General features: G+C 65.5%; 50 protein-coding genes (1 of these 50 running past the window's edge). 13 read left to right on the top strand and 37 right to left on the bottom strand.

All coding sequences use genetic code 11. From position 1 onward, the window contains the following. The 7 genes in view from ACP5M5_RS01225 to ACP5M5_RS01195 are tightly spaced (at most 25 nt apart) and all read right to left on the bottom strand, a layout consistent with a single transcriptional unit that may run on beyond the window. Positions 1 to 400 carry the 5' portion of an ABC transporter ATP-binding protein gene (locus ACP5M5_RS01225; protein WP_427934999.1) on the bottom strand. Its footprint begins 317 nt before the window's first position, so 400 of the gene's 717 nt are visible here — the first part of the coding sequence; its start codon is at positions 398 to 400; its stop codon lies beyond the left edge, outside the window. After that, positions 390 to 1118 carry an ABC transporter ATP-binding protein gene (locus tag ACP5M5_RS01220; protein ID WP_427934998.1) on the bottom strand — a complete coding sequence of 243 codons (729 nt, stop codon included), beginning with the start codon at positions 1116 to 1118 and terminating at the stop codon, positions 390 to 392. The genes ACP5M5_RS01225 and ACP5M5_RS01220 overlap by 11 nt, the downstream gene beginning before the upstream one ends. Continuing rightward, positions 1111 to 2100, bottom strand: coding sequence for a branched-chain amino acid ABC transporter permease (locus ACP5M5_RS01215; protein WP_427934997.1), 990 nt, complete (start codon positions 2098 to 2100; stop codon positions 1111 to 1113). Before ACP5M5_RS01215 ends, ACP5M5_RS01220 begins: the two co-directional genes overlap by 8 nt. 11 nt (positions 2101 to 2111) lie before the next feature. Continuing rightward, on the bottom strand, positions 2112 to 2987 hold the full coding sequence (locus ACP5M5_RS01210; protein ID WP_427934996.1) for a branched-chain amino acid ABC transporter permease: 876 nt from the start codon (positions 2985 to 2987) through the stop codon (positions 2112 to 2114). A 25-nt stretch (positions 2988 to 3012) separates the two neighbouring features. Continuing rightward, positions 3013 to 4272 (bottom strand): ABC transporter substrate-binding protein, encoded by a 1260-nt coding sequence (locus ACP5M5_RS01205; RefSeq protein WP_427934995.1) that lies wholly within the window; start codon positions 4270 to 4272, stop codon positions 3013 to 3015. Between the two features lie 5 nt (positions 4273 to 4277). Beyond that, positions 4278 to 6014: a hydantoinase B/oxoprolinase family protein gene (locus ACP5M5_RS01200; protein ID WP_427934994.1), complete on the bottom strand. Its 1737-nt coding sequence runs from the start codon at positions 6012 to 6014 to the stop codon at positions 4278 to 4280. Further along, the gene (locus ACP5M5_RS01195; protein ID WP_427934993.1) at positions 6011 to 8086 is read right to left on the bottom strand and encodes a hydantoinase/oxoprolinase family protein; all 2076 of its coding nucleotides are present in this window, start codon (positions 8084 to 8086) and stop codon (positions 6011 to 6013) included. The genes ACP5M5_RS01200 and ACP5M5_RS01195 overlap by 4 nt, the downstream gene beginning before the upstream one ends. Positions 8087 to 8305: 219 nt before the next feature. Here ACP5M5_RS01195 and ACP5M5_RS01190 point away from each other — a divergent pair, with 219 nt between their 5' ends. Then, a complete protein-coding gene (locus ACP5M5_RS01190) occupies positions 8306 to 9772 on the top strand; it encodes a M81 family metallopeptidase (protein ID WP_427934992.1) in 1467 nt (488 codons plus the stop codon). Here the strand turns inward: ACP5M5_RS01190 and recJ are convergent, their stop codons facing one another. The 6 genes from recJ to ACP5M5_RS01160 are packed head-to-tail and all read right to left on the bottom strand — an operon-like array spanning position 9773 to position 16174. Further along, a complete protein-coding gene (recJ, locus tag ACP5M5_RS01185) occupies positions 9773 to 11524 on the bottom strand; it encodes a single-stranded-DNA-specific exonuclease RecJ (RefSeq protein ID WP_427934991.1) in 1752 nt (583 codons plus the stop codon). A 17-nt stretch (positions 11525 to 11541) separates the two neighbouring features. After that, on the bottom strand, positions 11542 to 12522 hold the full coding sequence (gene glpX, locus ACP5M5_RS01180; RefSeq protein WP_427934990.1) for a class II fructose-bisphosphatase: 981 nt from the start codon (positions 12520 to 12522) through the stop codon (positions 11542 to 11544). Beyond that, positions 12497 to 12697, bottom strand: a complete 201-nt coding sequence (locus ACP5M5_RS01175) for a hypothetical protein (protein ID WP_427934988.1) — start codon at positions 12695 to 12697, stop codon at positions 12497 to 12499. The genes glpX and ACP5M5_RS01175 overlap by 26 nt, the downstream gene beginning before the upstream one ends. Beyond that, complete coding sequence (locus ACP5M5_RS01170) at positions 12694 to 13986, bottom strand: homoserine dehydrogenase (protein WP_427934987.1); 1293 nt, start codon at positions 13984 to 13986, stop codon at positions 12694 to 12696. The genes ACP5M5_RS01175 and ACP5M5_RS01170 overlap by 4 nt, the downstream gene beginning before the upstream one ends. Next, positions 13983 to 15200: an LL-diaminopimelate aminotransferase gene (locus ACP5M5_RS01165; RefSeq protein ID WP_114911999.1), complete on the bottom strand. Its 1218-nt coding sequence runs from the start codon at positions 15198 to 15200 to the stop codon at positions 13983 to 13985. The genes ACP5M5_RS01170 and ACP5M5_RS01165 overlap by 4 nt, the downstream gene beginning before the upstream one ends. Before the next feature lie 32 nt (positions 15201 to 15232). Next, on the bottom strand, positions 15233 to 16174 hold the full coding sequence (locus tag ACP5M5_RS01160; protein WP_427934986.1) for a hypothetical protein: 942 nt from the start codon (positions 16172 to 16174) through the stop codon (positions 15233 to 15235). Positions 16175 to 16316: 142 nt separating this feature from the next. On the opposite strand from ACP5M5_RS01160, the gene ACP5M5_RS01155 reads away from it, so the two are divergent. Further along, the gene (locus ACP5M5_RS01155) at positions 16317 to 18116 is read left to right on the top strand and encodes a PHA/PHB synthase family protein (protein WP_427934984.1); all 1800 of its coding nucleotides are present in this window, start codon (positions 16317 to 16319) and stop codon (positions 18114 to 18116) included. A 48-nt stretch (positions 18117 to 18164) separates the two neighbouring features. Here the strand turns inward: ACP5M5_RS01155 and ACP5M5_RS01150 are convergent, their stop codons facing one another. The 4 genes from ACP5M5_RS01150 to mobA form a co-directional block, all read right to left on the bottom strand. Then, a complete protein-coding gene (locus ACP5M5_RS01150; RefSeq protein WP_427934983.1) occupies positions 18165 to 20654 on the bottom strand; it encodes a response regulator in 2490 nt (829 codons plus the stop codon). 129 nt (positions 20655 to 20783) lie between these two features. Then, entirely contained in the window at positions 20784 to 22931 is a 2148-nt protein-coding gene (locus ACP5M5_RS01145; protein ID WP_427934982.1) for a putative bifunctional diguanylate cyclase/phosphodiesterase, read from the bottom strand. Between the two features lie 262 nt (positions 22932 to 23193). Beyond that, complete coding sequence (locus ACP5M5_RS01140; RefSeq protein WP_427934981.1) at positions 23194 to 23673, bottom strand: acyl-CoA thioesterase; 480 nt, start codon at positions 23671 to 23673, stop codon at positions 23194 to 23196. 48 nt (positions 23674 to 23721) lie between these two features. After that, positions 23722 to 24417: a molybdenum cofactor guanylyltransferase MobA gene (mobA, locus tag ACP5M5_RS01135; protein ID WP_427934979.1), complete on the bottom strand. Its 696-nt coding sequence runs from the start codon at positions 24415 to 24417 to the stop codon at positions 23722 to 23724. Positions 24418 to 24449: 32 nt separating this feature from the next. On the opposite strand from mobA, the gene ACP5M5_RS01130 reads away from it, so the two are divergent. Together ACP5M5_RS01130 and ACP5M5_RS01125 are read left to right on the top strand one after the other, a co-directional pair. Next, a complete protein-coding gene (locus tag ACP5M5_RS01130) occupies positions 24450 to 25451 on the top strand; it encodes a TRAP transporter substrate-binding protein (protein ID WP_427934977.1) in 1002 nt (333 codons plus the stop codon). Continuing rightward, complete coding sequence (locus tag ACP5M5_RS01125) at positions 25448 to 26191, top strand: SDR family NAD(P)-dependent oxidoreductase (protein ID WP_427934976.1); 744 nt, start codon at positions 25448 to 25450, stop codon at positions 26189 to 26191. Before ACP5M5_RS01130 ends, ACP5M5_RS01125 begins: the two co-directional genes overlap by 4 nt. Positions 26192 to 26256: 65 nt before the next feature. On the opposite strand, the gene ACP5M5_RS01120 is transcribed toward ACP5M5_RS01125, so the two are convergent. Genes ACP5M5_RS01120 through ACP5M5_RS01105 form a run of 4 tightly spaced genes read right to left on the bottom strand, consistent with a single transcriptional unit; the run spans position 26257 to position 29123 of the window. Next, positions 26257 to 27309 carry a DUF2125 domain-containing protein gene (locus tag ACP5M5_RS01120; protein WP_427934975.1) on the bottom strand — a complete coding sequence of 351 codons (1053 nt, stop codon included), beginning with the start codon at positions 27307 to 27309 and terminating at the stop codon, positions 26257 to 26259. Continuing rightward, positions 27306 to 27899, bottom strand: coding sequence for a uracil-DNA glycosylase family protein (locus ACP5M5_RS01115; RefSeq protein WP_427934974.1), 594 nt, complete (start codon positions 27897 to 27899; stop codon positions 27306 to 27308). The genes ACP5M5_RS01120 and ACP5M5_RS01115 overlap by 4 nt, the downstream gene beginning before the upstream one ends. Continuing rightward, positions 27892 to 28428 (bottom strand): RNA 2',3'-cyclic phosphodiesterase, encoded by a 537-nt coding sequence (thpR, locus tag ACP5M5_RS01110; protein WP_205215976.1) that lies wholly within the window; start codon positions 28426 to 28428, stop codon positions 27892 to 27894. The genes ACP5M5_RS01115 and thpR overlap by 8 nt, the downstream gene beginning before the upstream one ends. Continuing rightward, complete coding sequence (locus tag ACP5M5_RS01105; protein WP_427934973.1) at positions 28425 to 29123, bottom strand: arylesterase; 699 nt, start codon at positions 29121 to 29123, stop codon at positions 28425 to 28427. The genes thpR and ACP5M5_RS01105 overlap by 4 nt, the downstream gene beginning before the upstream one ends. Between ACP5M5_RS01105 and ACP5M5_RS01100 the strand changes: the two genes are divergently transcribed. The 3 genes from ACP5M5_RS01100 to ACP5M5_RS01090 all read left to right on the top strand — a co-directional run bounded on the left by ACP5M5_RS01100 (position 29122) and on the right by ACP5M5_RS01090 (position 32590). Continuing rightward, a complete protein-coding gene (locus ACP5M5_RS01100) occupies positions 29122 to 29838 on the top strand; it encodes an ABC transporter ATP-binding protein (protein ID WP_427934972.1) in 717 nt (238 codons plus the stop codon). The two genes, ACP5M5_RS01105 and ACP5M5_RS01100, sit on opposite strands and share 2 nt — an antisense overlap. Positions 29839 to 29856: 18 nt before the next feature. Continuing rightward, positions 29857 to 32367, top strand: coding sequence for an ABC transporter permease (locus ACP5M5_RS01095; RefSeq protein WP_427934971.1), 2511 nt, complete (start codon positions 29857 to 29859; stop codon positions 32365 to 32367). Positions 32368 to 32455: 88 nt separating this feature from the next. Continuing rightward, complete coding sequence (locus tag ACP5M5_RS01090) at positions 32456 to 32590, top strand: hypothetical protein (RefSeq protein ID WP_427934970.1); 135 nt, start codon at positions 32456 to 32458, stop codon at positions 32588 to 32590. A 74-nt stretch (positions 32591 to 32664) separates the two neighbouring features. On the opposite strand, the gene ACP5M5_RS01085 is transcribed toward ACP5M5_RS01090, so the two are convergent. From ACP5M5_RS01085 to gatC, 15 genes are all read right to left on the bottom strand, one after another. Then, complete coding sequence (locus tag ACP5M5_RS01085) at positions 32665 to 33834, bottom strand: acetyl-CoA acetyltransferase (RefSeq protein WP_427934969.1); 1170 nt, start codon at positions 33832 to 33834, stop codon at positions 32665 to 32667. Between the two features lie 101 nt (positions 33835 to 33935). Continuing rightward, positions 33936 to 35477, bottom strand: coding sequence for a SpoVR family protein (locus ACP5M5_RS01080; protein WP_427934967.1), 1542 nt, complete (start codon positions 35475 to 35477; stop codon positions 33936 to 33938). Continuing rightward, the gene (locus ACP5M5_RS01075; RefSeq protein WP_427934966.1) at positions 35474 to 36766 is read right to left on the bottom strand and encodes a YeaH/YhbH family protein; all 1293 of its coding nucleotides are present in this window, start codon (positions 36764 to 36766) and stop codon (positions 35474 to 35476) included. The genes ACP5M5_RS01080 and ACP5M5_RS01075 overlap by 4 nt, the downstream gene beginning before the upstream one ends. A gap of 25 nt (positions 36767 to 36791) precedes the next feature. Beyond that, positions 36792 to 38738, bottom strand: a complete 1947-nt coding sequence (locus ACP5M5_RS01070; protein ID WP_427934965.1) for a PrkA family serine protein kinase — start codon at positions 38736 to 38738, stop codon at positions 36792 to 36794. Positions 38739 to 39306: 568 nt separating this feature from the next. After that, positions 39307 to 40089, bottom strand: coding sequence for an enoyl-CoA hydratase (locus ACP5M5_RS01065; RefSeq protein WP_427934964.1), 783 nt, complete (start codon positions 40087 to 40089; stop codon positions 39307 to 39309). 43 nt (positions 40090 to 40132) lie between these two features. Beyond that, complete coding sequence (locus ACP5M5_RS01060) at positions 40133 to 41449, bottom strand: protein-L-isoaspartate O-methyltransferase family protein (RefSeq protein WP_427934963.1); 1317 nt, start codon at positions 41447 to 41449, stop codon at positions 40133 to 40135. Positions 41450 to 41526: 77 nt separating this feature from the next. After that, on the bottom strand, positions 41527 to 42285 hold the full coding sequence (locus tag ACP5M5_RS01055) for a tyrosine-protein phosphatase (RefSeq protein ID WP_427934961.1): 759 nt from the start codon (positions 42283 to 42285) through the stop codon (positions 41527 to 41529). Further along, on the bottom strand, positions 42272 to 42868 hold the full coding sequence (locus ACP5M5_RS01050) for an NADPH-dependent FMN reductase (protein ID WP_427934959.1): 597 nt from the start codon (positions 42866 to 42868) through the stop codon (positions 42272 to 42274). Before ACP5M5_RS01050 ends, ACP5M5_RS01055 begins: the two co-directional genes overlap by 14 nt. Before the next feature lie 2 nt (positions 42869 to 42870). Further along, the gene (locus ACP5M5_RS01045; protein ID WP_427934958.1) at positions 42871 to 44124 is read right to left on the bottom strand and encodes a CaiB/BaiF CoA transferase family protein; all 1254 of its coding nucleotides are present in this window, start codon (positions 44122 to 44124) and stop codon (positions 42871 to 42873) included. Beyond that, positions 44121 to 45182 carry an acyl-CoA dehydrogenase family protein gene (locus tag ACP5M5_RS01040; RefSeq protein WP_427934957.1) on the bottom strand — a complete coding sequence of 354 codons (1062 nt, stop codon included), beginning with the start codon at positions 45180 to 45182 and terminating at the stop codon, positions 44121 to 44123. The genes ACP5M5_RS01045 and ACP5M5_RS01040 overlap by 4 nt, the downstream gene beginning before the upstream one ends. Before the next feature lie 11 nt (positions 45183 to 45193). Next, positions 45194 to 46342, bottom strand: coding sequence for an acyl-CoA dehydrogenase family protein (locus ACP5M5_RS01035; RefSeq protein WP_427934956.1), 1149 nt, complete (start codon positions 46340 to 46342; stop codon positions 45194 to 45196). A 108-nt stretch (positions 46343 to 46450) separates the two neighbouring features. Beyond that, positions 46451 to 48265, bottom strand: coding sequence for a TRAP transporter large permease subunit (locus ACP5M5_RS01030; RefSeq protein ID WP_274965390.1), 1815 nt, complete (start codon positions 48263 to 48265; stop codon positions 46451 to 46453). 10 nt (positions 48266 to 48275) lie between these two features. Continuing rightward, positions 48276 to 49727: an Asp-tRNA(Asn)/Glu-tRNA(Gln) amidotransferase subunit GatB gene (gatB, locus tag ACP5M5_RS01025; protein WP_427934954.1), complete on the bottom strand. Its 1452-nt coding sequence runs from the start codon at positions 49725 to 49727 to the stop codon at positions 48276 to 48278. Continuing rightward, positions 49724 to 51247, bottom strand: a complete 1524-nt coding sequence (gene gatA, locus ACP5M5_RS01020; RefSeq protein ID WP_427934953.1) for an Asp-tRNA(Asn)/Glu-tRNA(Gln) amidotransferase subunit GatA — start codon at positions 51245 to 51247, stop codon at positions 49724 to 49726. Before gatA ends, gatB begins: the two co-directional genes overlap by 4 nt. Then, complete coding sequence (gatC, locus tag ACP5M5_RS01015) at positions 51244 to 51531, bottom strand: Asp-tRNA(Asn)/Glu-tRNA(Gln) amidotransferase subunit GatC (protein WP_427934951.1); 288 nt, start codon at positions 51529 to 51531, stop codon at positions 51244 to 51246. The genes gatA and gatC overlap by 4 nt, the downstream gene beginning before the upstream one ends. A 132-nt stretch (positions 51532 to 51663) precedes the next feature. On the opposite strand from gatC, the gene ruvX reads away from it, so the two are divergent. Then, positions 51664 to 52146, top strand: a complete 483-nt coding sequence (gene ruvX, locus ACP5M5_RS01010) for a Holliday junction resolvase RuvX (protein ID WP_427935121.1) — start codon at positions 51664 to 51666, stop codon at positions 52144 to 52146. Here ruvX and ACP5M5_RS01005 read toward each other — a convergent pair. Beyond that, positions 52121 to 52294 (bottom strand): sulfurtransferase TusA family protein, encoded by a 174-nt coding sequence (locus ACP5M5_RS01005; protein WP_427935120.1) that lies wholly within the window; start codon positions 52292 to 52294, stop codon positions 52121 to 52123. The genes ruvX and ACP5M5_RS01005 overlap by 26 nt on opposite strands. 176 nt (positions 52295 to 52470) lie before the next feature. On the opposite strand from ACP5M5_RS01005, the gene ACP5M5_RS01000 reads away from it, so the two are divergent. The 5 genes from ACP5M5_RS01000 (at position 52471) to lnt (ending at position 57003) form a co-directional block, all read left to right on the top strand. Continuing rightward, positions 52471 to 52878: a MucR family transcriptional regulator gene (locus ACP5M5_RS01000; RefSeq protein ID WP_114912045.1), complete on the top strand. Its 408-nt coding sequence runs from the start codon at positions 52471 to 52473 to the stop codon at positions 52876 to 52878. 277 nt (positions 52879 to 53155) lie between these two features. Next, the gene (locus ACP5M5_RS00995; RefSeq protein ID WP_427934948.1) at positions 53156 to 53623 is read left to right on the top strand and encodes a Fur family transcriptional regulator; all 468 of its coding nucleotides are present in this window, start codon (positions 53156 to 53158) and stop codon (positions 53621 to 53623) included. Further along, the gene (locus ACP5M5_RS00990) at positions 53620 to 54450 is read left to right on the top strand and encodes a GNAT family N-acetyltransferase (RefSeq protein WP_427934947.1); all 831 of its coding nucleotides are present in this window, start codon (positions 53620 to 53622) and stop codon (positions 54448 to 54450) included. The genes ACP5M5_RS00995 and ACP5M5_RS00990 overlap by 4 nt, the downstream gene beginning before the upstream one ends. Before the next feature lie 16 nt (positions 54451 to 54466). Beyond that, on the top strand, positions 54467 to 55423 hold the full coding sequence (locus ACP5M5_RS00985; RefSeq protein WP_427934946.1) for a hydroxyacid dehydrogenase: 957 nt from the start codon (positions 54467 to 54469) through the stop codon (positions 55421 to 55423). After that, on the top strand, positions 55420 to 57003 hold the full coding sequence (gene lnt / locus ACP5M5_RS00980) for an apolipoprotein N-acyltransferase (RefSeq protein WP_427934945.1): 1584 nt from the start codon (positions 55420 to 55422) through the stop codon (positions 57001 to 57003). Before ACP5M5_RS00985 ends, lnt begins: the two co-directional genes overlap by 4 nt. Positions 57004 to 57347 lie beyond the last annotated feature (344 nt).

The following is a 57347-nucleotide window of genomic DNA, read 5'->3' as shown; positions in this document are numbered from 1 at the left end:
GACGAAGCCGCTCGCGCAGACGCGGGAAAAGCGCGAAGACGAGATCGAGCGGGCGAAAACGCTCCGGCCCGCGCCGCGCATAGGCGCCGAGGCGGAGATTGTCCTCGACCGCAAGGCGCGGAAAGAGCCGCCTCCCTTCGGGCACCAGCGCGACGCCAAGCCGGCTGATCCGATGCGGCGCCAAGCGTGCGATCGGCCGGCCATCGAACAGGATCTCCCCCGCGGTTGCGACCTGGCCGGCGATGGCGCGAAGCAGCGTGCTTTTCCCGGCGCCGTTGGCCCCGACCACGGCGACGATCTCGCCCGGCGCGATCGCGAGATCGACGCCATGCAGCGCGGCAAGGCCACGATAATGCGCGGACAAGTGGCGGGCTTCGAGTAAGAGCCGCTCATCCGCCATAGCGGTCTCCGAGATAGGCGCGGATCACCTCCGGATGGCGGACGATCTCGGCCGGCGCCCCTTCGAGCAATTTTCGCCCGAGATTGAGGACCACCGCGCGATCGATCAGCGGCAGCAACACCTCCATCACATGCTCGACCATGATGATGGTGATGCCTTGCGCGCGGATATCGCGCACCAGCCGCATGCCGGCCTGCGCCTCGGTCGGCGTGAGGCCGGTGAGCATTTCATCGAGCAGCAAAAGCCGTGGCCGGGTTGCCAGCGCGCGGGCGATCTCGAGGCGGCGCTTCTCCGGCGGCGAGAGGCTATGCGCGGGCACATCACGCCGCGCAGTAAGGCCACAAAATTCGATCACCTCCCCTGCCCTCGCCATCGCCGCAGCACTTCTGCGCGCACGCAGGAACGCGCCGACCATGACGTTTTCCAGAACGGTCATCGAATCGAAGCTGCGTACCACCTGAAACGTCCGCCCTATCCCAAGCCGAGCGCAGGCAACCGCGCCGATGCCGGCGATCTCCTGTCCCGCGAACCTGATTGCGCCACGATCGGGGGCGATCTCACCGGCGATGATGTTGAACAGGCTACTTTTGCCGGCGCCGTTCGGGCCGATGAGGCCGAGAATTTCGCCAGCCGCGACAGCGAAGCCGATATCGACATTGGCGGCGACGCTGCCAAAGGATTTGCTGATGCCACGGACTTCGAGGAGCGGCTCACCCATGCCCGGTTGCGCCCCGCGACGCGCGGATGTGGAAGAAACTAACCAGCCCCTCCGGGCGGGCGAGCGCCAACGCCATGATCAGCGCGCCATAGACCATGAGATCGATGCCGCCGGCGGCACTCCCGAGCCAGGCGACAGAAAGCTGCTGCACCGGGATCAGCACCGCAGCACCCAGAAGCGGCCCCCAGAGCGTGCCGATGCCGCCGACCACGGCGGGCAGCGCGATCAGCACCGAAAGCGAGAGATCGAGCGTGCTGTCAGGATCGATGAAGCCAATATATTGCGCATAGAGCGCGCCGCCGATGCCGGTCGCCGCCCCGCTAATCGCCGCCGCGGCAAGCTTGCTCGGATAGATGCTGACGCCGAGGCTGCGCGCCGCCGCGACATCATCCTTCACCGCGCGCCAGAAAAACCCCCAGCGCGAACCCTCGATCAGCCAGGCGACAAACCAGATCAGCGCGGCGTAGGCGAGCATGACATAATGAAATGGCAGGATCGCAGTGCGGAAGGCAAGGTTGGCCCAGCTTTCGCCGTGAAAGGGAATGGTGATCCCTTGCGCGGCATTGATGAAATCCCAATTCGCCGCGAGCAATGCCGCCATCATGCCGATGACCAGGGTCGCGATCGCGTAGTAATGGCCGCTCAAGCGAAAACACGGCAGGCCGACCAGAAAGGCGGCGAACCCGGCAAGGCCGCCTCCCGCGAACATGCCAAGGAGCGGCGAAATCCCGAGCCGGGTGAAAAGCAGCGTCGAGGTATAGGCGCCGATCCCGAAATAAAGCGCATGGCCGAGGGAAATTTGCCCGCAATAGCCGCCGAGGATGTTCCATGCCTGCGAAAGACCGGCATAAAGCAGGGTCAGCACGATCAGCCCGCGCAGATAAGCATTGCCAACACCAAACGGCAGCGCGGCCAGCACGACGAGGACAACGATGCCGAGCCAAAGCTCGCGCCGACGCCGCGCCACGAGCGTTCCCCTCACCGCGCCCGCCATCAGAGGCGCCCGAACAGGCCGCGTGGCCGGATCATCAGAACCGCGAGATAGATCACGAAAATCCCGATTTGCTTTAAGGCGGGATCGATGAAAAGCGCGGTGAGCGCTTCGGTGAGCCCGATGATCAGGCCGGCAACCAGGGCCCCGAACATCGAGCCGAAGCCGCCGAGTGCGACGGTAATATAGGCGATGAGCGCGAAATTGGTGCCGACATCAGGGGCGATATAATAGAAGTTCGCCAGCATGACACCGGCGATGCCGACGCTCGCCGTCCCAATCCCCCAGCCGATTCCAAACACCCGGTCGCGATCGATACCGATCAGCGCGACCGCTTCATGATCCTCACGCGTCGCCTCCAGCGCCCGGCCGAATTCGGTGCGCGACAGCAAAGCGAGGGCAAGAAAGACCAGGAGTGCTACGATCCCGCTCACCACCAGCGGCAGCGGCAGGATGATCCCGTTCAACGCAAATGTCCGGCCGCCGAGAAGAGTTTTATTGATGCTTTGAAAATCACTGCCGAACAGAAACTCCGCGGCACCGACGAGAAAGATCGAAAGCCCGAAGGTCACGAAAATCTGCACCATGCCGGCATTGACCCGGACCGCAAGAGTGCGCGCGATCAGGCCGCGATAAATCGCAACCCCGGCGATGAACAACAGCAAGGCGACCAATGGCAGTTGCAAAAGAGGGTCGAGGCCGGTCGCGCGATGGATGAGCAAGGTTGCATACATCGCGACCATGAGCAGGGCGCCATGGGCGAAATTGACCACGTCCATCAGGCCGAAGATCAGCGTGAGCCCGGCGGCAACGACGGCGTAGACCAGCCCCATCAGCAGGCCGCCAATCGCCACCTGAGCGATGAGGGCGGCACTCATGGCGCGGTAAGCCGGAGCACGCGCGTCACCGCGCGATATGCCAGATCGGCGGCGCGGTCGCGATCTCGAACGGAAACACCGCCCGCCACTCGCCTTTTTGTTGCTGCAAAATCACCGGATTGCTTTTGATGTTTTGCCCGGTTGCATCGAACTTGACTCCCGCCCACGGCATAATCGTTTGGTCGCCTGGGATGTCGGTCGCGCGCAGCGCCTCGCGCAACGCCATGTTATTGGTCGATTTCGCGCGGTTGAGCGCATCGGCGAGAACCTGCAGCGCGGTCAGTTCGCGCGCCGTCAGATCATTGAGATCCTTGTTCGCGCCGCTCGCTTTGAAAAGCGCGTTGACCGCCGGAATCGCCGGGCGTTGCGTCACGGCATCGATCGCGAACGCCGAACGGCTCATCACGCCCTCGGCCAGCGGGCCGACCGCGGCGATGAAGGCGGGATCAATGAAACCGGCATCCTGGGCCATGATCGCGCGCGGCGTGTAGCCGACATCATGCATCGCGCGGACGAGCAGGATCGCATCGCTGGTGTAAGACGACGGCATCAAAACATCGGCATCGGCGGCGCGCAGCCGCTCGGCTTCGACCGAGAGGGAGGGGATGTTGGCCTGATAGGAAATATTGGCGAGCACCTTGATCCCGGCGGCCTCGGCCATGCTCACCTGGAGCTTCGCGCTGTCGCTCCCGAACACCGAGTTTTCGTGAATGATCGCAACAGTTTTCGCCTTCTCGCCGGTCTTTTCGCCGAACGCCGCGAAACAGTCGAACATCGCCTTGGTGAAATCGATATCGGTCGGCGAGGGGCGAAAAAACCAGTCCAGCCCTTGCTTGTTAAGGCTTGGCGAAGAATTATCGGCGGAGATATAGGGAATTTGATAGCGGTTGCAGATCTGGCTGATGGTGACCGCGGTCGCACTGGTGTAGCTGCCGATCACCGCGACCACGTGGTCTTCGGTGATGAAGCGTTCGGCGGCGCTGCGGGCGATTTGCGGGTTGTTCTGGCTGTCGGCGAAAAGCAACTTGACCTTGGCGCCGCCGAGCCCGGCAAGTCCGCCGCCTTTCCCGAGCAGCATCGGAATATCGTGATCGCCGTTGATGATAGCGGCCATGGTTTCAAGGGCGTGCTTGGCGTCCTGGCCGATCGCCGCGGCATTGCCGCTCAGGGGAAAGACAGCGCCGATCGTGATCTCGTCCGCCGCCCGCACGGCGCGCGCAAATCCGGCGCCGAGCCCGATCGCCGCGGTTCCCGCGAATAAATGTCGTCGTGTGACGCCGGTCATCTCGATCACTCCTTCCGGTTGTTCCTGCGCAAATCACGGGTCGCGCTGTCATCGACACCACCCGCGGCGGTGAGGGCGACACGATAGACGGCGCGCGCCTCATCCTCGCTCACCACGCCGTCGCGGACATCGCGCGCCACCGCTTCGGGATCGCGTGCATCGGGCGGGCCCATGCCGCCGCCGCCGGGAAGTTTTAAAATCAACCTGTCGCCATCGGGAATAATCTGAAATCCCTTGGCGCGCAGCGGCACCCCGGATTTAAGCCCGACATAGCCGGCGGCGCCCTCATGCCCGCCGTCACGCCCGCGCGGCGGATGCTGAATGCGATCAAAAATCGCGTTGCAGGCGAATTCCATGTCGTCAAGGGCGGCGATTTCCATGATCTGGCCGAGCCCGCCGCGCGTCCGCCCGGCGCCGCCCGAGCCCGGCCGCAATTCCTTGCGCCAGATGACGATCGGGGCGACGTTCTCGGTCGCTTCCACCGGCATCGTCCGCACGCCAGAGGGGAATGCGGTGGCGTCGAGCCCGTCGCGCTGCCTGCGCGCGCCGGTGCCGCCGGAGTTGAAGGTGATGATTTCGAAATCCGGAGGCATACGGTTGCCCTCGCGCCGCGAGGACACCCCGGCGCCGCCGCGCAACGGCGGGTTCCAGAGGCAGGATGAGCCTTCCGCCGCAACCCGGTCAGGCACCGCCTGATGAAGGCACCCCATCATCAGATCGGGGAGGAGCTGGCCGATGACATGGCGGACCGAAACCGGCGCCGGATGTCGCGCATCAAGGATGCAGCCCTCGGGAATCTTCATGCGAAACGGCTGCAAACTCGCCCAGTTGTTCGGAACCTCCGGCGCCACCACCACCTTGATGCCAAACGACGCATAGGCGCGGCAATAGGCCGCCGGAACATTGATTCCGCGCGCCGCGGCCGGCGATGTACCGTCGAAATCGACGCGGATATCGTTCTCGCCAACCGTCATCGCGGCCCTCAACGTGATCGGCGCGTCATAGCCATCCGAATGGATGCTCGAGTGGTAAATCCCAGGTGGGATCTCGGCGATTGCCGCCTCGGTCGCGCGGAGACTGCTTGCGAAAATGAAGTCGGCGAGCCCGGCGAGGTTATCGATGCCGAATTCATCGAGCATTTCGCCAAGCCTCCGCGCCGCGGTGTCGTTACAGGCGGAGAGCGAATAGACATCGCCCTCGAGCTCGACCGGAAGCCGGCTGCCGGCGCGCAGGAATTCAAAAAACGTCTCGTTCGGCCGGCCTTCCTCAAAACAGCGGATGATCGGGATATAGAGCCCTTCCTCGAACACCGAGCGCCCATCGGGCCCCATGCCGAGGCCGCCGATATCGATCACGTGGGCGGTATTGGCGAGCAGGCCGATCATCGTCCCGCGGTGAAAAACCGGCGTCACCACCGTCAGATCATGCAAATGCCCGGTGCCGAGCCAGGGATCGTTGGTGATGTAGTGATCACCCTCGCGCATCGTGCGGGCGGGGAATTTTTTCAGGAAATGGCCAACGCTCTCGCTCATCGCGTTGACATGGCCGGGCGTTCCGGTCACCGCCTGTGCCAGCATGCGGCCCTCGAGATCGAAGACGCCAGCGGAAAGATCGCCGGCCTCGCGCACCGTGGTGCTGAAGGCGGTGCGAATCATCACCTGCGCCTGTTCTTCCACCACCGCGATCAGGCGGTTCCACATCACCTGGTGGCGGATTTTCGCAAGTTCCGGCGCAGCGTTCATCGGCTTTCATCCCCTTCTCTCTCGTGCGTCAGCATGAGCCAGCCTTGCGCGGTGACATCGCCGCGCCAGGAGGCGCCGAGCAATGTCGAGGTTTCGGCTTCGGCGATGATCGCGGGACCAAGGATGCGATCGCCGGGCGAGAGCGCGTCGCGCGCATAAACCGCCCAATCGGCTTCGATGCCGGTCGCGCCATCGCGCACTTTCCGCCGCTCGGCGCTCCGCACCGCGCGCATCATCGGTTGCGGCGGCGGCGGCGCGGGCTCGGGGAGAATCGTTTCCTGGACCAGGAAATAGCTCAGCACCTCGATCTCCGAGCCCGGCACGGGACGATTGTAAAACCGCGCATAGGCGGCCTCATAGTCGCGCTTGATCGCCGCGCGATCCTCGGGTTCGAGATCACGCACCGGGAGGGGGACGGAAATTTCATGCCCCTGGCCGACATAGCGCATGCTCGCCATCCGTGTCTCGCGGATCGCGGCCCCGAAGCTCGCTGGGGCCACCACCTCCCGCGCCTCATGCGCCATCTCCGCGAAAAGCGCGTTGACAGCGGCGATATCGAGGCTCGTGAGACGCTGATAGAGGCTGCGCACCGCCTCAAAACCGATCGCGGCGCGAAGAAACCCGATCGCGCTGCCAACCCCGGCGCCCGAGGGCACGAGCACCTGATCGATGCCGAGCTTCTCTGCGATCCGCGTCGCGTGCACCGGCCCGCCGCCGCCGAACGCGATCAGGGTGCGGCCTTCGAGCGCGGTCGCGGCTTCGATGGCGTGCACGCGGGCGGCGTTGGCCATCGCCTCGTCGACGATTTCGATGACACCGACGGCGGCCATCGCGCTCGAGAGGCCAAGCGGCGCGCCGACCGCCCGCATCAAAGCGGTTCGCGCGGCGTCCGCATCAAGCGGCAAGCGGCCTCCGGCAAAGAGAGCCGGATCATAGCGGCCGAGTTCGAGATTGGCGTCGGTCACCGTCGGCCGGGTGCCGCCGCGCCCATAGCAGGCGGGGCCGGGATCGGCGCCAGCGCTCTCAGGCCCGACGGCAAGGCGGCCGAGGCTGTCGATGCGCGCCTCGCTGCCGCCGCCGGCGCCGATCTCGACCATCTCGATCACCGGAATCCTGAGCGGCAGACCCGATCCCTTGCGAAACCGCCCGACCCGCGCGACCTCGAAGCCACGCGCTTCATGGGCGCGATGGTCATCGACAAGGCAGACCTTCGCCGTCGTGCCGCCCATGTCGAAGGAAAGCACGCGATCGAGCCCGGCCTCACGCGCGATGGCGGCGGCGAAAATGGCGCCGCCGGCCGGGCCGCTTTCAACGAGGCGGATCGGAAACCGGCAGGCGGTCTCGATCGTCGTCAAGCGGCCGCCGGACTGCATGAGATAAACCGGCGCGGTGAACCCGACTTCGCGCATCCCGGCCTCCAGCCGGCGGAGATAGCGAGCGATCGTGGGCTGGACATAGGCATTGGCGACGGTGGTCGAAAACCGCTCCCATTCGCGCATCTCGGGTGCGACCTCGGCCGCGAGCGAGAGCGGAATGCCGGGAAGCAATGAAGCGAGCAGCGAGGCCGCGCGCCGCTCATGCGCGGGGTTGACGAAACCATGCAGAAACCCGATCGCGATGCTCTCGATCTTTGCGCGCGTCAGCGTCGGCGCGAGCGCGCGCACGGCCTCCTCATCGAGCGGGCGCAACACCCGCCCGGCGCGATCGAGCCGTTCGGGCACGGTGAAGCGCAAATGGCGCGGCACCAAAGGCTCAGGCAGCTCGATATTGAGGTCGTATTGATCGTAACGGCTTTCGTTGCGCATCGCGAGAACATCGCGAAAGCCCTCAGTGGTGATGAAGGCGGTGCGCGCGCCCTTGCGCTCGATGATGGCGTTGGTTGCGAGCGTGGTACCATGCACGACGAGCGCGACCTCAGCCGGCGCGATATCTGCATCTGCTAAAATTCGCTGCATGCCATCGAGAACGCCGCGTTCGGGGGCTGCGGGCGTCGTCAGAAGTTTCGTGGTATAGCGGCGGCACCCGCTTTCCAGCACGACATCGGTGAAGGTGCCGCCGATATCGACGGCCAACCTAATCTGCCCACCTTTTTCCGCCGGAGCTGTCCGATCCCGCATACCAAGCCCTTTTTCCCCTGTCGTACCGCAGCATGAAGAGTTTCGCGGAACTGTCAAATCATCGTCTTCCAAATCATCGTCTTCGCCTCTCGCCATGCCGCGTTAAACATGACAATTTCGCTGCAGCGAAGAGCGGACGCTAGCCATTGCGTGATCGGTCCCGGAAGGAAATTCATGAAAACCCTGTTTACCGCCATGCTCGGCACCGAGACCAACAGTTTTTCGGCGCTGCCGACGGGGCTCCGGATGTTTGAAGAAACCTGCCTCTACCGCCGCGCGAATTATGGCGAGGCGGCACCGCTTTATGCCGTTCCCCTCGCCGCCTGGCGCGAGATGGCGGCGGCGCGGGGTTGGCGGGTGATCGAGAGTCTCTGCGCCTTCGCCCAGCCCGCTGGCCCCACGGTGCGCACGGTCTATGAGGCGTTTCGCGATGAGATCCTCGCCGATCTCGAAGCGGCAATGCCGGTGGATGCGGTGCTTTTGTCGTTGCATGGCGCGATGGTCGCGGAAGGCTATGACGATGCCGAGGGCGATCTGCTCGCGCGGGTGCGCGCGATCGTCGGGCCGGACGTTGCGATCGGCGCCGAACTCGATCTTCACGCCAATGTCAGCCGCGCGAAATGCGAGAACGCCACTGCGCTCGTTTTGTTCAAGGAATATCCGCATATCGATGTCGGCGAGCGGGCACGCGAACTTTTCGTAATTATCGCCGATGCTATAGAAGGAAAGACGCGCCCGGTGATCGGCTGGTTTGATTGCCGCATGGTCGGCGTTTTTCATACCACACGCCAGCCGATGCGCGGCTTCGTCGATCGTGCCGCAGCGCTCGAGGGGCACGACGGCGTGCTCTCGGTCTCGATCGTGCACGGCTTCCCGTGGGCCGACGTCGCCGATATGGGGAGCAAGATCATCGTCGTCACCGATGGTGATCGGGACAAGGCGGCGCGGCTCGCGGCCGAACTAGGGCGGGAATTCTTTGCACTCCGCGCCGCGATCAGCCCACCTTATGTGACTCTCGATGACGCCATGGAGCGTGCCGCGCATTATCGTGGGGCACGCCCATTGGTTCTAGCCGATGTCGCCGACAATGCTGGCGGCGGCGCGGCGAGCGATTCGACGTTTGTGCTGGAGGCGATGCTCGCGCGCGGGGTCGAGAACGCCGCGATCGCCATGATTTGGGATCCGATGGTGGTCAGGCTGGCGTTCGAGGTTGGGGTGGGCGCCTCTCTCGCCCTCCGGCTCGGCGGGAAACTCGGGCGGTTTTCGGGCCAGCCGCTCGATCTCGAGGCGCGCGTCATCGGCCTCGCGCGTGACGTCTCCATCCCGTTTGGGGGCGCGATGGCGCCGGCCGGCGATCTCGCGGCGTTCGCGGTCGGCGCCACCGCCGTCGTCTGCAGCACGATCCGCACCCAATGCTTCAGCCCGGTCTGCTTCACCGCCGCCGGCATCGACATCGGCGCGCGCCGCGTCCTGGTGGTCAAATCGATGCAGCATTTCCATGCCGCCTTCGCCCCGATCGCCGAGGACATTCTTTATGTCGCAGCGCCAGGCGCGGTTTCGCCCGCTATCACCACCCTTCCCTATCGCAAAGCGTCGCGCGATCAGTGGCCGTTCGTCGAAAATCCCGCAACGCTCGGGTAATTAGGCGGGGGCGGCGTCAAGGATGGTGAATTGCGCGCTTTCCTGGCCCTGCCAGCGATTGATGCGCAAATGCCCGGCGATGTGGAGCGCCGGCGGGCGGGTGAGCAGGGCGGCCGCGAGTGGTGAGTCGCCGGCCCGGAACAGGATCGCTTTCAGCCGTTCCCCGCCCATGCCCGCAAGCGTGCAGCGCAGCGTATTTCCCTCGCGCCCGATCCGTTCGGCATAGACGACGCGGGCGGCCGGGATAACCAACACTGGCTCTTGATTCATTGCCCCGAACGGCGCGAGGCGGGCGAGATCGGCGGCGAGTGTGAGATTGGCGCCGGCGACGCTGATCGCGCCCTCGATTACCAGATCGGCAGCGTCCGGCAGCGCCGCGGCGGCGCTCAAGCGCTCATTGAGAAAGGCCTGAAAATCCGCCCAGCGGCGCGCCTCCAGGGCAAAGCCAGCGGCCATCGCGTGGCCGCCGCCGGTATGCAAAATCCCCGCCCCCCGCGCCGCGATCACCGCAGCGCCGAGATCGAGCCCGGGCACCGAACGCCCCGAGCCCTTCACCATGCCATCCGCGATCGCCCCGACCAGGGCCGGACGGTTGAAACGCTCCTTTATTCTCCCCGCAACGATGCCGACCACGCCGGGATGCCAGCCCTCGCCGCTCACCGCGAGAACCGCGTGTCCGGCGGCGCGCTGCTCGGCGGCCAGCGCCAGCGCCCCTGCCAGCGCCGATTGTTCCACCACCTGGCGTTCGCGATTGACCTGATCGAGCAGCACCGCAACCCCTTGCGCTGCCCTCGCATCATCGCTCAGCAGGAGCTGAAGGCCGAGATCGGCGCGGCTGATCCGGCCGCCGGCATTGATGCGTGGGCCGAGCACGAAGCCGCAGGTAAAGGCGTTCGGCGCCTCATGGCTTTCCGCGACATCGAGGAGGGCCGCGAGCCCGATTCGCTCGCGCCGCGCCATGATCCGCAACCCCTGGGTCACGAAGGCGCGATTGAGGCCGGTCAGCGGCATCACGTCGCACACCGTCGCCAGGGCGACGAGATCAAGGGCACGCAGCAGGTCGGGCTCGGCGCGAGTGGCGAAATATCCCGCCGCGCGGAGGTGCCGCACCAGCGCGACGGCGCAGAGAAAGGCGATCCCGGTGGCGCAGAGCCCGGTGAGGCCAGAGGTGTCGTCGGGCCGGTTGGGGTTGACGGTCGCGAAAATGGGTGGCGGCGGCCCCTCGGCCTTGTGATGGTCGAGCACGATGATATCGGCCCGTCCGGCGATCTCGGCGAACACCGCTTCGGCGGCGGTGCCGCAATCGACGCAGAGGATGAGGCTTGCGCCCTGCGCGATCAGGCTGGCGAGCGCCGGCGCGTTTGGCCCGTAACCCTCGCGCAAGCGGTCAGGGATGTAGGTTAGCACCTTGCCGCCGAACTCGTGGAGCAAGCCCGCGATCAGCGCCGCGGCACAGGCGCCATCGACATCATAATCGCCGAACACGGCAACGGTCTCAGCGCCAATGACGGCGCGGGCGAGGCGTTCGCTGGCGGGCGCCATGTCGCACAGGATGAAGGGATCGGGAAGCTGGGCGCGGAGCGTCGGGTTCAGAAAATCGCCAGCCGCCTCGGGTGCGATGCCGCGCGCGGCGAGCAGGCGGGCGATGATTTCGGAGACGCCGAGACGCTGCGCGTCGGCAAAACCGCGCGCCCCCTCCCGCCAACGCCAGCGCCGGCCCGCGAGACTGGCGTCAACACCGGCAAAGTCCACGCCTTCCTCAAACCAAGTCAATTCCCCGCCCAGGTCTTGGTGGAGAAATTGTGATGCGCCTCGACATAGCGGACCGTGCCAGATTTGCTGCGCATCACCACCGAATGGGTCACCGCGTGTGCGCCGGAACGCCGCACCCCGCGCAGCATCGGCCCGCTGGTGACGCCGGTCGCGGCGAACAGGACGTCACCGCGCGCCATCTCAAGGGCGCTGAATTTGTGATTGGGATCGGTAACACCCATGGCGAGGGTGCGTGCCTTCTGCGCCTCTGTCTCGTAGAGCAGGCGCCCTTGCATCTGCCCACCGACGCAGCGCAGCGCCGCCGCCGCGATCACGCCCTCCGGCGCGCCGCCGGTACCCATATAAATATCGACCCCGCTTTCCGGCTGCGTGGTCGCGATCACACCGGCGACGTCGCCATCCCCGATCAGCGTGATGCGCGCCCCGGCCTCGCGGCAGCGGGCGATCAGCTCGGCGTGGCGATCGCGCTCCAAGATGCAGACGACGAGATCGGCGATCGCGCATTTCTTGGCGCGGGCGAGGTTGCGGAGATTTTCCGCGACCGGCGCATCGAGATCGACGATCCCTTCGGGCAGCCCGCCGCCGACCGCGATCTTTTCCATGTAAATGTCCGGGGCGTGGAGAAAATTCCCGGCCTCGGCCAACGCGACGACGGCGATCGCGTTGGCGGCGCCCTTGGCGACGATGTTGGTGCCTTCCAAGGGATCGACGGCGATATCCATCGCCGGCCCGCCAGCGCCGACTTTTTCGCCGATGAAGAGCATTGGTGCTTCGTCCATCTCGCCTTCGCCGATCACCACCGTGCCGCTGATCGGAACGGTATCGAAGGCCCGGCGCATGGCTTCGACGGCGGCGCCGTCGGCCTCGTTCTTCTTCCCCCGCCCCATCCAGGCCGAGCAGGCGATGGCCGCCGCCTCGGTGACACGAATCAGGTCGAGAGCGAGATTGCGATCAGTATGAAGGGCTTGGCGGGTCATGCTGGGTCCATTTTGCTCGCGTATATTTGGATGAGAATTCTTCTTTTTCTGAAGAAAAAGAAGCAAAAAGACTTTCTTCCTGGTTCCTCGGAGCGGGGCTGCCGCAGGCACGCCCCAACGGATAAAAATTTTTTTGTTCTTTTTTTTCAAAAAAGAACATCTTCACTTTGCTCAAGCCGGCTCGATGCGGATCAGCGCCGGCCGCTCCACCGCGACGTCGAGGGCGGCGATGCGGGTAATGGCCTGGCGCATCGCGGTTTCGCTGGTCTCGTGCGTGACCAACACCACCGGCACCGCTTCGCCCGGCGCGCGGCCGCGCTGGAGCATCGATTCGAGCGAGACGCCGAGATCGCGCAAGATTGCGGTGACATCGGCGATCACCCCCGGCCGATCGACGACCATCAGACGGAGATAATAGGCCCCCTGATGCGCCTCGATCCCAACCGAGGGCAATGCTGCGAGCGCGCCGTTGGCCGCGCCCCAAACCGGGGTCACCCGGCCGCGCGCGATGTCGATGAGATCGGCGACGACGGCGGAGGCGGTCGGGCCGGCGCCGGCGCCGCGACCCTCGAGCATCACCCGGCCGACGAAATCGCCCTCGGCGACGACGGCATTGAACACGCCATCGACGCGGGCGATCGGGGCGGCCGCCGGCACCATCGCCGGATGCACCCGCGCCTCGATCCCCGATGCCGTGCGGCGGGCGATGCCGAGCAGCTTGATGCGGTAGCCGAGTTCGCCGGCAAGCGCGATATCGAGCGCCGAAATTGCGCGGATGCCTTCGACATGGACCGCGGCGAAATCGACCGGGCGGCCGAAAGCGAGGGCGGTGAGGATGGCGAGCTTGTGGGCGGCGTCGATGCCGTCGATGTCGAAAGCGGGATCGGCTTCGGCATAACCGAGCTTCTGCGCCTCGGCGAGGACTTCGGCGAATTCGCGACCGCGCTCGCGCATCACCGTCAGGATGAAATTGCAGGTGCCGTTGAGGATGCCGCTGATGCGCGACAAACGATTGGCGGCGAGCCCTTCGCGCAGCACCTTGATCACCGGAATCCCGCCAGCCACCGCCGCTTCGAACGCGAGCGCAGCGCCGGACGCTTCGGCGCGGGCGGCCAGCGCCGCGCCGTGGACCGCGATCAGCGCCTTGTTCGCGGTCACCACCGGCTTGCCGGCGGCAAGCGCCCGCTCGACCAGGGCGCGCGCCGGCCCCTCGGCGCCGCCGATCACCTCGACGATGACATCGGCCTCGGGATCGTCGGCGAGCGCCTCGGGCTCGTCATACCAGCGCAGCCCCGCCAGCGTCAGGCCGCGATCGCGCCCGCGATCACGTGCGGAGACCGCGGTGACGGCGATCGGGCGCCCGGCGCGGCCGGCGATGAGATCGGCATTCTCGCGCAAGAGATGCAACACGCCGACACCGACGGTGCCGAGCCCGGCGAGGGCGACCGAAAGTGGCCGGCTCATGCGTCGGCAGCGCTGAGCGAGGGGACGGCCTCGTTCGAGCCGGCCTGGAGAAAGGCGCGGACATTGCGCACCGCTTGGCGGAGGCGATGCGTGTTCTCGACCAGCGCGATGCGGACATGGGTGTCACCATATTCGCCAAAGCCGATCCCGGGCGCGACCGCGACTTTGGCGCGGGCGAGCAAAAGCTTGCTGAAGCCGACCGAGCCAAGATGGGCATAGCGCGGCGGGATCGGCGCCCAGGCGAACATCGAGGCCTCGGGGCTCGGCACCTCCCAGCCGGCGGCGTTGAGGCCACGCACGATCACGTCGCGCCGTTCTTTATAGAGGCGACGAAGATCGGCGACGCAGTCCTGCGGCCCGTTCAGCGCCGCCGTCGCCGCGACCTGGATCGGGGTGAAAGCACCATAATCGAGATAGGATTTCATGCGTGCGAGCGCGCTGATCAGCCGCGCATTGCCGGCCGCGAACCCCATGCGCCAGCCCGGCATGGAATAGGTTTTCGAGAGGCTGGTGAACTCAACCGCGATGTCCTTCGCCCCCGGCACTTCGAGGATCGAGGGCGGAATCCGATCGCCGAAATAGATCTCTGCGTAAGCGAGATCGGACAGCACGAAGATCTCGTGGCGGCGGGCGAAGGCGACGATTTCGCGATAGAAATCGAGATCAGCGACCATCGCCGTCGGGTTGGAGGGATAGTTGACGATCAGCGCGGTTGGCTTCGGCACCGAGTGGCGGACGGCGCGGTCGAGCGCCCGCAGCATCTCCTCATCGGGGGTTGCCGGGACGGAGCGCACCGAGGCGCCGGCGATGATGAAGCCGAACTGGTGGATCGGGTACGAAGGGTTGGGGACAAGAATGGTGTCACCGGGGCTGGTGATCGCCGCGGCCAAGTTGGCGAGGCCCTCTTTTGAGCCCAGCGTCGCGATGATCTCGGTCTCGGGGTCGAGGCCGACGCCGAAGCGACGATAATAGTAGCCGGCGAGCGCGCGGCGGAGGCCGGGGATGCCCTTACTCGTCGAATAGCGATGGGTGCGCGGATCCTGCACCGCTTCGACGAGCTTGGCGACGATATGCGGCGGCGTCGGCCCATCCGGGTTGCCCATGCCGAGATCGATGATGTCCTCGCCTGCGGCGCGGGCGCGGGCCTTGGCCTGGTTGACCTCGGCGAACACATAAGGCGGCAGGCGGCGGATACGGTGGAATTCCTCGGGCATGGGAATGGGTCCGGTCAGGGTTGCGGGGAAGGCTACTCGACGAGGCGCGCGAGCGCGCCATGGCCATTGGCTTCGGCATCCATTGAAATCGCGTCCATCGGCACGCCAGCGGCGGTGAGGGTGGCGATCACCGCCCGCGCCCGGGCGAGCGCGAGCGTTACCGCTGCGGTCTGGGTCTGAGGCGTTGCATTGCTCGCGTCGCCATAGCCGACGACGACGATCGAGCGATTCCCGCGCCGCGCGGCCAGCGCTTTGATCGACTCGATTTCCGCCGGCGGGACAACCGCCGAGCCGATCGGAAAACCGATGGTTAGCGGCTTGGCCTCGGCGGCGGAAAGTGGCGGCTTGCCTGCCGGCGGGGCCGGCGGCTTGGTCGGCGGCGGGGCCGGCTTGGTCGGCGGAATAGCGGCGCCGGGCACTTGCGGCGGCGGTGGCGGGGTCTCGGGCATGCTTGGCGGCGGGGTGTCTGCCGCCGCGACTTGCGTTGCAGCAGCCGGCGTCGTGGCTGCGGACGTCGGTGGTGCGGCAAGCGGCGCCTGATTGACCGCGTTGCGCGGTGCTGGGGTCGGATGCACTGGGACATTGGGCGGCGGTGCGTTGGCGGCGGCGAGCGCGGCCGCGGCCGCCGGCGGCGCGGCGGCCGCGGTATTGGTGGCGCCCGGCGGCGGCGCGCTGCCGCCAAAGAGCGCGGGCGAGGCCTGCGGCGAGGACGGGTCCGGGATCGGCACCTGGGTCGCCTCGTATTGCGCATTGGCGCGGTCGGAGACAAGGCCGGCGATAATCGTTTGATGCGCCTTGGCGTCCGCCGGCGCCGGCTTGTCGGGAACCGTCGCGAGGTTGGGATAGGGGGCGTCCGCCTGGGGCGGCGGCGGGCGCTCGGTCGCGAGGTTGCGATCGGTGAGACTGTCCCACCAATTGGCCGGGTTGACCGCGGCTGGCAGCGAGGAGCAGCCGGCGAGGGCCACCATGGCCACGGCCGGACCAAACCGCGCCCCAAGTCGCTCTCGCCTATGTCTCTGTCGCCAAAGACGCCGTGTTCGCATTGCCGCCATTCCGGTGGTAAACTCGCTGCGCTCTCATAGCGCGCCACCCCCTGGCCGGAAAGGATGTCAAAGCATGGCCGATCAGGAAAACCACAACGACACCACGCCACACCTGCCAGACCCGGCGGCGCTGACCCGCAGCATGGCCGATATCGCCGAGCGGTCGCAGCGCATCGTCGCCGAGTGGCTGAAGCGTCAGAGCGAGGAAGCGCCACGGCCTGACCCACTCAACATCGCCAGCGCCTTTTTCGAGATGACGACACGCCTGATGACCAACCCGGCGCGGCTGATGAAGGCGCAGCTCGGCTTCTGGCAAGATTATATGACGCTCTGGCAGCACACCTCGCGTCGCCTGCTCGGCATGCCTTCCCCCCCGGTCATCGAGCCGCCGGCGAGCGATCGCCGTTTCAAATACCCAGCCTGGCAGGAAAACGAGATTTTTGATTTCATCAAACAAAGCTATTTGCTGTCGGCGCGCTATGTGCAGGACGTGGTGCGCCATGTCGATGGGCTAAAGCCCGAAACCGCCCGCAAGGTCGATTTCTACGCCCGCCAGTTCATCGACGCGATGAGCCCGAGCAATTTCCTGCTCACTAACCCCGAGGTCCTGCGCAAAACCGCCGAAACCGGCGGTGAAAATCTGCTTCGCGGGCTCAACAACATGCTCGCCGATCTCGAACGCGGCCGCGGCCAGTTGCATGTCAAGATGACCGACATGGAGGCGTTTCGCGTCGGCGAGAATATCGCCGTCTCGCCGGGCAAGGTGATCTATGAAAACCAACTCATGCAGCTCATTCAATACGCGCCGGCGACGACGCGCGTCTTGAAGCGGCCGCTCCTGATCATCCCGCCTTGGATCAACAAATTCTATATTCTCGATCTCCGTCCCTCGAACAGTTTCGTGCGCTGGGCGGTAAAGCAAGGGCACACGGTGTTCATGATCAGTTGGGTCAATCCCGATGAACGCCTCGCCGAAAAGCGCTTCGATGATTACATGTTGGAGGGTATTCTTGCCGCGCTCGATGCGATCAAGGCCGCAACCGGTGAGCGGCTGGTGAATGCCATTGGCTATTGTCTCGGCGGCACCCTGCTTGGTTGCACGCTCGCCTATATGGCGGCCAAAGGCGACGATCGCATCAAATCCGCGACGTTCTTCGTAACGATGCTCGATTTCCGCGAATCGGGGGAGATCAATGTTTTCATCGATGAGGAGCAGATCCAGGCGCTCGAGGAAAAAATGCACAAGCGTGGCTATCTCGAAGGCAGCGAGATGGCGACCACCTTCAACATGCTGCGTGCCAACGATCTGATCTGGTCGTTCGTCGTCAATAATTATCTGCTTGGCAACGAGCCCTTCCCGTTCGATCTGCTCTACTGGAATGCCGATTCGACCCGGATGCCGGCGGCGATGCACGGTTTCTATCTGCGCAACATGTATCGCGAGAACCGTCTCACCCAGCCCGGCGGCATCGTTCTCGACGGGGTGCCGATCGATCTCTCGCGCGTCAAAGTGCCGGCCTATTTTCTCTCGACGCGTGACGACCATATCGCGCCCTGGCGCACGACCTATTTCGGCGCGCGGCTGCTCTCTGGGCCAAAGCGCTTCGTGCTCGCCGCTTCCGGCCACATCGCCGGCGTCGTGAATGCCCCCGAGACCGGCAAATACAGCCACTGGATCAACGATGATTTGCCCGACGATCCCGCCGATTGGCTCGCCGGGGCGACCGAAATGGCGGGCTCCTGGTGGCCGGACTGGCAGCGCTGGATCACCGCGCATAGCAAGGCGGAAGTCTCGGCGCGTATCCCCGGCGAGGGCAAGCTCGCCCCGATCGAGGACGCGCCCGGCCGCTATGTCCAGGTAAAAGCCACCTGAAAAACGCGCGGCGAAAGCGAAAACCGCCACCGCGATCCTTCGCGTGCCCTATCCTTCGCGTGCATTGACCGCGAGATGGGCGCGATGCGCCAGAAGCTGGGCACTAACCCGCTCGATCTCGGCGTTGAGGCGCGGGATTAGAGCCTCGGTTTCACGGTTGAGTTCCTGGCTGCGGATCAGCCGCCAGGAGAGGCAGAGTTCGAACAGGCTTTTCGCGCCGATATTGGCCGCGGCACTGCGCAGCGCATGCGCGTGTGCGCGAAAAGCGTTAGAATCACCCGCCGCCGCCGCCGCCGCCATCTCGTGAACGACGTCGGAGGAATCTACGAGAAACGAATCGATCAAGTCAATGACGAAATCATTGCCGCCCAAGGCATGGAGATCGGCGAGCACGGCGGCATCGATCGCGCCGGCGCTGGCGGGACGAAACCGGGGATGGCTGGTGATTTCGGTTACCGCCGGGCTCGCGGCCGCGACCAAAGGCGCATCGGGCACGTGCGCGGCGATGGCGCGCAACAGGCGCTCCGGCTCGATCGGCTTGGTGAGGCAATCATCCATGCCAGCCTCGCGACATTGCTGCGCCGCCGCCTCGGTTGCGTCGGCGGTCAACGCGATGATCGGCACCCGCTCGCCACCAAGCTCGCTGAAGCGATGCAGTTTCGCGGCCTCCAGCCCGCTCATCACCGGCATATTCACGTCCATGAGAACGAGATCGAAGGTTTCAGCCTCGAGGGCATCGAGCGCCTGCTCACCGTTTTCCGCGATCCGCACCGTATGGCCGGCGCGTTCGAGGATTTTGGTCACGACTTTCTGGTTGGTGCGGTTGTCCTCGGCGAGCAGGATGTGGAGCGTGCGCCCGGAAGGCTCGATCACGGGCGGCGATGATGCGGCCTGATCGATGGGTGCGGCGAGGGCGAGAGCAGCGCGAAGGGCGGCCGGCTCGGGCGCGAGACGGGTGCTGGCAAACGCACGAAGTCCGACCGCCGCGAGACCGGGCGCAAGAGTGGTGGCATCCGCCACCAGCGCGATGGGCGGCAGAGTTCCAGCGCCAGCAAGAGCGCCGCGTTCGGCTTCGGGATGGCGTTCGTCGAGGAGCAGAAGGGGCGGGGTGTCAGCGGCCGCGGCCAAGGCGGCTTTCGCGGCGGCCAGCGACGCGAAGACCCGCGGCGCGACGCCCTCTCCTTGCGGCACGAGACGCAAAGCGAGAGCGGGATCGGTGGTGATCAGCGCAAGCGGTGGAATCGGCGCGCGCCCAGCCATATCGTCTGCCGCTGCCACTTGGGTGAGTTGGAGCGGAATCTCGCACCAGAACGTGCTGCCGCGCCCGAGCGTGCTTTCGACGCCAATCTCGCCCTCCATCAAATGCGCGAGCTTCTGGCAAATCGCAAGACCAAGGCCGGTGCCGCCGAAATGGTTGAGAACGCTGGCGTCTGCCTGGGTGAAGCGTTCGAAAATCCGCTCCCGCGCTTCCGGGGCGATGCCGATGCCGGTGTCACTCACCTCGCAGCGCAGGATGACGCGCCCGGCTTCGCCCACCGCGACGTCGGCGGCGATCACCACCTCGCCTTGGGCGGTGAATTTCACCGCGTTCGCCGCGAGATTGAGAAGGATTTCCTGGAGATGGCCGCGCTCACCATGCAAGAGGCGCGGCGGGGTGCGCGCGGTGATGTGCAGGCCAAGACGCAGCCCCTTGGTGGCGGCCGCGGCTGCGACCATGTCGCGCACCTCCGCGAGCAGGGCACGCAGACAGAAATCCTCGGCCTGGCGCGGCATCCTGCCGGCTTCCAGGCGCGAGAAATCGAGAATGTTCGAAATCATCGCGAGCAGCGTGCGCCCAGCCGCGGTCATCGTACGCACCATGCCGGCCTGCTCGCCATCGAGCCCGGTTTCAACGAGCAACTGACCGAAGCCGATGATCGCATTGAGCGGGGTGCGCAATTCGTGGCTGACACTGGCGAGAAATTGCGTCTTGGCGCGACTCGCCTCCTCGGCCGCCTCCTTGGCCTGGGAGAGCTTGCGGATCAGGGTCGTTGCATAGAGCGGCAGGATGATAAGGCCGATGCCGAGGCCGAGGCTGAGGGCCGGCTGGTCGCGCCAATAGGGCGTGGTCACGGCCGCAGCGGCGAAGCCGGCCACCGCGAGCGCCATCGCCGTCATGAGAAAACGGACGCCGAAGCGAAAGCCGTTGCCGAGAACGATCCACAGAAACATTGGATAAAGCACGGCGGTCAGCCCGCCGCCGACATGAAGAGCGCATGAGAGCAGGCCAAGATCGCTGACCAAGCCCAAAAGGATGCGAAAGCTGGATTGTGCGGGGCGCCAGAGCTGATGACAAAGAAAGCCGACCGTGGCAAGCGTCAGCAACGCCAGCACCATCACCGGCCCCGCTGCGTGCAGCCCCGGAATCACCGCGACATAAATGATCATCGCGACGATGAACACCAAGCGATTGAGCGAAATATCCATTTCGCCGCTGCGCGAGGCGCGCCGTAATTCCGCGGCCCGGCGCAGCATACCGCCCGCAAGTGACTTAAGCATGCCCGCCCCCTTGCGTTGCCGCGCCAGGATGGTCGATGACCTGTTTATGGCCATCGGCGACTAATATGTCATGAAACTTCGTCAACGGCGACGCCATTCCGGCAATTCTTTAACTCCCTCACGGCGGTTTCAGGCGAGGTACGGCAGGGTATGCCCTCTCTCGATCAGCGCCGCGAAATCATCGGCGGTGAGCGGTGGCCCAAAAAGATAGCCCTGCACCTCGTCGCACCCTTCGGCCGCAAGCTGGGTGAATTGCTCGCGGGTTTCGACGCCTTCCGCGACGACAGCGATATCAAGGCTGTGGCCGAGATTGATGATGGCGCGAACAATCGCGGTATCGCTTGGGTCGGTCTTGAGATTGCGCACGAAGGATTGATCAATTTTTAGACGATCGACCGGGAAATTCTTGACATAGCTGAGCGAAGAATAGCCGGTGCCGAAATCGTCGATCGCGAAAGTGACCCCAAGCGCCTGCAGCGTGCGCAAGGTGCGCGCCGACGCCTCGGCATTTTCCATCAGGATGGTCTCGGTAAGCTCGAGTTCGAGGAAATTAGCGTCGAAACCCGTTTCATGCAGCGTTTCCGAGACCACGTCGAACACGTTCTGGCGACGGAATTGCACCGGCGAGAGATTGATCGCAAGGCGCAGCGGCGGCAGGCCGCGTGCGCGCCAGCTTTGCGCCTGACGGCAGGCTTCGCGCAACACCCAGGTATTGATCGGCACGATCAACCCGGTCTCCTCGGCGACCGGCAGGAACTCGCCCGGCTTGACGAGGCCGACACCCGGGCGCTGCCAGCGGAGCAACGCCTCCATGCCGACGATGCGGCCGGTTTCGACAGCCACCTGCGGCTGGAAATGCAGTACGAAATGACCCAGCGCGACCGCCTGGCGGAGATCGGCCTCGAGGCGGATCGCCTCGCGCACATTCTGGTTCATGTCGGCGCAATAAAATCGGAAGCTCGCCCCGCCATCGGCCTTGGCGCGATACATCGCGAGATCGGCGTTGCGCAGAAGCTCATCGAGGGCACCGCCGTCAGCGGGGTAGAGGGTTATTCCGACACTCGCCGAAAGCGTCAGGGTCTGGCCGTCGATGCCGAAGGGCTGCGAGAGCGACTCGATGACCTGACGGGCGAGGATAGCGGCGTCCTCGGGCTCGCGAACCTTGGTTTGCAGGATCGCGAATTCATCGCCGCCGAGCCGCGCGACGGTATCGGATTCGCACGCGACATGGCGCAGACGTCCTGCAACCGCGTGCAGCAATTGATCGCCGAGCTGATGGCCGAGCGCGTCATTCACATCCTTGAAGCGATCGAGATCGATGAAATGGAGCGCAAACAACCGCCCACCACGGCGGTTGCGGGCTAGCTCCCGTTGCAATTGTTGCTGCAATAACAATCTGTTAGGAAGTCTTGTGAGCTGATCGTGATGGGCGATGTGACGAAGCCGGCTTTCCGCGTGCTTGCGCTCGGTGATGTCGATCGCCGAGGTCAGCACACTCACCACCTTGGCGGACGTATCGCGAAGCGGTGATTTGGTGGTGAGGAACACCCGCGGCATCCCCGTCCGGTCGATGATCTCCTCCTCATAGGCCGGCAACGCCTCGCCGGTTTCGAACACCAGCCGATCCAGCGCCCGGCTGCGCGCCGCATAGGCCGGCCCGAAGGTCGCGACTGCATCCATGCCGATGCAGCGCTCAGGATCGACGCCGGAGAAATTCGCTTGATAGGCGTTGACGAAAATATAGGTCCCGGTCTCGTCCGTTGCGCTGATCATCGCCGGCACGGTGTCGATCACCTGCGCCAGTCGCTCGCGGCTGTCGCGCAAAAGCGCCTGGCGGGACTGCTCGCTTGCCGCGAGTTCGTGTTCGAGCGAGAGGGCACGGCTCTTGATCAAGCGCTGCTGCTTGCTGAGCTTGAGGAGATTGCGCGCGCGGGTGATGAATTCCTGGTGATCGACCGGACTTTGCAGGAAATCGGTGGCGCCGGCTTCCAGCGCGCGCAGGCGAAAACCGCGATCCTCATAGACGGTGATGACGATCACCGGGACATCGGCGCCGTTGGGTAAGGCGCGGAAGCGGCGCGTGAATTCCGCCCCGTCCATGTAAGGCATCTTGAAGTCGGTGATCACCAGATCGGGGTCTGACGCGGCGAGATTTTCGAGCGCCGCGCGTGGATCGCCGAAGGCGCGTATTTCGGCGCCTTCCTCGAGCGTCGCCGCAAGCCGAGAGAAGATATTGCGGTTGGTTACCCGGTCATCAAGAATGGCAATCAGGGTCATCGCGCGTTTTGCGTTTCCAAGCTCAGCCATGACTCGGGCGCTGGCAGCCGATCATTCAACCATTGACGGATACAGGATAAAGCATTGATAACCCGTTACCAGAAATCGTGGCGGCACAAATAACCGCCACGCCCCCCCACAGGCGTCCCCTGCCGCAGGCAGGCGCCGCGGCGATCCCATCCCTTTCAAAGCGTATCAATAGTCGAGAGTATCGCTGTCTCGGCTAGGTTTGTCACGTGATTTTGTTATGTTTAGTTTCAACTTATTGGATTTTTTCCGCGCCGCCGACCGCCGCCGCTTCCGCCAGAGGCGGGCAAGCGAGCGTCGCGAGGCGCGCGCGCAAGCGTGGCGGCAAAGGGGTTGCGCGGCGGGTCTCGAGATCCATCAAAACGAGAATACTCTCAGCAGTTGCGACGCAGACATCACCGCGGAACAGCCCCTGGCCAAGGGTGAAGGAGGAGCGCCCGAGACCGAGCACCACCGTGCCGATGGCGATGCGTTCGCGCCAGAGGATCTCGGCGCGAAAATCGAGCGTCAGGCGGGCGATGACGAACTCCGTCCCGGGCGGTGCGAAGGGAGTGTCCTGACTGTGGAACAGCTCGACCCGGCCGGTTTCACAAAATGTCGCAAAAACCGCATTATTGACATGGCCCTGGCGGTCAGTGTCGCCATAACGCGCGCGCTCTTCGCTCCAGACGGTGAAGCGCTGGCGATCGGTCAGCGGCAAGAGGGTTTCGGTCATCTCTGTCCTTTCGTTTTTCGGCTATTCTCGTTTTGTCGGGCGTTGCTCTCATCTTGCCAAGAGGCTGCCGCTGGGTCGATCGGGCGCGGCTTCGGCGTCGGCGTCGGCAAGGTCATCGCGCGTGTTGAGGTTGCGGAAGGGATTGGGCTGGCCTTCGCCATAATCGGCGATCGCCGCGCCATGGGCGGAAAAAAATGCGCCGACCCGCCGCTCGCCGCGCGCCAGCCGCGCCGCGAGATCGGAAGCAAGCGCCGCAGCGACCGGCATCAACGCAACCGTTGGGTGTCGCCGCCCTGCCGAGGCAGCGATCGCCAGCGGCCGTCCCGCCGTGCGCCGCGCCTGATCGAGGCGGGCGCGGAGATCGTCGGGGAGGAATGGTGTGTCGACCGGCGCGACCAGGATATCGGCGATCTCCGGCCGGTGCGTCCGCGTCCAGAGCAGCGCCGCGAGGATCCCGGCGAGCGGCCCCGGGCGATTAGCGACGGGATCAGCGAGCACCGGAAGGCCGAAGGCGGCAAAGCGCCCGGGATCGCCATTGGCGCTCACCACCATCGCCGCAACCTGAGGGGCCAGCCGCGCCATGACGTGAGCGAGCAGCGGCCGCCCGGCGAGCAGGATCGTGGCCTTGTCGGCGCCCCCCATCCGCCGCGCGGCGCCGCCGGCGAGAATGACGGCGAGCGTCGCGCCCTTCCCATCCCGCACATCCTTCGCCACAATACTGCCCCGTTTGCCCGCTTCGGCCACCAAAAAACCGCCCTTGCTCTCGGGAGGAACCCATGATGCATCGCCGCGCGCTCCTCGCCGCGTCGTTCAGCCTGCCCGTCTTCGCCATCGGAGGAAAGGCGCGAGCGGCGGAATTCAGCTATAAATACGCGAGCAACCTGCCCGCGACCCACCCCCTCAACATCCACGCCACGGCCGCCGCCGAGCGCATCAAGGCGGCAAGTGGCGGCCGGCTCGAGATCGCGGTTTTCCCCAACAACCAGCTCGGCTCCGATACCGACGCGCTCAGCCAGTTGCGCGGCGGCGCGCTCGAATTCTTCACCCTCTCGGGGCCCATTCTCGCGACCCTGGTGCCCGCCGCGTCCCTCAATGGCATCGGCTTCGCGTTCAAGAATTATGACGAGGTGTGGGCGGCGATGGATGGCCCGGTCGGCGCCTATATCCGCGGCGAGATCGAGAAACGCGGCCTCCATGTCTATGAAAAAATCTGGGACAACGGCTATCGCCAGATCACCACCGCATCGCGGCCGATCCAGGCCCCGGCCGATCTTCACGGCTTTAAGATCCGCGTCCCGGTCAGCCCGCTGTGGACCAGCCTGTTTCGCGCATTCGGCGCCGCCCCCGCCTCGATCAATTTCAGCGAGGTCTATTCCGCGCTCCAGACCCATATCGTCGACGGCCAAGAAAACCCGCTCGCCATCATCGAGACCGCGAAACTTTACGAGGTCCAGAAAAATCTCTGCTTCACCAATCATATGTGGGATGGTTACTGGATGCTCGCCAATCCCGATGCGCTCGCCCGCCTGCCGCCTGATCTGCAGGATCTGGTGACCCACGAATTCAACCAGGGCGCCATGGCCGAGCGCGCCGATGTCGCCAAGATGAACGCCGAACTCGGCGCGACATTGCACGGGCAAGGCATGGCGGTGTTTGAGACCGATCCGACGGCGTTTCGCGCCGCCCTCCAAAGCGCCGGCTTCTACGCCGAATGGCAAAAGCGCCTCGGCCCCCAAGCCTGGGGGGCGCTGACCTCGGTGGTCGGGCCGCTGGCATGAGATTTTCCGACAAAACCGCCCTCGTCACCGGCGGGCTTTCCGGCATCGGCGCCGCCATCGCCGAGGCCCTGGCGCGCGAGGGCGCCAGCGTCATCGCCGCCGATATCATCGCCCCGGCGGAGGCGACGCTGGTGGGTGGCGGCATCCTGCCGTTCCGCACCGATGTCACCGATCCGGCCTCGGTCGCCGCCCTCATCGCAGCGACGAAGGCGCGCTTTGGGCGGATCGATTGTCTCGTCACCTCGGCCGGGATCGGGCGCGATCTGCCGTTCCTCGAAACCCCGCTCGCCGAGTTCGAGCGCATGATGGCGGTCAATCTGCGCGGCACCTTCCTCGTCGCGCAAGCCACGGCGCGCGAGATGGCGCGGACCGGCGGCGGCGCCATCGTCACCATCGGCTCGGTCTCCGGTCAGCGCGGCAATATCGGCCGCGCCGCCTATGGCGCCTCCAAAGGCGGCGTCGCGACCCTGACCCAGGTGATGGCGGTCGAACTGGCGGGCGTCGGGGTGCGCGTCAACTGCTTGGCCCCGGGCCCGGTCGAAACCCCGCTCGTCGCCGAAATGCACGACCCGGCGATCCGCGCCGCTTGGTCACGCGAAACCCCGATGCATCGCTACGCCGCGCCCGCCGAAATCGCCGCCGCCGCGTGTTTCTTGCTCAGCGACGCGGCGAGCTTCATCACCGGCCAAATCCTCGCCGCCGATGGCGGCTTCCTCGCCGGCGGGTTGATCGGGCGGTAGGGAAAGGCGAAGGCATTCTTTTTTGTAAAAAATAACCAAAAACGTTTATGTGTTCGGCAACGGCTTCATGGTGTGCTCACGCCGGCATCCGTAAGCCGAAATAGCGGAATCCCGCCCGCCGAGACCACACCCGCGGCAAGCGACAGCGGCAGATCGACTTCCGGCTTGCCGCCTTCCGCCGCCGGATGGGCAAGGAGATGCAAAACCGCGCCCAGCGCCTGCGCCGAAGCGTCGGCGATTATCCCCTGCCGCGCGAGGCTGGCGACCGCAGCATCGGGGTCGATGAGATGAAGAAATCCAACGCCTTCTGGCGCGAGGGTGTCATCGAGGTCGAGCTTTGCCTCGCCCGACATCGTCGTCCCCCCCCAATCGGTGAGAGTGGCGGCGAGACGGAGCGTGCCATGGTCGGCGCGCCAGGCGGCCTTGGTCGCGGCAAAATCGCGACCGGCCGCCGGCGGCGGCGTGAGGCTGGCATCGAGCGCGGCGCGGCCGATATGGGCACCGAACGGCCACGCTATCGCCGCCGGCAGATCGATCCCGCCGGCCTGGCCATGCAGCGTCAAAGCGGCGGGCTCGGCGGTGCTCGAGAGCAGAAAATCGACCCGGTCGATCGTCAGAACCAGCCCGGAGGCCACCTCTTTCGGCGTCTGATCTGGCCGCACCGTGACGCGCCGCATCTCACCGGCGAGCGGTGATACCGCGTCCGTCGCGGTCAGGCTGGTGTGCAGCGCCGCGCTCTCGGCGGTGATCGCGAGCGGCGGCAGGAGCCCGAGTGTCGCGCGCGCCGTGCCGCGCGGGGTGATGAGGAGATCGCCCGGCGCGGTGAGGGCAACCGTGAGGTCGAGTTCGGGGAGATTGAGCGCGACCCCGCCCGGCATCGCCGCCCCGCCCTTGAGCGCGAAATCCGGCACCACCAGCCGGGCGGCGAAGGGCCAGCCGGTGAGATGCGCGGGACCGCTCTCGACCGCCCATCCCTCCGCCTGGCGCGCCGCCCGCCAACCGTCATAGCTCGCGGTGATCATCCCCCCAGCCCAGCGCCAGACGAGATAATCCGCGCCGAGCAAGGCGAGTAGGCCGAGCAGAACAACCCCGAATAGCCAACGCAGTGCGCGTTTCATGCCAGCAGCCTCGCGATGTGGCGGCGCAGCGCCGGCAAAAGTTCGGCACCGAACCAGGGATTCGCCCGCTCCCAAGCGGTGGTGCGCCAGGAAGGATGCGGAAGGGGCAGATTATGCGGCAAATAGCGACGAAAATCAGCCACTCTCTCGCTCATCCGGCCACGCCCGAGGACGAAATCCTGGGCATAACCGCCGACCAGTAGCGTCAATGCGATCCCCGGCATCAGCGGGCGAAAGCGCGGATGCCAGAGAGCAGCGCAGCCCGGGCGCGGCGGCGCATCGCCCCCGCGCGCAAGCCGCCCGGGATAGCAGAGACCGACCGGCAGAATCGCAACCTTTGCGGTGTCATAAAACAGCGCTTCATCGATCCCGAGCCAGGCGCGAAGACGCCGGCCCGAGGCATCGGTGAACGGCACCCCGCTCTCATGCACCTTCGTGCCCGGCGCCTGGCCGATGATCAGAAGCCGCGCCGTCGCCGAGACGCGGAACACCGGCCGCGGGCCGAGCGGCAATTCGGCGGCGCAACGCACACAGGCGCGGGCCTCGGCCGCCAGCGCGGTCAATGGATCGGTCGTGGGCGTCTCAGCCAAGCGCGTAATCCACCTCGGCGGTATAGACCGCCTGCTCTTTGCCGAGGCGCGAGCTGAACAGAGTGAAATGTTCGACCGGCACCGGCGGCGCGCGAAACAGGTTATGCGCCTGCAAAAACGCCGCGAGCTTGTCGCCGGGCGGGTTATCGAGCCGGGCGAGCGAGACATGCGGCACGAATCGCCGGCGCTCGGCGGCGAAGCCGGCGCGCTGTAATGCGGTCTCGATCTTGGTCTGGAGATGGTCGAGGGCAGGATTGCGCTCGACCCCAGCCCAAAGCGCCGCCGGCTTGCCAGCCTTCTCAAAAGTGCCGACCCCGGCCAGAGTGAGCGAAAAACCGCGGGCGCGGAGCGACGAGAGAGCAAGATCGGCGTCCTCGGCGCGATGGCCGGGTGTTTCGCCGATAAAGCGGAGTGTCAGATGATAATTCTCGGCGCTGATCCAGCGCGCCCCCGGCAAGCCACCGGCGAGCAGCGCCAGCCGTTCGCGGAGCGGCCAGGGCAGATCAAGCGCAACAAAAAGCCGGATCACGGCGTCGCCTTCCCCTTTTTCACCGCAGCCAGCAGCCGCACAGCATAGGGCAACACCGCCGCGACCACCCGTTTTTCCCCCGCCGCATTGGGGTGCAAATGGTCAGCCTGATTGAGGGAAGGATCGCCCGCGACGCCTTCGAGGAAAAACGGCTCGAAAATCACCCCTGGGCGCTTGCCAAGCCGTTCGAACACCTCCCGAAACCGCGCGCCGTACTCAGCCCCCATATTCGGCGGCGCATACATGCCGCAAAGCAGCACCGGAATATGGCGTGCCGCCAAGCGGTCGAGAATCGCGGCGAGGTTGGCTTCCATCACCGCCGGCGCCTCGCCACGCAGCCCGTCATTGGCGCCGAGTTCGAGGATCACGGCCTCGGCCGCTGATCCTGGATCGTCGCCGAGCAGCCAATCGAGCCGCGCTCGCCCGCCGGCGCTGGTATCGCCAGAGACCGCACCATCCTCTAGTTTGACCGAGAGCCCCTGCGCCTGCAAGCCCGCCGCGAGGAGCGCCTGAAACCCCTCTTCCGGCGCGAGACCATAGCCGGCGGCAAGCGAATCGCCGAGCACCAGGACACGGACCGGGGTTTGCTGCGGCGCCGCGGCGAGCAAGACGAGAGTTGCCAGCAGGGCGGACAGGCGCCGCGCCGCCCTCGCGCCCTCGCGTTTGGCGCGGTCAATGCCATATGCTGCCGTCATGGACGATCTCAGAGATATCCCGAGCCCTCTCGCCGCCGCATCCGATCTCGCGCCGCTCATCCGCGCTCGTGGTCTGACGCTTACGGTGCCCGCCGCCGCCGGACCCGTCAACATCCTCCATGGCATCGATCTCGACATCGCGCCGGGGGAAACCGTCGCGCTGCTCGGCCCCTCGGGTTCGGGTAAGACCAGCCTGCTCATGCTGCTTGCCGGCCTTGAGCGCCCGAGCGCCGGTACCATCACGCTCGCCGGGCATGACCTCACCCGGCTTGGCGAAGACGCGCTAGCGCGTCTCCGGCGCGAGCATGTCGGCATCGTTTTTCAGGCCTTCCACCTGATCCCGACGATGACCGCGCTCGAGAATGTCGCGGTGCCGCTCGAACTTGCTGGCCGCGCCGATGCCCGGGCGCGGGCACGCGCTTGCCTGGACGCGGTCGGGCTTGGCCATCGCCTCACCCACCTCCCGGGCCAGCTCTCCGGCGGTGAACAGCAGCGCGTCGCCATCGCCCGCGCCTTCAGCGCCGCGCCGCGCGTGATCCTCGCCGACGAGCCGACCGGCAATCTCGACCAGGCGACCGGCCGGGAGATCATTTCGCTACTGTTTGCCGAGCAACAAGCGCACTCGACCACGCTCCTGCTCGTCACCCATGATCCCGCGCTGGCTGCGCGCTGCGGGCGCCGGTTGCATCTCGCCGATGGCCGCCTTGTCGCCTGAGCGGGCGCCGGAAACATCATGACACTGGCTCTGCGGCTGGCGTTCCGAGACTTGCGGCATGGCGGCGGGCGGGGCTGGTGGCTGATGCTCGCCTGCCTTGCCCTCGGCGTCGGCGCGATTGCCGCGGTCGGCGCCGTCAGGGCCGGGGTCGCGGCCGGGCTTGCCGCTGACGGGCGGCGAATTCTCGGCGGCGATATCGAGGTCGCGGCCGGGGCGGAGCCGGTCCCGGCCGAGGTCGCGGACTGGCTTCGCGCCCGCGGCGCCACGCTTTCCGAGGTGGTGCGGCTCCGCTCGCTGCTCGTCGCCTCGAGCGGGGCGCGGGCGCTGGTCGAGCTCAAGGCGGTGGATGGCGCCTGGCCGCTGGTGGGTGCCGCGACGCTTGCCCCGCCGCAGCCGCTCGCCGACGCGCTTGCGCCGCGCGATGGCCGCTTTGGGCTTTTGGTCGAGCCCGCGATGCTCGACCGGCTCGGCGTTGCGGTTGGGGCGCGGCTCAAGCTTGGCGAGGCGGAATTCGATCTGCGCGGCGTTCTGGTGGATGAGCCCGACCGGGTGGGAAGCAGCGGCCTCTTCGGCCCAAGGGTGCTGATTTCAACCGCGGCGCTCGCCGCGACCGGGCTGATCCAGCCGGGCAGCCTCGATGACCACGCACTTCGTGCAACCTTGCCGGTGGCGCCGGCGGGGCTCGCCGCCGAACTTCGCGCGCGCTTCGCAGCCCTCGGGCTCCGCATTCGCGACGCCGGCGACGCAGCACCCGAGCTGGCGCGATTCCTTGATCGTATCGCGCTCTTTCTCGCGCTCGCTGGCCTCACGACACTGCTGATGGGGGGAATCGGGGTTGCCAACGGGGTGCGCGCTTGGATCGAGGCGCGTGCCCGCAGCGTCGCCATTCTGCGCTGCCTCGGCGCGTCCAACCGGCTGATTTTCGCCGTCTCGGCGACCGAGATCGCGGCGTTGGCGCTTGCAGGCATCCTCGCCGGGCTTGCGATCGGGGCGGTGGCGCCATTCGTGCTCGCCGGGGTCGTGCGGGCCGGGCTTGGGGTTGCGATCCCGGGCGGGATCCGCTTCGGGCCGCTTCTTCTCGCCGGGCTCTACGGCACCCTGACCGCGGCGGCGTTCGCTCTCTGGCCGCTGGCGCGCGGCGTGCGGATCCCGGGGGCAGCGCTGTTTCGTGATGATGTGCTGCCGGCCGCGGTTTGGCCGGGGGCGCGGGTTGCGGCGGCGACCGCCGGGTTGGGGCTCGCGCTCGCCGGGCTCACACTGGCCGCGACCCCTGATCGGCGTCTTGCGCTCTGGTTCTGCCTCGCCGTGCCGGCGGCGTTTTTGCTGCTCCGCGCCGGCGCCGTCGCGCTCATGCGTCTCGCGCGGCTCGGGCGGTTTGCCGCCTCGCCGGCGCTTCGCCTCGGCCTTGCCAATCTCTATCGCCCCGGCGCCGCGAGCCCGGTCATTCTGCTCTCGCTCGGGCTCGGGCTTTCGACATTGGCGACGGTCGCGCTGATCGCTGCCAATCTTCGCCGCGACATCATCGCCGAGATGCCGGCGCATGCGCCCTCGCTCTTTTTCATCGATATCCAGCCCGACCAGCGTGCCCGCTTCCATGCCATCATCCAGGCCGAGGTACCTTCCGGCGCGGTGGAAGAAGTGCCCAATCTCCGCGCCCGCATCGTCGCGATCGGTGGAGTTCCGGTGTCGAAGATCACGCCGCGGCCGGACGTTGCCTGGGTGCTGCGCGGCGATCGTGGCCTCACCTATGCCGCCGCCGCGCCGGCGAACACCCGGCTGGTCGCCGGGCCATGGTGGCCGGCCGATTATGCCGGGCCGCCGCTGCTCTCCTTCGACGCCGATATCGCCGCCGGGCTCGGCCTTCATCTCGGCGATAGCGTGACGCTGAGCGTGCTCGGCCGGCGGATCGATTTCCGTGTCACCAATTTCCGCGCCATCGACTGGTCTTCGCTCGACCTCAATTTCGTGATGGTGGCGAGCCCAGCCCCCCTCACCCACGCGCCGCACAGCTTCATCGCCGCTCTGCATGCGCCGCCCGCGAGCGAAGGGCGATTGCTCCGCGCCGTCACCGACGCGCTGCCCAACGTCACCGGCATTCCCCTCGCCGAGGTGCTGCGGAGCGTCGCCGCCCTGCTCGCGCGGATCGATGCCGCGCTACTCGCGACCGGCGGGCTCACGCTGATCACTGGCGCCCTGGTGCTCGCCGGCGCGGTTGCCGCCGGGCAGCGGCGGCGGCGGCAGGAGGCGGTGATTCTCAAGACGCTCGGCGCCAGCCGAGCGCAGATCGTACTTGCCTGGCTCGCCGAATTCGGAAGCCTTGGTCTTGCCGCCAGCGTGATCGCTGTCGTCATCGGAAGCGGCGCGAGCTATGGCGTGCTGCGCTTCATTCTCGATGTCGATTTCGTATTCCTGCCAGGCGCATTAGCGTGGCCGCTGCTCGGGGCGATGGGGTTGATCCTGCTGCTCGGCGCGAGCGCACTGGCGGCGACGCTCGGCGGCCGGCCGGGACCGCTTTTGCGCAATAATTAGATAATCGTTACGATTGATCTGGATCAAGGCACCCTTTCCCCTCCTCGGCTGCCATGGCGACGGGTGATGGCCAACGAGGAGGCGAACGATGACTGGGGGAGAAATGCTCTATCTCGTTCTCGTGATCGCAGGCGCGGCGATTTTTTCGCTCGCACTCGCCTGGGTCTCGCGGCGATGCAGCAAAAGCCAGATCATTTTGCCATCGGCAGCGCACAACCACTGACGCCGTTCATCGGATAGCCCGTGGGATCCTCCGGTGGGGGGCCAGGTGCTCCCCAACCGAAGAGTGTCTTAGCCTTACTTCAGCGGCTCGAGAATCGAGACATAATTCGCGACCGCAGCCCCTCCCATGTTGAACACCGCACCGAGATCGGCGCGGGGAAGCTGCATCGTGCCGGCCGCGCCGGTGAGTTGCATCGCTGCCAGCGCGTGCATGGAAACGCCGGTCGCGCCGATCGGGTGGCCCTTGGCTTTGAGCCCGCCGGAGCGGTTCACCGGCAATTTTCCGTCCGCCGTGGTTACGCCCTCGAGGGCGATACGGGCACCCTGACCCGGGGCGGCAAGACCCATCGCTTCGTATTCGATCAATTCGGCGATGGTGAAGCAATCATGGGTTTCAACGAAAGAGAGATCCCAGACATCGATCCCGGCTTGCGCCAACGCCTGCTTCCACGCGAGCGCAGCCCCCTCGAACAAAACGATATCGCGGCGCGACAGCGGCAGGAAATCATTGACCTGGGCGGTTGCGCGAAACCGCACCGCCTTGGCCATGGCGCGCGCGGTCTCCTCGTCGGTCAGCACCAGTGCGGCGGCGCCATCGGACACGAGGGAACAATCGGTGCGCTTGAGCGGCGGCGCGACATAGGGATTTTTCTCGCTCACCGCGCGGCAGAACGCGAATCCGAGATCCTTGCGCATCTGCGCGAAGGGATTATCGACACCGTTCTTGTGGTTTTTTGCGGCGATCGCCGCCAATGCATCCGACTGATCGCCGAAACGTTGGAAATAGCGCTCGGCGATGCGGCCGAAAACGCCGGCGAATCCCGCCGGAATCTCCGCTTCCTCGCGGCGATAGCTCGCTTTGAGCAGGATATCGCCGACCTCTGGGCCGGGAGTTGCGGTCATTTTCTCGGCGCCGACGACGAGCGCGAAACGGCCGCGGCCAGAGGCGAGAAAATCCCGCGCGCCATGCACCGCGGCGGAGCCGGTGGCGCAGGCATTTTCATAGCGCGTCGCCGGCTTGAAACGAAGCTCGGGCACCGCCTGGAAAACCAGCGAGGAGGGAAAATCCTGCGCAGAAAAGCCGTTATTGAAGAGCCCGACGAACACCGCGTCGATCTCCGCAGGCGCGATCCCGGCATCGGCGATCGCGGCGCCCGCGACGCGGGCAAACAGGCCCTCGACGTCGCTTTCCTCCAATTTGCCAAAGGGTGAATGCGCCCACCCGACGATACAAGCTTCCGTCATCACCGCGATCCTTCCCCAGCGTCACCTTGCGCCCGATACTAGCGCAAGAACGCGAGAAAGGAAACCTGCGGCGGCGGCTCGCGCTTCCCCCGGCTCTTGCCTCAGGGCGGGTCGGGTGGGCCGGCGTCGAAGCTGCGGAGCACTTTGCCACTCACCGCGTCGATCTCGACCAGACTAACCTCATAGCCCCACAGAAACGCGAGGTGATCGAGGACACGCTCGGTATCCTCGCCCTCCAGCATGACCCCATGATGCACCCGGTTTTGCAAAAGCAACCGGCGATCACCGTCGAGATCGACATCGACAATCTCGATCTCCGGCTCATGCTTGATGACATCGAAGGAATCGGCAAGCGCCGCCCGCACCGCGCGATAGCCGCGCTCGTCGTGGATCGCGTCGACGACGAGATCGGAGCGGCCATCGTCATGAACGGAAAAGAGCTTCATTTTGCGAATCAAGGCCGGGCTCAAAAACTGACGAATGAAGCTTTCATCGCGATAGGCAACCCAGGCTTCGCGGAGCGTCGCATAGGGATCGCCATTGCCTGCGATATCGGGAAACCAGACCCGGTCTTCCTCGGTCGGCGCGGTGGTGATGCGGGCAATGTCCTGCATCATCGCGAAGCCGAGAGCATAGGGGTTGAGACCAGAAAAGCGCGGATCATCGAAATCGGGTTGAAAGACGACGCTGGTGTGGGAGTAGAGAAATTCCAGCATGCCGCCGTCATCGAGCACCCCCTGTTCATGGAGGCGGTTCATGATGTGGTAATGGACGAAGGTGGCGCAGCCCTCGTTCATCATCTTGGTCTGCTTCTGGGGATAGAAATACTGCGCGATTTGGCGAACGATGCGGAGAATCTCACGCTGCCAGGGTTTCAGGCGCGGCGCCTTTTTTTCCAAGAAATAGAGAATGTTTTCCTCAGGGAGACCGAGCAGGCGCTGCCGTTCGGCGAGCTCGGGATGGAGAATGCGCGGCGACCGACCTTCCGGAAGCGTGCGCCAGAGATCGTTGAAGGTGCGCTCTTCCTCCTCCCGCCGTTCGGCTTCGCGCCGCGCCTCATCGGCGAGGTCGAAACCACGCCGGCGGGGATAACGGCTCACGCCCTGCATCATCAGCGCATGCGCAGCGTCGAGCACACGCTCCACCGCCACCTCGCCGTATTTCTCCTCGCAACGGGCGATGTAGCTTTTGGCAAACTCCATGTAATCGAGAATACCGCCGGCGTCGGTCCATTGCCGGAAGAGAGAATTGTTCTTGAAGAAATGATTGTGCCCGAAGGCGGCATGCGCCATCACCAGGGCCTGCATCGCCATGGAGTTTTCCTCCATGACATAGACGATGCAGGGATTGGAATTGATGACGATTTCATAGGCGAGGCTACTATAGCCGTGACGATAGAGCGCCTCGTCGCGCGCAAATCGCTTGCCAAACGACCAATGCCGATACATCAACGGCAAGCCGATCGAGGAATAGGCATCGAGCATCTGTTCCGAGGTAATGACCTCGATCTGGCTCGGATAGATATCGAGACCAAGCTCTCGCCGCGCGATCTCCGCGATTAGGTCGTGCGTGCGACGCAGATCGGAGAAATTCCAGTCCGATCCCGATGAAATACGAAATCGATCGGCCAACTGGTGGGTCACCCTACCCCCTCCCTGCGTGTCGCTTTATCGCGCGAAAAAAGCTGCCGGAAAACCGGGTAGATCTGGCTGCGATGATTGACTTTGCGCATCGCGATCGGCTGGCCGGATTGCCCGAGACGCTGATAAGCGCGCCAGAGTTCGGTTGCGCCGCCATAGCGCTCGTCTTCCGGGCCGACCTCGAGATAGGCGAAATACTGACATGCCGGCAAGATCACCTTCTCAAGCAGGGCGACGGCATGCGGATTATCCGCCGGCATGTTGTCACCATCCGACGCTTGCGCCGCGTAGATGTTCCACAGCTCGCGCGGATAGCGCGCGCGCAACACCCGCGCCATTTCCTCGAGCGCAGTCGAAACCACGGTGCCGCCGGATTCGGTCGAGGAAAAAAACGTCTCCTCATCGACTTCGCGGGCAACATGGGTGTGACGGATAAACACGATCTCGACCCGCTTGTAACGCCGGCTGAGAAAGAGATAGAGCAATTTGTAGAAGCGCTTGGCAAGATCCTTCATATGCGCCGTCATCGAACCCGAGACATCCATGAGGCAGAACATCACCGCGCTCACCGCTGGGCGCGGCACGTCTTCGAAACGGTTGTAGCGCACATCTACGGGATCGATGAATGGCACGCGGCGGGCGCGGCGGCGCTCGGCCTCGAGTTCGGCCGCGAGCCGCGCCAGGGTTTCGGGATCTGTGTCGCCCGAGACGCGTAAACGCGCAAGCTCTTCCTCGCGCGCCGCGATTTCCTCGGGACGCGGGCGGCGGAGCGCGATCCGACGCGAGAGGCTGTTGCGCATGGTGCGGACGAGATTGAGATTGGCGGCGGCGCCGCTGATCTGAAAGCCGGCGCGCCGCGGCGTCGCGCCTTCGGTATCACGTAACTCCTTGCGCAAAAGATCGGGAAGTTCCAAGTCTTCAAGAAAAAGGTCAATGAATTCGTCACGACTGAGAACGAAGTGGAACGCGTCCTCGCTGTCGCCGTCGGGAGAGCCGCCACGGCCGCCGCCTTCGCTCTGCGGCGGCCGTGGGATACGATCACCCTCGACATACTCCTTGTTGCCCGGCGCGACATGCCAGCGCTCGCCGCCTTGCCCGGATTGATAAAGGCGCGGCTCGCGCAGCGTATCCGCCTTGATGCGGATGCGATGATTGCTCGGCCCGGTGATGCCCTCGCGCGCCGACGCTTCGCGAACGGCATCGAGAATCTGCTTTCTGGCACGGCGAAGAAACCGCTGCCGGTTGGCGAGACTCTTGCCCTTGGGATTGAGCCGTCTGTCGATAATGTTCACGCGCCGTTCCGCCTTCCTACTTCGCTCAGCCCGCCTGCTTCGCGCGCATGTACCATTCAACGAGGCGACGGACTTGCCGTTCGGTATAGCCGCGCGACATCATGCGCTGGACGAACTCGTTGTGTTTCTTCTCCGTCTCGTTTTCCTTTTTGCTGCCGAAACTGATCACCGGCAGCAACTCCTCGACTTGGCTGAACATACGGCGCTCGATCACTTCGCGGATTTTCTCGTACGATGTCCATGCCGGATTGCGCCCGGCATTGGCGGCGCGAGCGCGGAGCGAGAATTTCACCACCTCGTTACGGAAATCTTTGGGATTGGCGATGCCGGCGGGCTTTTCGATCTTGGTCAGCTCGAGATTGAGCAGTTCACGATCCATCAGCTGCCCGGTGTCGGGGTCCTTGAAATCTTGGTGTTCTATCCAGGCATCGGCATAATCGACGTAGCGGTCGAACAAATTTTGCCCGTAATCGTTATAGGATTCGAGATAGGCCTTCTGGATCTCGTTGCCGATGAACTCGGCGTAGCGCGGCGCGAGTTCGGCCTTGATGAATTCGAGATATTTCTTCTCGGTCTCATTGCCGAACTGCTCGCGCCGGATCGCTTGTTCGAGCACATACATCAAATGCACCGCATCGGCGCCGACCTCCTGGGTGTCGTAGTTGAAGGTCGCCGACAAAACCTTGAAGGCAAAGCGCGTCGAAATGCCTTCCATGCCTTCATCGAGGCCGGCGGCATCACGATATTCTTGTACCGACTTGGCGTGAGGATCGGTCTCTTTCAAGCTCTCGCCATCATAGACGCGCATTTTGGAAAACAGGCTGCCTGAGGCCGGCGGACGAAGCCGCGACAGCACCGAGAACCGCGCCAGCATCTCGAGCGTGCCCGGCGCACACGGGCTTTCGGCGAGTTCACTACCCTGGATCAGCTTTTCATAGATGCGTTCTTCCTCGGTGACGCGTAGGCAATAGGGAACCTTGATCACGCAGATGCGATCGATGAAGGCTTCATTGTTCTTGTTGTTGCGGAAACTTTGCCACTCCGCCTCGTTGGAGTGGGCAAGGATGATGCCCTGGAATGGGATGGCGCCGATATTCTCAGTGCCGACGTAATTACCTTCCTGCGTCGCGGTGAGTAAGGGGTGCAGCATCTTGATCGGCGCTTTGAACATCTCGACGAATTCGAGCAGCCCTTGCGTTGCGCGGTTGAGGCCGCCGGAGTAGCTGTAGGCGTCGGGGTCGTTCTGGCTGTAATGTTCGAGCTGACGGATATCGACTTTTCCGACCATGCTCGAAATATCCTGGTTGTTTTCGTCCCCTGGCTCGGTCTTGGTGACGCCGATCTGGCGCGCGCGCGAGGGGTGAAGGCGCGCGACGCGAAACCGCGTGATGTCGCCCCCGAATTCATCGAGCCGCTTGAGCGCCCACGGTGAAAGCAGGCCGGTCAGGCGTCGGCGCGGGATGCGATAGCGCGCTTCCAGCGCCTCGCCCGTGATTTCCGGATCGAAGAGGCCGAGCGGGCTCTCGAATACCGGGCTCAGCTGATCGCCGGCCTTGAGCACATAGATCGGCAGTTTTTCCATCAGATGCTTGAGCCGCTCGGCGAGCGAGGATTTGCCGCCGCCGACCGGGCCGAGCAGATAGAGAATCTGTTTCCTTTCCTCGAGACCTTGTGCTGCGAATCGGAAGAAATTGACGATTCGCTCGATCGTCTCCTCCATTCCATAGAAATCCGCGAAACTTGGGTAAACCCGGATGGTGCGGTTCATGAACACGCGGCCAAGGCGCGGATTTTTCGAAGTGTCGAGGATTTCGGGCTCGCCGATGGCGGCGACCATACGTTCGGCGGCGGTGGCATGGGCCATCGGATCGTCACGGCAGAGATCAAGATACTCGCCGAGCGACATCTCACTTTCGCGCTTGCTCTCGTAAGCGTGCCGAGACTGGGAAAACAGGTCTTCGATGAAACTCATCGTCGCTCCGTGGCTTTGTTTGAGAGGAAAATCAGGGGTTAGGTGGCGCGGGCTGGCTCCTCGGAGAAAATTGTTCTTTTTTTGTTCTGACTGGTGTCATGGATTTACGCCGGATTGCGTGGCGGCGCAAGGAATTTTTTCCTTGACTGGTTTCCTGCCGTACCGTCCACCCGCCCTGTGGCGGGTATAATTTTCGCAACCCCGCGTGGCATCCTGCTGCCATGGCATGCGCATACTCCTTGATCTGCGCATCGGGCGGCGGCTTTGCCGGCGCCGCGCGGCGCCATCTGCATCTCAACGCCATTTAGTTTAGCACGAACTTGCCACGCATTATTTAATTTTTCGGCATCAAGCGGCAAGGTTCTGAGCCCGGACAACTTGTATCGTCCGTCGGGTCGTCTCGGCGGCGCTGGTGGCGCCCATCATACACGCCGCGCGCATCCCTTGCCGCGCGCTGACACCCTCGCCCGGGGGAAAAGTTTTTTGGTTCTTTTTTTCAAAAAAGAACCAAAGAGAGCCCTTCTTTTTTTATAAAAAAAGAAGCAAAAAAATTTTCAATTGAAGGGGTTTATCTTCCCTTGAAGGCGGGTTTACGTTTTTCGACGAAGGCTTCGCGCGCTTCGCGGTGGTCTTCGGTCATGCCGGTGCGTGCCTGGTGGAAGGCCTCCATGTCGAGGACATCGGCGAGACTAGCGGTTTCGGCGGCAAGCAGGTTGCGCTTCATATAGGCATAGGCGAGACGTGGCCCCTCGGCAAAGCGGCGGGCCAGCGTCTGCGCTTCCGTCATCAGCGCCCCATCCGCAACAACGCGGGTGACGAGATCGAGGCGATGGGCCTCGCGCGCGTCAATCGGCTCGCCGAGGAGATAAAGCTCGCGCGCTTTCGCCGGGCCAGCGAGCTTGGTGACATGGTAGGAGCCGCCGAAATCGCCGGAGAATCCAACGCCCGCGAACGCCGTGCCAAAGCGCGCGCTTTCAGCGGCGAGGCGGAGATCACAGGCGAGCGCGATGCCGAGCCCGGCGCCGAAAGCGGGACCATTGATCGCGCCGATGATGATTTTCGGCGATTGGCGGATGAGCAGAATCAGCTGATGGCGGAGTCGCAGCTCGGCGGCGCGGCGTTCCATGCTGTCATCGGTGCGCGCGGCCATCGCCTTGACATCACCGCCGGCGCAAAACGCGCGCCCGGCGCCGGTCAGGATGACGGCGGCGATATCGGGGTCGACGGCGATGCGTTGCAGCGCCGCGATCAGCCCATCCAGCATCTCCGCCGAGAGGGCATTCAGCCGGTCCGGGCGGTTCAGGGTCAGGGTCGCGATGCCCCCGGCCACGCTTTCGATCAAATCGCTCACTGGCTTCCTCCATGTCTGTGTCGGGGAAGCCTAGCCCGCAAGCTCAGCCGCGAGAAGGGGCGAGGCGCGGCCAGCCGCGCTTCTGTGACCAGTGAAATACCGTCTCGCCGCGTGGCTCGGCCCAAACCGCGCCGGCCGGCGCCTCTGCCTTCCGCCAGAGGGTCGCCTCAAAAGCCTCGATCCCCGGCATCAGGCAGCGTGCCCACTCATGATAAGCGCCGAGCAGCGCATCGGCGGCCGCCGTGGTCCCGAAACCGATCAGTTCGGCGCCATTGCAAAGCGCGAGTGAGCCGGCCGCCTCGTCGAGGAGGCCGATCCCGGCGACATCGAAACTGCCGCCAGCGGCGCCGGCGATCTGCGGGTTAACCCCCTCCCCTGCCCCGCCCACCCCCATCCCGCCAGGCCCAAATACCGTAAAACGCGGCTCGATTTTGGTGAGGAAGGAACGGAGGGGAATCGTCGCGAGCGAGAACGGCGTCGTCGCATAGCGGGTGCGGCCGAGCGGCATCGGCAGGCGAACCACCTCGCGCAGTGCGACCTCTTGCCAAAGCGGCGTCTCGGCCAGGGCGCGCGGCGCGTAATCGGCGCAAGCGAGAGCCCCGGTCGGATAGATGAAGCAGCAAGCGAGCGAGGCCTCGGCGCGAAATCCGCCTGCCTCGGTGCGCCGCAGCAGCAAGACGTCATTGCCGAGACCCTTGATCTGGAACGGCGCGAGCAGCAGCCCGCCTGGCACCACGGCGTCGAAAAATGGCGCCGGCAATTCGAACAGGCCGGTGGTGAAGATGATGCGGTCGAACTGGCCGAGCCCGGAAAGCGCCGCCTGCCCGTCGGCCGCGTGGACGCGGGCGTTGGTAATGCCGGCGGCGGCGAGCGATTGCCGGCTTTGCGCCGCAAGCGCGGGAATGATCTCGACCCCGACCGCCTCCCCCGTCGGCCCCACCGCGCGCGCGATCAGCCCCAGCATCCAGCCGCCGCCAGAGCCGATCTCGAGCACCCGCTGGCCGGGCTGGAGATCGAGGAGTTCGAGGAGATGCAGCACGATCGAAGGCTGCGAATTGGTCGACGCCATCGGCTGCCCGGCGGCATCGACATAGCCGAGCGGGATATCGCGATAGATCGCACCGAAATGCGCCTCCGCCGAACCGCTCGCGAGGTCATGCACATTGCCGCCGGCCTGCGCGATGTAGCGCTGGACGAAAAAATGCCGCGGGCAGTCGAGAATGGCGGCGCGGAGCCCGGCACGCAGCCCATCCGCGAGCCCATTGGCGCGCACGGTCGCGTCGATCTCACGCGCAAAATTTTCCAGGATGCCAGCAAAGGGCCGGCACGCGGCGGGCTGGAGATTGAGGGTGGGGTTCATGGCGGCGGCTCGCTCCTGGTCCAATGGCGCCGCAAGAAAACCACGAATTCGTTATAGAAGTGTGAGCGGACGTGGACTCACACCAGGAATCGCGCCTGCAGCCGCGCCCGCGCCTCGCGATCGAGGCCGAGCATCGCCGCGAAATAATGCTCGAGCGAGCCGAAACGGCCGCGAATCTCGTCAAAGGCGGCGATCAGCAGCTCGGGATGGACGCGGAGCAACGGCTCGGCGAGTTCGGGCGGCAGATCGCGGGCCAGCGCGCTATCGGCTTCCCAGAGCCGGTTGGTCGCGAGATAATCCTCGAGGATTTGCTCGAACGACACCCCGAGTGCCGCGAGGAAAAGCGCCGCGCCATAGCCGGTGCGGTCCTTCCCGGCCGAGCAATGGAACAAAAGCGGCGTGAAGCCCGGCTGTAGCAGGAGTTGAAACAGCGCCCGGTAGCTCGCCGCGTGATCGCCGACATAGGCGAGATAGGCGCGGCGCAAAATCGCCAGCACATCCTCACCGCTTGCCCGCCCGGTTGCGACGATATCGGCAAGCGAGGCGCCGACGCGCGGTTCGATCGGCAGGGAATGCACCTGAACGCCGCGCAAGCCCTTGAGCTGTGACGGTGCGTGTGCCCGCTCGCGCCGGCCGCGGAAATCGCAAATGCTGCGAATGCCGAGAGTTGCCAGGCGTTGCTGATCTGTGGCGGTGAGCCGCGCAAGGCTCGCCGAACGGAATACCATGCCAAAGCGCACCACCCGGCCCTCGGCGCCGCGATAGCCGCCGAGATCGCGGACATTGCTCGCGCCCTCGAGCGGCACGCTACGCGGCAGCGCCTCACCCGCGTCCATACCCACCCCACATTCGCGCGAATTCCATGACTTGGCGCCCGACCAGCTCGATCTGCCCGCGCACCACGGCATTGGTGCAAGCGCCGGTCTCGTCGAACAAGGGCTGCGCGGCATTGATCGCGGCACCGAACGGCGTCGGCCAGCCGCGCAGCGCATGTATGACCGAGCGAAGCGCAACCAGCGTCGTCCCGGTCGCCTGCCAGCCATGGGCGGACACCAAGCAACCGACGGCGCGGCCCTCGAGATAGGGCCTGGGGTCGTCACGCAGCATTTCGATATGGTCGATCGCGTTCTTAATCATGCCCGAGATCGTGCCGTGATAGCCGGGGGACGCGATGATCAGCCCGTCACAGCGCCGGATCACATCGACGAGGTGCCGCGCCGCCGGCGAGAAATCGGTCTCCGCCGGGTCATACATCGGCATCTGCAATGCGGCACTCCCGATCAGCACGGTCTCGGCGCCCAGCGCCGCGGCGGCGTCGAGCGCGATGGCGAGAAGCCGCTCGGTCACCGAATCCGGCCGCGTGGTGCCGCCAAGACCGACGATGAGCGGCCGGAAGGCGATCGGCTCGGGGTGCGCCATGCTCAGCGTTCGCCCGCTGGCTCTGGATTAGGCGCATCCACTCGCGCCTTTGCCGCGACATCGCCGAGGATTGCGGTAATCTCTGCGCGATCGAGCCCGGCTTCGGCCAGAACCTCCTCGGTATGCTCGCCCAAACGCGGCGCGTGACGGCGGATCGCGAAGGGATCGGCGCTGAACGTCACCGGCCGGCGGACGCTGCGATAACGCCCTTCGCTCGGGTGTTCGGCCTCGGCAAAGAGCCCCGAGGCGATGACCTGCGGGTCATCCTCCAACTCATCGAGGCTCAAAACCGGCATGCACGGGATCGACACCCGGTCGCAAAACGCGACCCACTCGGCTGTGCTGTGCTTGGGCGCTTCCTCTTCGATCATGGCATAGAGGATATCGATGTTTTGCACGCGCTCGGCAAGGCGGGTAAAGCGCGGGTCACTCTTGAATTCGACGCGACCGGTGAATTCGTAGAAATCCTGCCAGTTGCGATCGGAATAAGGGAGGATGCAGGCATAGCCGTCGGCGGTGCGATAGGGCTTGCGCCGCATGTTCAAAAGCCGCCCGAAGCCGGCGCGCCCGAGCGGGGGGACGAAGGCAGCGCCGGTGATGTGCTCGACGAGGTTGAATTCGATCGTGGTCTCGAACATCGGCACCTCGATCGCCTGCCCGCCGCCGCCGCGCGCCCGCGCGAACAGGGCGGCGAGAATGGCATAGGCGATCGCCTGGCCGGTGAGTTTGTCGCAGATCACCGTCGGCGCATAGCGCGGCACGCCGTCGATCGCCGCGAACAGGCCGGCGATCCCCGATCCCGCCTGAATCAGATCGTCATAGGCGGCTTTCTCGCCATAGGGGCCGGCGGCCGCGAAACCATAGGCGCCGCAATAGATGATATCGGGGTTGAGCGCCCGCACCCGCTCATAGGTATAGCCGAGCCGGGCGATCGCCTGCGGGCGGATATTGTGGAGAAAGACATCCGCCCCGGCGATCAGCCGATCGAGCGCCACACAATGGGATTTCTTCTTTAAATCAAGCACCACGCTCCGCTTATTGCGGTGCAAGTTGAGAAATACCCCGCTCATCCCGGGCGAGCGTGAGGGGCGGTATTGGCGCAGGAGATCGCCTTCGGGGCTCTCGATCTTGATCACGTCGGCGCCGAGATCGGCGAGGATGTGGCTTGCGAACGGCCCCATGATAACGGTGGTGAGATCGAGTAACCTGACCCCGGTGAGAGGCGCGCCGGCGTGTGTCCGATTCTTCTCGCTCATGCGCCGGCCAGCATCGGCCACAGCGCCGCCCCGCCGGCCGCAAGGACGCGGCGGCCGATGAGGCGCTGCCATTCCGCCTCGTTGCCGAATTCATCGCGCCAGGACCAAAGCCGGCGGGTGAGGAAATGCAGCGTGTGTTCCTGCGTGAAGCCCATCGCGCCATGCACCTGGTGGGCGATTTCGGCGACCTTGCCCGCCGCTTCGCCCACGCGCGCCTTGGCGACCGCGGCCGCGAGCAGCATATCGCCGCCGCCGAACGCGGCGATCATGCCATCGGCGGCGGCGGTCGCGGCGGCGAAGTGCCCGGCGGCCTCGGCGAGCATGTGCTGCACCGCCTGGAACTTGCCGATCGGGCGGCCGAATTGCTGGCGCTCGTTCGCGTAAGTAAGGGCGTGGTCGAGCGCGTGCTCCATCGCGCCGACCATCTGCTGCGCCCGCAAGGCGGCGCCGAGCGCGCGCATGCCGGCTTGCGCGAGCGGTGGCGCCGTGCGGGTTTCAATGGCGATAGCGCCGTCGAGCTGAAGGGTCGGCCGCGGCTCGCCGGCGAGATTGCGGCGCGGCTTCGCGGCCAAACTCGGCGGCGCCAGCAAGGCGAGGTGATCGGCGCCGTCGGCGGCGCGGGCGAGGACGAGCAGCGTCGCCCGCTCGCCCCAGGGAACGCCGGCGAGATGGCCATGCACCGTTGTTTTGCCCCCCGCTAAGGTCATTTCGATCACATCCTCGGCGGCCGTTGGCGCAAGCGTCACCGGCCCCGCGATCGCACGCCCACCGGCCGCGACCCAGAGCGCGTTGGCCAGCATGGTTTCCCCGAGCGGCAGCGGCAGTGCGTGATAGCCGGCGCGGCGGAGCAAAAGGAGCGCTTCGGCGGGCGCGAGCCCGGCGCCGCCGGCCGCTTCTGGCACCATCGCGAGCGGCAGGCCGGCTTCCTCCAGCGTCGTCCACAGCGCCTCTGGCCACGCCCCGCCATCGGCGGCGGCGAGCGCCTCGCGCGTGACGTGCTCGGCGAGCAGGCGATCGGTCTGATCCCGGAGAATCGTAAAAATTTCGCTGTCGGCCATCGCTCTCTCCCTCACCGAAGCCCGAGGCCGCGGGCGATCATCCCGCGCAGGATCTCGCGCGTGCCGCCGCGCAGCGTGAAGGAAGGCGCGTGCAGCGTCACCTGCGCCAAAGCTTGCGAGAACGGATCCTCGGCGTCAAAGCTCGGCTGGCTTGCGACCAAAAGCCGGGCGATTTCCGGAATTTCGCGTTCGAACGCGGTGCCGACATCCTTGACCAAGGCCGCCTCCACCGCCGGGTTTTCGCCGCGATCGAGCAGCCCCGCAACCGCCGTCGACATGCGCAACAGCGCCGCGAGATGCGCAACCAACCGGCCGATGGCGATTTCCTCGCGCGCGCCGGGGTTTTCGCGCAGACGCTCGATCAGCTCGACCAGAAGCCGGTAATCGGAGAGAAAGCGATCCGGCCCCGAGCGCTCGAAGGCGAGTTCGGACGTCACCATCCGCCAGCCCTCGCCGACGCCGCCGACACGCATATCGTCGGGCACGCGATAATCGTCGAAAAACACCTCGTTGAACTCATGCCCGCCGGCGAGATTGCGGATCGGCCGCACGGTGACGCCGGGGCGCGAGAGATCGACGATGAATTGCGTGAGCCCGCCATGCCGGTCCGGTCCGGCCTCGCCGGTGCGGGTGAGCGCGATCAAATAATGCGCGCGATGGGCGTTCGAGGTCCAGATTTTCTGGCCGTTGATCAGCCAATCCTCGCCGTCGCGCCGGGCGCTGGTGCGGGTCGCGGCGAGGTCGGAGCCGGAATTCGGCTCGCTCATGCCGATCGCGAAATAGCACTCCCCAGCCGCGATACGCGGCAGGATTTCACGCCGCGCGCGCTCTGAGCCATTGCGCAAAATCTGCGGCCCGGATTGGCGATCGGCGATCCAATGGGCGCCACACGGGGCGCCGGCGGCCAGCATCTCGGCGGTGATGACGAAGCGCACCAGCGGCGATTGCGCCGCCCCGCCATAGGCACGCGGCCAGGTGACGCCGATGAAGCCGGCGGCGCCAGCGCGGCGGGTGAAGTCGGGATCGAAGCTATTCCAGGAATTGCGATAGGGGACGAAATGACGTCGCGCTCCCTCCTCGGCGAGAAACGCGCGCACCCGCGCCCGCGCCGCGATGGCCTCTGGCGGCAGATCGATCGCATCGAATCGGAAGGCCTGCATCTCCTCACCTCACCTGGCGCGTCGGCGCCTCGCTTTTCGTATGCGGCGAGCATCCCCCCAAACCGGCGATCCCGCAAGGCCGCGGCTGGGCAAGGCAGGGCTGCGCGATCAGCGCCAGCCGAGCGAGAGAACCGGGAACGCAGCGACCAGCAGAACCGCGACCAGGAGCACGCCGAGATAGGCCCAAATGCGCCCGATCGCGGCGTCCGGCGATATTTTCCCGATCGCACAGGCGGCATAAAAGCCGACCCCGAAGGGCGGCGCGAAGAGACCAAGCCCCATCGCGAGGACGACGACGATGGCATAATGGATTTCCGCGATCTGGAGCGCGCGGGCGGCGGGAAACAACAGCGGGCCGAACAGGATGATCGCCGGAATCCCCTCCAAAACCGACCCGAGCACCGCGAAGGCGGCGATGGAGGCGGCAAAAAACCCCGCCCGCCCGCCCGGCATCGCGCTGACGGCGGCGACAAGGGCGCGCGCGAAGCCCGATTGCGTCAGCGCCCAGCCCATCGCGGTCGCGGTGCCGATAATGAGGAGAATCGCCCCCGAAAGGGACGCGGTTTCGACGAGAATGGCGCCGAGCCGGCGCCACGCGAATTGGCGATAAAAGAATAGCCCGGCGAGCACGACATAGACGACGCCGACGGTCGAAACCTCGGTCGCGGTCGCGATGCCGTCCACCACCGCGGCGCGGATCAGAAACGGCAGCACCAGCGCCGGCAAGGCGATCAGGAAACGGCGCGCGACCTCGCGTTTCGAGACCCGCGGCGCGGCGGCGAACGGTTCGCGCCGCGCCTCGAAAAACACCACCAGAGCAAGGCCGAGCGCGCCGAGGGCTGCGGGCAGGACGCCGCCATTGAAAAGGCCGGCGATGGAAACCCCGGTCACCGACCCGATGGTGATCAGAACCAGGCTCGGCGGAATGGTCTCGGCCATCGCCCCCGAGGCGGCGAGGAGCGCGACCAGCTGGCCCGGCCGCGCGCCACGCGCGCGCATTTCCGGAAACAAAGCCGGCGCCACCGCCGCCATGTCGGCGGCTTTCGAGCCGGAAATCCCCGAGACCAGATACATCGCGACGATCAGCACGTAAGCGAGGCCGCCCCGGACATGACCGAGAAGGCCGGCGAGGAAATCGATCATCGCGCGCGCAAGCCCCGTCATCTCGATCAGAAGGCCGAGAAAAATGAACAGCGGCACCGCGAGCAGCACCATCCCCGACATGCCACCATCCATCCGGCTGACGACGATGCCGAGCGGGATATGGGTGGTGAGCGCGAGATAGCTCAAGGTCGCGGTACCGAAGGCAAACGCAATCGGCACGCCGATCGCAACCGCGAAGCCGACCAGGCCGACGAAGAAGAGCACCAGATTGCCGTTGCCGAGACGAAGAAACAGCGGCTCAAGCAGGGTGAGCGCGAAGGCAACCACGCCCGTCATCGCGAGCGCCGCAAGCCCGCCGCGAAAGCCGCCGGCCGCGAACAGGCGAAAGGCCGCGATCACCAGCATCAGCGCCGCGCCGACGACGAGGGCGGCGACGCGCAGGCCATCGGAAAATGCCAGCGCCGGGCTGCTCACCGGCCATTGGGTGATCATGTAGGCATAGGCGGGGCGGATGATTTCGAGCACGAACACCATGACGATGGCATTGGCGAGTGCCTCGAGCCGGGCGCGCAGCGCGGGCGGCGCGCGGCCGACGAGGGTCGCAAGCCGCATATGCTCGCCCCGCCAGAGCGCGATCGCGGCGCCGAGCATGGCAAGCCACAAAAAGAGGGCGCCGGCGAGTTCGTCCGACCACAGCAAGGGGCTGTCGAAGCCGTAGCGCGCCACGACGCCGGCGAAAAGGATCACGACCTCGAGGATGACCAGCGCCGCCGCCAGCGCCTCGATCCCACAAAGGGCGAGCCGAGCCGCGCGCGCCATGGCCGGCGCGTCAGCCGAGCAGGCGGCGAAGCACGTCGTTGACGAGCGCGGGATTGCCCTTCCCCGCCATTGCCTTCATCACCTGGCCGACGAAAAAGCCGAATAATTTCTCCTTGCCCGCCTTGTATTCTGCGACCTTGTCGGCGTTGGCCGCGAGCACGGCGGCGATCGCCCGCTCGATCGCACCGGTATCGGTGACCTGGCGAAGATTTTTGCGCTCGACGATCTCGCCAGGCGCGGCGCCGCTCTCGACCATCTCCTCGAACACGTCTTTGGCGATGCGGCCATTGATCGTGCCGTCTGAGATCAGATCGAGGAGTTGCCCGAGCGCGAGCGCCGAGACCGGCGAGGTCTCGATCGTCCGCCCGGTGCGATTCAAGGCCGCGAAAAGATCGCCGATCACCCAGTTCGCGGCGAATTTGCCATCGCGCCCGCGCGCCACCGCCTCGAAATAATCGGCGCTCGCCTGCTCGGCGACCAAGACCCCGGCGTCATAGGCGGGAAGCCCGTAATCTTTGATGAAACGCTGCTTTTTCGCGTCCGGCAGTTCCGGCAAATCCCGGCGCAGTGCCTCGACCCAGGCGGGATCGAGCACCAGCGGTAGCAGATCGGGGTCGGGGAAATAGCGGTAATCATGCGCGTCTTCCTTGCTGCGCATGCTTCGCGTAATGCCGCGCCCGGGCTCAAACAGGCGGGTTTCCTGCGAAACGACGCCGCCTTCCTCCCAAACCGCAATCTGGCGCCGCGCTTCCGCTTCGATCGCCTGCATCACGAAGCGCACCGAGTTCACGTTCTTGACCTCGCAGCGGGTGCGGAAATCCTCGCCGGCGCGACGCACCGAAACATTGACGTCGGCGCGCATCGAGCCCTCATCCATGTTGCCATCGCAGGTGCCGAGATAGCGCAAAATGGTGCGCAGCTTGCGCAGGTAAGCGCCGGCTTCCTCGGGGCTGCGCAAATCGGGCTCGCTCACGATCTCCATCAACGCAACGCCAGCGCGGTTGAGATCGATATAGGTTTTCGCCGGATGCTGATCATGCAGCGATTTGCCGGCATCCTGCTCGAGATGGAGGCGAGTGATGCCGATTTCACGCACCGTGCCGTCGGCGAGTTCGATTTCGATCACGCCGCGCCCGACGATCGGGTGTTGATACTGGCTGATCTGATAGCCGGCGGGGAGATCGGCGTAAAAATAATTCTTGCGGTCGAACCGGCTCTCGAGATGGATTTCGGCGTTGAGCCCGAGCCCGGTGCGGACCGCCTGGGCGACGCATTCGCGGTTGATCACCGGCAGCATGCCGGGAAACGCGGCATCAATGAAACTCACCTGGCTGTTTGGCGCAGCGCCAAACGCGGTCGCGGCGCCGCTAAAAAGTTTGGCCTTCGAGATCACCTGGGCGTGGACTTCAAGCCCGATGACGAGTTCCCACGGGCCGGTTTTGCCCTCGATCACGTAGCTCATCGCGCCGCCCCCGCACGGAGCGCCGGCCGCGCCGAAAATCCCGCCGCCTTCTCGATCGCCGCCGCAACCGCAAACACCTTTTCCTCCTCGAACGGTCTGCCGATCACCTGCAAGCCGAGCGGCAGCCCGCCGCCGGCGGCATGGTCGGGCGTCACTGTCACGGGCACCGAAATCGCCGGCAGCCCCGCAAGATTGACCGGGACCGTGTAAATATCGTTGAGATACATGAGACGCGGGTCTTCGATTTTTTCGTTTTGTGCAAAGGCGACCGTCGGCGCCGTTGGCAAAACGATCACGTCGCAGGTCTCGAACGCCTTTCGAAAATCCTCGTAAATAAGCCGGCGGATTTTCTGCGCGCGAAGATAATAGGCATCATAATAGCCGGCCGAGAGCACATAGGTTCCGATCAGGATGCGGCGCTTGACCTCATCGCCGAAACCTTCGGCGCGGGTGCGTTCATACATCTCGATCAGATCGGCACCGTCCGCGCGGCGCCCAAAACGCACGCCGTCGTAACGCGCGAGGTTGGAGGATGCCTCGGCCGGGGCGATGATGTAGTAGGTGGGGAGCGCGTGTTGCAACCGCGGAAGGGTAACATCCACCCGGGTTGCGCCGTCGTCGTCGCGGCAAAGCCACTTATCCGCATCGTCGAGCATGCGGGCGATAACGTCTGCATCTGCATCCGCCCCCGGCATGTTGGGAATCGGGAGACCAGACACGAAGCCGATCTTGAGCCCCTCGACGCCCTCCCCACAGGCGGCGGCGAAGTTTGGCACCGGGCGATCGGCGGAAGTGCTGTCCTTGGGATCGAACCCAGCCATGGCGCCAAGCAAAATCGCGCAATCCTCGACGGTGCGGGCCATCGGCCCGGCTTGATCGAGCGAGGAGGCAAAGGCGATGATGCCGTAACGCGAGCAGCGGCCATAGGTCGGCTTCATGCCGACGATGCCGCAAAAAGAGGCTGGCTGGCGGATCGAGCCGCCCGTGTCGGTGCCGGTGGCTCCGAGCGCGAGCCGCGCCGCAACCGCGGCCGCCGAGCCGCCGGAGGAGCCGCCAGGAACGAGCGCCGCCTCATCGCCGGCCCGCCGCCAGGGATTGGTCACCGGCCCGAAGGCCGAGGTCATGTTCGATGACCCCATGGCGAATTCGTCGAGATTGGCTTTGCCGAGGAATACCGCGCCCGCCGCGCGCAGCTTCGCCGTCACCGTGCTTTCATAGGGCGGGACGAAGTTCTCCAGAATTCGGCTCGCCGCGGTGGTGCGCACCCCGGCGGTGCAAAAGAGATCCTTGATGGCAAGCGGAATGCCGGCGAGCGCCCCGGCTTTACCGTCCCGCAGTGCCCTATCGGCTTCATCCGCCTGCGCCAGGGCGAGATCCGGGGTGACGGTGATGAAGGCGTTGAGCTGCGGGTTGAGTGTCTCGATCGCCGCGAGATGCGCCTCGGTCAATGCGCGGGCGGAGAATTTTTTCTCGCGCAAGCCGGCGCACGCCTGCGCAATCGTGAGATCGGTGAGGGTCATTCAACCACCTTGGGGACGACGAAGTAATCGCCGGCGCGCTCGGGCGCGTTGGCGAGAATCTGTTCCGGGATGCCGCCATCGGTGATCTCGTCCGCGCGCATCGGCAAAGCCATGTCCGCCGCCCCGGTAAGCGGCCGCACCCCCTCGACATCGACGCCGGCGAGTTGCTCGACCCAGCCGAGGATGCCGTTCAATTCGGCCTGCAGACGCGGAATGTCGTCATCTTCGATATGGATGCGGGCGAGATGGGCGATGCGACGGACGGTCGCGGGATCGAGCGACATGGGAAAAATTCTCTCTTGGTCAATTCCGGCTTGGTCTCAGGGCGGGCGCGGACCATAACCGTCGCCATGGCGCGCAGCAACCCGAACCTGCTGGCCGAACTCCGGGCGCTTCGCGCAGCACTTGCGCCGGGGATGCGGCTGATCGGGATCGACCCGGGCAGCCAGACGATCGGGCTTGCGCTCTCGGACGTAACGCTCAGCATCGCCTCGCCCTATGGCAGCCTCCGGCGCCGGCGTCTTCGCGACAACGCCGCCGAAATCGCGGCGATCGCGGCGCGTGAAGGCGCCGGTGGGGTCGTCGTCGGCTTGCCACTGTCGCTTGACGGCACTTTGGGGCCATCGGCGCAGGCGGCGCGGGACTGGGGGCGCGCCCTGGCGGACGCCACCTCTCTTGCGCTTGCTTTCTGGGACGAGCGGCTGTCCAGCGCTGCCGTCAACCGGATGCTGATCAATGAGGCCGATCTGTCACGGCGCAAGCGCGCCGCCAGCGTCGATCGCGCTGCTGCCGCCTATCTCCTCCAGGCAGCGCTCGATGCCAGCCGCGCCGCGGCCCCGGGCAGAGATTGCGATAATGAAACCGCCGGGGGGATCAGCCAAACGCCCTCCCCTTCCTGATAAAAACGCGCGCGACTCCCTCAGAATCCTTGGCTCCAACGAATATCCCATGCCCGAGCGCCGCCGCCGCGCGCGGAACATTGGCGATCGGCTCGGCGCCTTTCAGTAACACCAATAATGTCTCCCCCTCCGTCATGCGATCGAGCATAAGTCTTGTCCTGACGAACGTCATCGGACAAAGATCTCGCGTGATATCGAGGGTGTGATCCGGGGCGGGACTGCGTTCCGGTGTATTTTTCTCAGTCACGAGCGACATATCCGTTGCGACTCATCGACAAACGATTTATGTGAGAGTTATAATTACACATCGAGGAAAAATCTGCCATGGACTCTAAAGTCTCGCCTGATATTCTGGAGCTGACGGCAAGAATCGTCTCGGCGCATGTCACCAACAATTCGGTCTCGGTGGATATGCTGCCGAATCTGATTCAGGATGTCTATAAAACATTGACCAATATCGGCAAAGAGCAACCGGAAGTCGAGAAATTGCAACCGGCGGTGCCGATTAAGAAATCCATCGCTCCAGATTATATCATTTGCTTGGAAGACGGCAAGAAGCTCAAAATGTTGCGCCGTCATCTCAAAACATCCTATGGGATGACCCCGGAACAGTATCGCGAGCGCTGGAATCTGCCGCCGGATTACCCGATGGTGGCGCCGAATTATGCCCAGCATCGCTCCAGTCTCGCGAAGAAGATCGGCCTCGGCACCAAGGCGCGCGATCAGGGCTGAGCCGTCCATCCTCGCGCGGCGCGCCGGTGTCTTGCCAGCAACGCCCCCGCCCGGGCATAAACGCCCTGCTATGATCGGCCGGGCCATGATCGGTTGCATGCGATCGGTTGATCTGGTCGCGGGGCGGGCCGGGCAGAACCTTGCGCTTTAAGGGTTAAGCGCTCGAGAGCCGGCACGAGGTCGACAGGGGTGGGGCGGATCGGCTACCACCATGGGCGCGCCCGCCCGGAGGCTTTCCCGCGCGGGGGCTCCCAGGTGGCGGGTGACCGAGGATCCGATGGAATCGCGTATCGAACGCCTATGCATCGAACGTCGCCTCAAAATGACCGGCCAGAGGCGGATCATCGCGCGCGTCCTGTCGGAGGCGGAAGATCATCCCGATGTCGAGGAACTCTATCGCCGCGCCAGCACCCTTGACGCCCGTATCTCGATCGCGACGGTCTATCGCACGGTGCGGCTTCTCGAGGAAAAAGGCATCCTGGAACGCCGCGATTTCGGCGGCGGCCGCGCCCGCTACGAGGCGACCGCGCATGGCCATCACTATCACCTGATCGACGCCGATAGCGGCCGGGTGATCGAATTCACCGATCCTGCCCTCGAAGCCATGCTGCACAGCCTCGCCGCGCGGCTCGGCTTCGATCTCGTCTCAATGCGACTCGAACTGTTCGGCCGACGTGCCGCGACCAACGGCGAGCCAACCCAAGAGACGGCTCCCCACCCCCTTGCCATCGGACCCCGGCGATGACCGCGCCCTTTTCCGTCCGCCGAAACCCAATCCATGGTTTCGGCGAACTCCGCAGTGGCCATCTCGGCGTCCGGCTGGCGCGCAGCCCGGCCGAGATCGACGCTGCCGAAGCGCTGCGCTTTCGCATTTTCTTCGAGGAGATGGGCGCCCGCCCTGCCCCCGACATCGCCGCCCGCCATCGCGACCGCGACCGCTTCGATGATGTCGCCGACCATCTCATCGTCGTCGACCACGCGATCGGGCCGGGACCGGAGGGGGTGGTCGGGACGTATCGGCTGATCACCCGCGCCGCCGCCGAGGCCGCCGGCGGTTTCTACTCGGCGGGGGAATTCGATATCAGCCGCCTCATCGCCTATCCCGGGCAGATCCTGGAGCTCGGCCGCTCCTGCGTTGCTGCCGGCTATCGTGGCAGCGCCGCCATGCAATTGCTCTGGCGCGGCATCGCCGCTTACGTGTTTCTGCATCGGATCGATCTCATGTTCGGGTGCGCGAGCCTCCCCGGCACGCGGCCCGAGGCGCTGAGCGCCGAACTGACCTATCTTTATGACAATCACCTCGCGCCCCCGGCGCTTCGCCCGCGTGCCTTGCCGCATCGCTATGTCGAGATGCGCCGCCTGCCGGTCGGCGCGGTCGATCCGCGCCGGGTTGCGGCGCAACTGCCGCCGCTGATCAAGGGCTATCTCCGCCTCGGCGGCTTTGTTGGCGACGGCGCGGTGATCGACGACCAGTTCAACACCACCGACGTCATCGTGCTGGTGAAGACAGATCTCGTCACCGACAAATATTACCGCCATTACGAGCGGCAATTGCGCGACGCCCTCACCTGACGTGACGGGAGCGGCGATGGCGCGTTTTCAGGTCATCATGACGGCGCCCGGGCTCGCGCCGGCGGCTCGGGCGTTGCTCGAAGCGGCCGGCTGCGCCGTCCATCTGATGCCGCCCTATCCGGACGCCAAGGCGATCGCGATGCTCGCCCGCGACATCGACGCCGATGCCATTCTCTGCCGTCAGGGCCGCGTCGACGATACGGTGATGGCGGCGGCGCCGAAACTCAAAATCATCGCACGCCACGGGGTCGGCGTCGATGAGGTCGATGTCGCGGCGGCGCGGGCGCGCGGCATCCTCGTCACCAATGCACCGGGCTCGAACGCGCTCGCGGTCGCCGAGCACACGCTCGCCCTCATCCTCGCCTTGGTCAAGGAACTGAAACCGCTCGGCGCGGTGATCGCCGGCGGCGGCTGGCGCGGGGCTGCGAGCGCGGTCGGCGATGTCGCGGGCAAACGCCTCGGCTTGATCGGCTTCGGGGCGATCGGCCGCGAGGTCGCGCGGCTCGCCGGCGCGTTCGGGATGCGGGTTTTCGCGACAACGCCGGGCGCGGCGCCGCTCGCCGGCGCCGAGCGCGTCGCCGATCTGCCGAGCTTGCTCGCGCGCGCCGATATCCTCTCGCTCCATTGCCCGCTGCGCCCGGAGACGCGGCATCTGATCGATGCCGCCGCGATCGCGCGGCTTCCCGCCGGCGCCTTCGTCATCAATACCGCGCGCGGCGGGCTGATCGACGAGGTGGCGCTGCGTGAGGCGCTCGACCGCGGTCATCTCGCCGGCGCCGCCCTTGACGTGTTCGAGGACGAACCCCCGCCGGCCGATGCGGCGCTGCGCAACCATCCGCGCGTGATCGCGACCCCGCATGTCGCCGGCGTAACGCCGCTCGCTTTCGAACGCATGGGGGTGATGGCGGCGGAATGTATCGTCGCCGCACTCACCGGCGGCGCCATCCCGGCGGAGCGGGTGATACGCCGATGACATTGGCCGCGGCTGGCGGCGCGCCGCCGCGTCGCTTCTGGCGGGTGCTGCTCGCCGCGGGCGTGCTCGGCGCCCTCAGCGCCGCAGCCTTGCCGCCACTCTACGGCCTGCCGGTGCTGGTCGTCGCCATTCCCGGCCTGCTCGCTCTGATCGGCACCAGCACGCGGGCGCGAGACGCCTTCTGGCTCGGGTGCGCCTTCGGCTTCGGCCATCATTTGTTCGGGCTTTACTGGATCACCGATGCGATTTTGATCGAAGCGGCCGATTTCTGGTGGTTCGTGCCGATCGCGGTGCCCGGCCTTGCCGCCATTCTCGCCCTCTTCATCGGGATCGCGGCGCTGGCGGCGTGGTTGGTGGCGGCGGGGTGGCGGCGGGTTTTGCTGTTTGCCGCGGTCTGGATGCTGGGCGATCTCGCGCGGCAATTTTTGGGCGGCGGATTTCCGTGGAATCCCTGGGCCAGCGTGTGGGCATTCCCGGGGGTCGCCGGCGAGATCATGCTGCAACCGATCGCGCTCGTCGGCACGCCGGGGGTGACCGGGCTCACGGTTCTGCTCGCAGGATTACCCGCGCTCGGGCGGCGCGGCTGGCTCGCAGGGGCGGCGCTGCTCGTCGCCTGGGCCGGGTTTGGTGCCGTTTGGCGCGCCCGCCCGGCCGGTGCGCCACCGGGGATCACCGCGATCCTGGTCCAAGGCAATGTCGCCGAGGGCGATAAATGGAGCCCGGAGCGCGCCATCACCATCTTCCGCCGCTATCTCGACCTCACCTCCGAGGGGGTCTATCGCGCCGACCAGGGGCGCGCCGACCAGGGGCATGCCGATCTCGGGCATGGCGGCGTCGAGCAGACGCTGGTCATCTGGCCGGAAACCGCGAGCCCCTATCCGCTGCTCGACGATCCCGAGGCGCGCCGGGCGATCGCGATCGCTGCTGGCGGCGCGCCGGCGCTGGTCGGATCGGTTCGGCGCGGCCGCGATGGCCGGCCCCGCAACAGCCTGATCGCGCTCGACGGTAAGGGCGACGTCATCGGCGTCTATGACAAATACCATCTCGTCCCGGGCGGCGAATATCAGCCGCAATGGCTGCCGCTGCCGGTCGATATCGTCCCCGGCGGCGGCTTTGCGCCCGGCTCGGGGCCGAAAACGCTCACTCTGCCCGGTCTCGTTCCGGTGGCGCCGCTGATTTGCTACGAGGCGATTTATCCTCATGCCATCGTCGATGAAGCGGCGCGGCCGCGCCTTCTCGTCAACATCACCAACGATGCTTGGTTCGGCAATTCCTCCGGGCCGCGCCAGCATCTCGCCGCCGCCCGGATGCGCGCGATCGAGGAAGGTCTGCCGCTGCTGCGCGCCGCCAATACCGGGATTTCCGCGGCGTTCGATGCGCATGGGCGGGAAGTCGCGCGGCTTGGGCTCGGCCAGACCGGGATCAAGTTGGTCGCCGTGCCGGGCGCTTTGCCGCCGCCGCCCTTTGCCCGTTTCGGTCTCCTGGTGCCGCTGCTGCTCGGCTTGGCGGCGATTGCCGTGGTCATCGGCGTTGGTTTGGTGCGAAAATGGGAAATTTCCGCACATCAATTCAAAACATGATATCGCGTCGCTTTTTTCGTTAAATTTTATCTGAATTGGTCATATGAACTTGACCTTGCCTCGGTGCACTGTTAATAAACAGTTAACTTAGACGGAAATCCAGGGCTTACCGTCGCTGAAATTTACGAAAGTCATGTTTGGCGAACCGCTTGCCCGTGTGTCGTGAAACTGGCTGCTCGTAGCAGACCACGCGTAAACCGGTCCCGGCGACGGGACATGGGATTGAGACCACAGATGAACGGATCGGCAATGCCAGTTTCCGCCGCCAGGGGTGACATCGATATGCCGTGTGCTGGTGAAGACAGATCTCGTCACCGACAAATATTACCGCCATTACGAGCGGC

The sequence above is a fragment of the Acidibrevibacterium sp. genome (genome assembly GCF_049965395.1).
Lineage (GTDB): Bacteria > Pseudomonadota > Alphaproteobacteria > Acetobacterales > Acetobacteraceae > Acidibrevibacterium > Acidibrevibacterium fodinaquatile.
The sequence above is the reverse complement of the archived record's forward strand: the minus strand, read 5'-3'. Positions and strand labels throughout refer to the sequence as shown.

Excerpts from the sequence above, each read along its gene's own strand:
- ACP5M5_RS01090 (WP_427934970.1), top strand. The coding sequence starts at position 32,456 with ATGACTGGGGGAGAAATGCTCTATCTCGTTCTCGTGATCGCAGGCGCG.
- ACP5M5_RS01170 (WP_427934987.1), bottom strand. The coding sequence starts at position 13,986 with ATGAGCCGGCCACTTTCGGTCGCCCTCGCCGGGCTCGGCACCGTCGGT.
- ACP5M5_RS01220 (WP_427934998.1), bottom strand. The coding sequence starts at position 1,118 with ATGGGTGAGCCGCTCCTCGAAGTCCGTGGCATCAGCAAATCCTTTGGC.
- ACP5M5_RS01030 (WP_274965390.1), bottom strand. The coding sequence starts at position 48,265 with ATGGCGCGCGCGGCTCGGCTCGCCCTTTGTGGGATCGAGGCGCTGGCG.
- ACP5M5_RS01100 (WP_427934972.1), top strand. The coding sequence starts at position 29,122 with ATGGACGATCTCAGAGATATCCCGAGCCCTCTCGCCGCCGCATCCGAT.
- ACP5M5_RS01155 (WP_427934984.1), top strand. The coding sequence starts at position 16,317 with ATGGCCGATCAGGAAAACCACAACGACACCACGCCACACCTGCCAGAC.
- ACP5M5_RS01190 (WP_427934992.1), top strand. The coding sequence starts at position 8,306 with ATGAAAACCCTGTTTACCGCCATGCTCGGCACCGAGACCAACAGTTTT.
- ACP5M5_RS01095 (WP_427934971.1), top strand. The coding sequence starts at position 29,857 with ATGACACTGGCTCTGCGGCTGGCGTTCCGAGACTTGCGGCATGGCGGC.
- ruvX (WP_427935121.1), top strand. The coding sequence starts at position 51,664 with ATGCGGCTGATCGGGATCGACCCGGGCAGCCAGACGATCGGGCTTGCG.
- ACP5M5_RS01070 (WP_427934965.1), bottom strand. The coding sequence starts at position 38,738 with ATGAGTTTCATCGAAGACCTGTTTTCCCAGTCTCGGCACGCTTACGAG.
- ACP5M5_RS01120 (WP_427934975.1), bottom strand. The coding sequence starts at position 27,309 with ATGAAACGCGCACTGCGTTGGCTATTCGGGGTTGTTCTGCTCGGCCTA.
- ACP5M5_RS01205 (WP_427934995.1), bottom strand. The coding sequence starts at position 4,272 with ATGACCGGCGTCACACGACGACATTTATTCGCGGGAACCGCGGCGATC.
- ACP5M5_RS01125 (WP_427934976.1), top strand. The coding sequence starts at position 25,448 with ATGAGATTTTCCGACAAAACCGCCCTCGTCACCGGCGGGCTTTCCGGC.
- ACP5M5_RS01050 (WP_427934959.1), bottom strand. The coding sequence starts at position 42,868 with ATGGCGCACCCCGAGCCGATCGCCTTCCGGCCGCTCATCGTCGGTCTT.
- ACP5M5_RS01200 (WP_427934994.1), bottom strand. The coding sequence starts at position 6,014 with ATGAACGCTGCGCCGGAACTTGCGAAAATCCGCCACCAGGTGATGTGG.
- ACP5M5_RS01055 (WP_427934961.1), bottom strand. The coding sequence starts at position 42,285 with ATGGACGCGGGTGAGGCGCTGCCGCGTAGCGTGCCGCTCGAGGGCGCG.
- ACP5M5_RS01130 (WP_427934977.1), top strand. The coding sequence starts at position 24,450 with ATGATGCATCGCCGCGCGCTCCTCGCCGCGTCGTTCAGCCTGCCCGTC.
- ACP5M5_RS01035 (WP_427934956.1), bottom strand. The coding sequence starts at position 46,342 with ATGCAGGCCTTCCGATTCGATGCGATCGATCTGCCGCCAGAGGCCATC.
- ACP5M5_RS01085 (WP_427934969.1), bottom strand. The coding sequence starts at position 33,834 with ATGACGGAAGCTTGTATCGTCGGGTGGGCGCATTCACCCTTTGGCAAA.
- gatA (WP_427934953.1), bottom strand. The coding sequence starts at position 51,247 with ATGACCCTCACCGATCTCACGATTGCGCAGGCGTGCGCCGGCTTGCGC.
- ACP5M5_RS01140 (WP_427934981.1), bottom strand. The coding sequence starts at position 23,673 with ATGACCGAAACCCTCTTGCCGCTGACCGATCGCCAGCGCTTCACCGTC.
- ACP5M5_RS01150 (WP_427934983.1), bottom strand. The coding sequence starts at position 20,654 with ATGCTTAAGTCACTTGCGGGCGGTATGCTGCGCCGGGCCGCGGAATTA.
- ACP5M5_RS01210 (WP_427934996.1), bottom strand. The coding sequence starts at position 2,987 with ATGAGTGCCGCCCTCATCGCTCAGGTGGCGATTGGCGGCCTGCTGATG.
- lnt (WP_427934945.1), top strand. The coding sequence starts at position 55,420 with ATGACATTGGCCGCGGCTGGCGGCGCGCCGCCGCGTCGCTTCTGGCGG.
- ACP5M5_RS01060 (WP_427934963.1), bottom strand. The coding sequence starts at position 41,449 with ATGAACCCCACCCTCAATCTCCAGCCCGCCGCGTGCCGGCCCTTTGCT.
- glpX (WP_427934990.1), bottom strand. The coding sequence starts at position 12,522 with ATGACCCGCCAAGCCCTTCATACTGATCGCAATCTCGCTCTCGACCTG.
- ACP5M5_RS01040 (WP_427934957.1), bottom strand. The coding sequence starts at position 45,182 with ATGGCCGACAGCGAAATTTTTACGATTCTCCGGGATCAGACCGATCGC.
- ACP5M5_RS01145 (WP_427934982.1), bottom strand. The coding sequence starts at position 22,931 with ATGACCCTGATTGCCATTCTTGATGACCGGGTAACCAACCGCAATATC.
- ACP5M5_RS00995 (WP_427934948.1), top strand. The coding sequence starts at position 53,156 with ATGGAATCGCGTATCGAACGCCTATGCATCGAACGTCGCCTCAAAATG.
- ACP5M5_RS01165 (WP_114911999.1), bottom strand. The coding sequence starts at position 15,200 with ATGCCCGAGGAATTCCACCGTATCCGCCGCCTGCCGCCTTATGTGTTC.
- ACP5M5_RS01005 (WP_427935120.1), bottom strand. The coding sequence starts at position 52,294 with ATGCTCGATCGCATGACGGAGGGGGAGACATTATTGGTGTTACTGAAA.
- ACP5M5_RS01105 (WP_427934973.1), bottom strand. The coding sequence starts at position 29,123 with ATGACGGCAGCATATGGCATTGACCGCGCCAAACGCGAGGGCGCGAGG.
- gatC (WP_427934951.1), bottom strand. The coding sequence starts at position 51,531 with ATGTCGCTCGATCCCGCGACCGTCCGTCGCATCGCCCATCTCGCCCGC.
- gatB (WP_427934954.1), bottom strand. The coding sequence starts at position 49,727 with ATGAGCTACGTGATCGAGGGCAAAACCGGCCCGTGGGAACTCGTCATC.
- ACP5M5_RS01000 (WP_114912045.1), top strand. The coding sequence starts at position 52,471 with ATGGACTCTAAAGTCTCGCCTGATATTCTGGAGCTGACGGCAAGAATC.
- ACP5M5_RS00990 (WP_427934947.1), top strand. The coding sequence starts at position 53,620 with ATGACCGCGCCCTTTTCCGTCCGCCGAAACCCAATCCATGGTTTCGGC.
- ACP5M5_RS00985 (WP_427934946.1), top strand. The coding sequence starts at position 54,467 with ATGGCGCGTTTTCAGGTCATCATGACGGCGCCCGGGCTCGCGCCGGCG.
- ACP5M5_RS01045 (WP_427934958.1), bottom strand. The coding sequence starts at position 44,124 with ATGAGCGAGAAGAATCGGACACACGCCGGCGCGCCTCTCACCGGGGTC.